The following is a 57,671-nucleotide window of genomic DNA, read 5'->3' on the forward strand; positions in this document are numbered from 1 at the left end:
TCGGTTCGCGATACTGGCCGGGGAATCTCCCCTGAGCAGCGGGCCCGACTCTTCCAGCCATTCCAGAAGTCCCCTGGACGGCAGGGGTTCTTCTTTGCCCCAAGCGGGCTCGGCCTTTCCATAGTGCAACGCCTGCTCGAAAAGATGGACTCCGAGTTGACCATGGAAAGCGAGCTCGGACAGGGTACGCGGTTCTCCTTCATACTGCGCCTTCCCAGTTGCTTCCCGTCCCAGAGCAGGCTGCCGGTGGTCAGGAGGTAGACGACCAGTTGGGTGCACGGAGCGGGTGGTGCCGGTATCGGGGGAGCCGCTGCGCCGGGGTCGCCATGGCGGACATCCACGCCTCCCCCGGTTCCTGACCGGGGAACCAGCCCCTGCCCCCGATCGTTCTCTTGCTGAACCGCAACGACACGGGGTGCTCCATTCGCGGTATAGCCGAGCTAGGTCGCTTCCTCCGGAGCCGTGGCTATGGGTCGCGGCAGTGTGCCTCAGTGCGTGCGGGAGTGACCCGGCTGTTCCCCAGGCCGAGGAGGAAGATCGCCGCCGGGCCGGCACCGAGCTGACCAACGCGTTCCTGAACCTGACGTTCGAGGCCCCGGTGGCGCTGAGCGGGGCTCCGGCCGGCCTTCCGCGCCTCTACGTGGCGTTGCGCTCGGGGTACATCCACCAATTCGACAACGACCTGCAGGTCGAGGGAACGTTCGCATTCGTCGACCTGAGGGACCGGGTCTTGGACGATGGGGAAGCCGGAGGACTCCGTTCCTTCGTCTTCCACCCCGATTGGGCGACGAACGGGGAGATCTACGTTCACTACATCGCCGCGAATCCCCGTCGCAGCGTGATATCGCGCTTCCTGAACGAGCCGGGCACGCTCGACTTCGTCGACCCCGCGTCGGAAGAGGTGCTGCTCGAGATCGATCAACCGCACGGGGCTCGACCGGGTGGGCCTCTCCGCTTCGGGCCGGACGGATTCTTGTACATCGCCTTGGGCGACGGCGGACCGGACGGAGATCCGCCTCGATGTAGGTGCTACGTCCGGTATGCTCCCGTATGGGATTCCACCGGACAATCCGCTCGTCGGCAATGCGGAAGGACTGCGAGAGGAGGTCTACGCGTGGGGCTTTCGAGACCCCTCGGGCCTCGCGTTCGATCCGACGACCGGCCGCGTTTGGGTCACCGATCGCGGCGCTGTGCGTCTCGACGAGGTCAACGTCGTGACGGCAGGCGGCAACTACGGTTGGAATGTCATGGAAGCAAACATCTGCTACTCGCCGCCGTCGGGCTGCGACACAAGCGGCCTGATCAGCCCGGTCTTCGAGTACGGCGGCTCGACGATGCCGCGGGGCATCGCAGGCGGCTTCGTGTACAGAGGAACGCGCAATCCCGAGCTACTCGGGCGCTATATCATGGCCGACCGTGGGACCGGCCAGGTCTGGGCGATCGACTATGACGGTTCGGTGGGGCTCGGGGAACGGTTGGTGCTCGGCGAACCCGGCTTCATCGCGATCGGGTTGGACGCGGACAACGAGCCGCTGTTCGCGAACATCCAGGACGGGAGAATCTACCGCTTCGTGTGGACAGCGCCCTAGCAGCCCATGGCGCCTAACCTCCTGCCCCGACACTCCCCGCGCGAGCACCCTCCCTGACCAAGAGGGCCGAGACGACATTCGCCACCCGATCGGCTCCACCACCTGCTCGCGGTCGACGCGGAAGGCTGAGCAGCTCCGGCACCCGGTCGATCCAACCACCCTCCGTGAAGTCCTCAGGAGGTATCTCGAAGCCGAGCAGCTCACGTCGGACAAACGCCTCGAGCGGGGGCATTTCCCGAAAATCGCGGCGGCTCACGAAGGCGTACGGGAGCCCTTCGCGCCAGGCCTCCGCGGTGATGCCGTACCCGAGCTTCGCGACCAGCGCGTCGGCGGCGCGCAACAGGTCGGGCATGAAGATAGGCGCTTGGCTGCCGAACAGTCTCAGGTTGCCGTCGTGAGTCGTCTCGCTCGCCCCGGTCACGACAAAGACCACGTCGGACATCGCTCGAAGCCGCTTCAGGAAGGGCATACCTTCGCAATAGCCGCCCATGGTGATCATGACGACCTGCGCATCGAGAGGGATATCGAGCTGAGTCCTGACCTCGCAGCGCTCGAGCCGGGGAGCTCGGCTGATCGGGTCGACCAGCGTCTCCACTGCGGCGTCGCGCCAACAGAGCGGCTCGGTCTGGATGTGCAACGTAGCTTTTCTCCACCACTGATCGAGCTCGTCGCTGAATCGCTCGAGGTCCGGAGCGCGTTCGTATAGCGGCTCGTACAGCCATTGCCACGAAAAGCTCTCGATGAGCACCGACGGCAGACCGGCGCGCTCCGCGACCGCGATGCCGAGCGGAGCGATGTCACACAGAACCGCGGTGCACCCCGCTTCGAGCACGCGGGCGGCGAGGTCATCCAGCACAAGCGGATCGAAGGGGAGCAGATGGCGCAGAGCTTCGACCGTCCTGTCCAAGTCGTAGCGTAGAGCCGATACCTGCACGAAGCCGACGTCGCACAGGACGTCGTGGTACCGGAAGAACCCCCCGATCGACTCGTCGAAGAACCACCGTGGCACGGTCGTGTAGAGCTCGAACTCCGCGCCGGTCCTCCGGTGGAGCGCGGCCATCACGGCCGACGAACGCGCGGCGTGCCCGTAGCCGTGGGGAGAGACAAAGAACGCGAGGCGCAGCGGGGTCTCCCCCACTCAGTCGCTCGCGCTCAGAGCATCGGCGATCCCGTCCGCCACGTTCGCGATGCACCGCTCACCGATGTCGACGCTCATCCCTCGCGCGTCGCCCAGAATCCCGTTGGGGGTCACGGTTCGGAAGCCATCGCGGAAGATCCTCTCGGCGAGTCCTTCATCGAAGTCCTGGACGAGGCCGCGTTCCGCCCGGCCCTCGCGGACCAGGTCAGGACGGATGCACAGCATTTCAGAGGACTCCGAGATATCTGCGTGGCCCCCGACCCTGCCCTCCAACCCGGGAGCCTCGATCGCGACGGCGTTCTTCCAGAAGGTCATGAAGCCCAACAGGTCAGAATAGGCGTCTACGGCGCAGTCTGGCGCGACCGCGCTGCGCAGATCGTCGAGCATTTCGGCGAGCGGCGCGAAGTTTCCTCCGTGGGATGGCACGAAGCACACACGCCGGAATCCGTGGCGTGACAAGCTCACCGTATAGTCCATGCACAGGGCTTCCAGCGTTTGCCGCCGCAGTGATAGCGTGCCCGGAAAACCCATGTGGTGTTCGGAACAACCCACGCGAATCGTCGGCGCGACGAGCGCATGACCGAGTCGCCGAGCGACCTCGAGTCCGAGCCGGTCCCCACGCGCGGCATCAACGAGTAGAGGTAGGTGCGGCCCGTGCTGTTCTGTGGCGCCGACAGCGACCACGACGGTAGTGAAACCCGCTTCCAGCGCCTGGCCCACCTCGGGCCACGTCATCTCTTCCAGCAGTAGGTTCGGTTCTGTCATGGTGTGAACGTAAAGGATCATGGCCTCGTGCAACCCGGGACACTAACATCTGTGTCCATCCGTAGGGACTGTTTCTCGTAAGCCAATCACGGCTGTTCTCGGAGTCGGCGCATGCGCTTTCTGTCTCGCGGCCTCGTGCGGGCCGCCCTGCCCCTTCTGGCACCGCTCACGTCGCTCGCACAGGAGGCCGATCTCGACCCCGATCGAGGCCTTCCGCTCGAGCCCGCCCGGTGGGCGGAGTTCACTACTAATGAGGGGACCTGGATCTCCCTGGACGTGAGCCCCGACGGTCAGACGATCGTCTTCGACCTGCTCGGCGACCTCTACTCGATGCCCATCTCGGGCGGCACGGCAACGCGCCTGACCGAAGGATTGGGACACGATATGCAGCCGCGCTTCAGTCCCGACGGCGAGCGGATCGTGTTCGTGTCCGACCGGAGTGGTGACAACAACCTCTGGCTCATGCCTGTGGCGGGCGGCGAAGCGACGCAGCTCAGCAAGGGCGTTGGCAGCCGCTTCCTCTCCCCCGAGTGGACGCCGGACGGCGACTACGTCGTGGTCGCGCGGGCGCCGCCGCGCGCGGGCCTCGAGAAGCTGTGGCTGTACCACGTGGACGGTGGCACGGGCCTCGAGATGGTCGGCGGCAGCCGCGCGATGCGCCTCATGGGCCCCGCGATCGACTCCGAGGGCCGCTACGTGTGGCACTCCCAACGCAACGGCACATGGTCGTACAACGCGATTTTCCCGCAGTATCAGATCTGGGTCTACGATCGCCAGACCGGCACCCGCACGCCGATGAGCAACCGCTACGGTTCCGCCTTCCGCCCCACGCTGTCGCCCGACGGAAAGTGGCTCGCGTACGGCAGCCGACACGACGCGGAGACCGGCATCCGGTTGCGCGAATTGGACTCCGGGGAGGAACACTGGCTCGCGCACCCGGTTCAGCGCGATGACCAGGAGTCGACCGCGAACATGGACGTGCTGCCGGGATACTCGTTTACGCCCGAATCGGACGCGCTGATCATCTCGTACGGCGGCGGTATCTGGTCCGTGCCCGTGGACGGCTCGGATCCGACCGAGATCCCGTTCACCGTGAACGCGCGCGTCGCGGTCGGGCCCGAGGTCCGCTTCGAGTACCCGATCGAGGACACGCCGACCTTCATCGTCAAGCAGATCCGCAACGCTCAGCCATCTCCGGACGGGAGCCGGATCGTCTTCACAGCGCTCGATCGTCTGTATACCGCGACGCTCCCAGACGGTGAGCCGGAGAAGCTCACCAACGAGGAAATCGGTGAGTTCCAGCCGATCTGGTCTCCCGATGGGAGCTCGATCGCATACGTCACATGGGACGACGACGCGGGTGAGGGCCACATCAAGCGGATCTCGGCCAACGGCGGCTCGCCGACCACGGTCACGACCGCGCCGGCGTACTACCAGCAGCTCGCGTGGTCCCCGGACGGTGGTCGCATCGTGGCGGTCCGTTCGTCGCGCCGGAACGTGCAGGAGGCGATCGATCCGTTCATCGGGCTGGGTCTCGACTCCGAGTTCGTCTGGGTCCCAGCCGGGGGCGGCGACATCACCGTCATCGGGCCGACCGCCGGTCGCCAGCGCCCGCACTTCACGTCGGATCCCGATCGCATCTATTCGTACGGCTTCGCCCAGGCCGACCCGGTTCCGGGTTCAGCGACCGCCCGCCCACGCACGCTCGCGCTCGTCTCGACGCGGTGGGACAATACCGATGTGAGGCAGCACCTCCGCGTCACGGCACGGATCGACGTCTCCGCGGGCGGAGTCGCGGATGGTTACCAGATGTCCGCGACCTCTGACCTGGTGATGCCCCAGCAGTTCGACGAAGACGGCGAAGCCCGGGAGCTGATTCCGGAGCGTTCCGCTGGGCTCATCCTGATGGCACCTCAAGGTGATCTGGCGCTCGCCCAGATCGGCTCGGACGTGTATACGGTCACGGTCCCCCAGCTCGGCGCCACCGTACCCACGGTCCAGGTATCGAAGCCCGACTCGGCCGCGGTTCCGGTGTCGAAGCTCAACGAGCTCGGCGCCGAGTTCCCGACATGGAGCGCGGACGGGCGCTCCGTCCACTGGTCGATCGGGAACGCCTTCCTCTCGTACGATCTCGACGCCGCCGCCGGCGACGCGGGCTACACCGCGGACGAACAGCGGATCGAGGTGACCGCGGAGCGGGATATCCCGCAAGGCACCGTCGTGCTGCGCGGCGCGCGCGCGATCACCATGAACGGTGACGAGATCATCGAGAACGCCGACATCGTCATCACGAACAACCGCATCGCTTCGGTCTCTTCGGGACCGGGCACGGTACCCGAGGGCGCGCAGGTCATCGACGTGAGCGGCAAGACGATCCTGCCGGGCTTCGTGGACACGCACGCGCACATGTGGAACCTGTGGGGCTTCCACTGGGCCAGACCGTGGATCTATCAGGCGAACCTCGCCTACGGAGTCACCACGACCCGCGATCCGCAGACGGCCTCGACAGACGTGCTCTCGTACGAGGACATGGTGAGGGCCGGGAGGATGGTCGGCCCCCGCGTCTACTCGACCGGCCCAGGAGTATTCTCGGGCGACGCGATCCGAAGCTACGAGCACGCCCTGACCGTACTGCGGAAGTACAGCGATTACTACGACACCAAGACGTTCAAGATGTACATGTCGGGCAACCGCCGACAGCGGCAGTGGCTCATCATGGCGGCGCGCGAGCTCCAGCTCATGCCGACCACCGAGGGCGGACTCGACTATCGGCTCAACATGACGCACGCCATGGACGGGTATCCCGGTATCGAGCACACGATGCCCATCGTGCCCGCCTACAACGACGTCGTCGAGCTGTTCGTGACGTCCGGCACCACCAACACCCCCACCTTGCTCGTGTCGTATGGCGGCCCGTGGGCGGAGAACTACTACTACACGCACGAGAACGTGGTCGGCGACGAGAAGCTGAACCACTTCACGCCCAAGCGCGAGATCGACTTCAAGGCGCGCCGCCTCCAGACCACCGGCCCGGGACCCGGCGCGTGGTTCATGGAGGAGGAGTACGCCTTCAAGAAGCACAGCGCCTGGCTCGCCGACCTGGTCGAGGGCGGCGGCCGCACGGGCATCGGCAGCCACGGACAGCTTCAGGGCCTCGGTTACCACTGGGAGCTGTGGACGCTGCAGAGCGGCGGCATGGACGAGCACGACGCGCTTCGCGCCGCGACGATCATGGGGGCGGAAGCGCTCGGCCTGGGCCGCGACGTGGGATCGATCGAAGTCGGCAAGCTCGCCGACCTCGTGATCCTCGACGCCAACCCACTCGACGACATCCGCAACTCGAACACGATCGATCAGGTGATGATGAACGGCAGACTGTACGACGGCGATACGCTGGACGAGGTGTGGCCGAGGCAACGCCCCGCTCCGGACGAACCGTGGAGGAACACCGCGCCGGACGTGCAAGCCGGCATCCGGGGAGGTGCACGATGAGCGCGCGCACCAGGTGGTTCGGTCGCGCCGCATGGGCTCTCGTGGCGTTCGCGGCGGCGGCGGTTCCCCTCGAAGCACAAGGACGCGGTGGCCGCGGCGACTCCGATGACGATGACGACCCCCCGCTTTCGCTCGAGGCCGCCCGCACCGCGGAATTCACCGCCACCGAGGGCACTTGGATTTCGCTGGACGTGAGCCCGGACGGTCAGACGATCGTTTTCGACCTCCTCGGTGAACTCTACACCATGCCCATCACCGGGGGAACGGCGTCTCCGCTGCTCACCGGAATGTCGTTCGACGTGCAGCCGCGCTTCAGCCCGGACGGAGAGTCTGTGGCCTTCATCTCGGACAAGAGCGGCGGCGACAACCTCTGGACCATGAGGCTCGACCACACCGACACCACGCAGGTCACGCGCGGGAACACATCGCTGTACCTGTCGCCCGAGTGGACGCCCGACGGGCAGTACATCGTAGTGAGCCGCTCGAGGGGCTTGGGCGGTGCCGCTCAGCTGCAGATGTACCACGCGGAGCAGCGCTCTCCGCTTCCGATCTCGGGCATCCCGCCGACGCGCAAGTCGATCGGGGCGGCGCTGAGCCCGGACGGCCGCTACCTCTGGTACGCGGGTGGGACCGGCGACTGGCAGTACAACGCACGCCTGCCGAGGTACCAGTTGTACCGGTACGATCGTGAGACCGCGACGTCGACGCTCATGAGCAACCGTTACGGCTCGGCGTTCCGACCCGCGATTTCGCCGGACGGGCGTTGGCTGGTGTACGGCACGCGCGAAGACAGCGAGACCGGTCTGCGCAAGCGCGACCTCGAGACCGGCGAGGAGTCCTGGCTCGCCTACCCGGTGCAGAGGGACGAGCAGGAGTCGCGTGCTCCGCTCGACCTCCTTCCGGGATACGCGTTCACGCCGGACGGAGCCTCCATCATCGCCTCGTATGGCGGAAAGATCTGGGACATCCCGATGGCTGGTGGAGAAGCGACCGAAATTCCGTTCGAGGTTCCGGTGGAGCTCGGGATCGGCCCCGAGGTGAAGTTCGCCTACCAGATCGACACGACCGAGATGGTGACCGCTAGCCAGATCCGGAGCCCGGTCGCTTCCCCGGACGGGAGCCAGGTCGCCTTCACCGCGTTCGACCGCCTGTGGGTGAAGGACATGCCCGACGGCGAGGCACGCAGGTTGACCGACGCGGGCGTCGGTGAGTTCCACCCTCAGTGGTCGCCCGACGGGCAGTGGATCGCTTACGTCTCCTGGGACGACACCGATGGTGGTCATATCGTGAAGGTGCCGGCCGGCGGAGGTGCGCCGACGCAACTCACGAGCACTGCGGCTCTGTACTCCAACGTCGCCTGGTCACCCGACGGCGAGCGGATCGTCGCGTCTCGGGCTGCGGCACGTCAGTTGAAGGACGCGTCCGGAGTCTTCTTCGGACCGATCGGAGGTGAGTTCGTCTGGGTGTCGAGCAACGGCGGCGAGGCCACGGTGATCTCTCCGACCGGGTTCCGGGACGTCGCGCACTTCGTGAACGACGAGCCGGATCGCATCTACGCATACAGCCCCGTGGAGGGCCTCGTATCGTTCCGCTGGGACGGGACGGACGTGAAGCAGCATCTCATCGTTCGTGGACCGCCCCCGCGGGGCGGCCTCGCCAACCCGCATCCGGACGAGTGGGAGTTCCTTCCACGCCGCGTTTTCCCGTGGCGGAAGGCACCCGACCCGACCGACCCTGACCCCAGCGCAGAACCTGGCGATCCGCCACCGGCCGGGCTGGTCATGCTCTCGCCGGCGGGCGACCGAGCCTTCGCACAGATCGGGAGCGACATCTATATCGTCGACCTCGTCGAAGGCTCCGGCGGGCCTCCGCTCACGGTGATGGCGGCAAACGAGGAAGGCGCCCCCGTGCCGGTCCGGAAGCTGACCGACGTGGGCGGTGAGTTCCCGTCCTGGGCGCCGGACGGTTCGGCCGTCCACTGGGCGATGGGCAACGTGCTCTTCACGTACGATCTCGCCGAGGTCGAGGCCGAAGAGGAAGCGGAAGAACAGATTGGCCACACGCGAGCGTTGCTGCGTGCCCGCGCGATGGCTGTCACGGACTCGCTGCAGGAAAAGCGCGCCGAAGCCGACAGCCTCGACACGGATGACGAGGACGTTCCAGAGGAGCTCAGCGCCGAGATCATCCGGCTTGCGGCAGACTCGGTGCAGGTCGAAGCAGACTCGCTGATGGCACGCGCAGACTCGATCCGTGACGCGGCCGAGAAGGTCGCGGCCCGTGCCGCACGGATTCGTGACGGCGACGAGGAGCTGCTCAACGACTCGACCGACACATACGAGGCCGTCGAACAGAAAATCGAGGTGATGTTGCCTCGAGACATCCCCAGGGGCACGGTCGTGCTGCGCGGCGGACGCATCATCACGATGGCGGAGACGCCCGACGACACGACGGGAGCGCCGGGAGCGCCGCTCATCATCGAGAGCGGCGTCATCGTGGTGGTCGACAACAAGATCACCGCGGTGGGGCCGCCGGACTCGGTAGAGATCCCCGAAGATGCCGAGATCATCGACGTCTCGGGCAAGACGCTCCTGCCCGGCTTCGTCGACGTCCACTACCACTCGATGTGGCTGATTCCCGAGATCCATCCGGAGGAGGTGTGGCAGTATCTGACCACGCTCTCCTACGGTGTCACGACCACGCGGGACCCGCAGACGGCGTTCACCGACGTCCTCAGCTACACCGATCGGGTCGAGACCGGTGGGATGATCGGGCCGCGCGTGTACTCCACGGGCCCGGGCGTCTTCATCGGCGAGAACATCCAGAGCGCCGACCATGCGAAAACGGTGCTCCGGCGGTACGCCAAGTACTTCGATACCAAGACGCTCAAGATGTACATGTCGGGGAATCGCCAGCAGCGACAGTGGATCATCGCGGCCGCGCTCGAGCTCGAGATCATGCCGACCACCGAGGGCGGTCTCGACTTCAAGCTGGACATGACACACGCGATCGACGGCTATCCGGGCATCGAGCACGCCCTGCCCATCGCGCCGATCTACAGCGACGTGGTCGAGCTCTTCAAGACGTCAGGGACCACCAACACACCCACGCTGCTCGTATCGTATGGAGGGCCGTTCGGGGAGAACTACTTCTACGCGACCGAGAACGTTCACGACGACCCGAAGCTGAGGATGTTCACCCCCGAGGAGAACATCGATACTCGGACGCGGCGTCGCGGACCCGGCGCGGGTGGCTCACCCGGCCAGGCTGGTTGGTTCCTCGAGGAGGAGTACGTCTTCCCAAAGCATGCCGAGTTCGTGAAGAAGATGCTCGAGGGTGAGGCCCGCATGGGTGTGGGTAGCCACGGTCAGTTGCAGGGTCTCGGATACCACTGGGAGCTACGTGCCATGGGCTCGGGCGGAGCCGAGCCACACGACGTGCTCAGGGCCGCCACGATCCTCGGCGCCGAGGCGATCGGCTTCGGCGACCAGTTGGGAAGCATCGAGGAAGGCAAGTTCGCCGACATCGTGATCCTCAACTCCAACCCGTTGGACGACCTGCGCAACACGACCGACATCCAGTATGTGATGAAGGACGGTCGCCTCTACGACGGCATGACGCTGAACGAAGTGTACCCGACCCAACGGGTGCTGGAGCGGCAGGGTTCCGTCCAGGGGGCGCCGAACACCGCGGCAGGCATCCGACGGTAGGAACTAGGCAGCACGTCCCCCACTCTCGTACGTTGCCAGCCCCGATATGGCGCCCCGACCGACCGGAGATGAGCATGCGCGGCCGAATGATGCAGACCCCTCTTCTCATCTCGTCCCTCATCGAGCACGCGGGTCGGGTCTACGGCAGCCAGGAAATAGTCTCGCGCACGGTCGAAGGGCCGATTCACCGATATAGCTGGCTGGACGCCCGGAACCGGTCTCGCCAACTCGCCCAGGCACTCGAGGCGCACGGCATCTCCGCTGGAGACCGGATCGGGACGTTGGCCTGGAATACGTATCGGCACCTGGAGCTCTATTACGGAATCTCCGGCATGGGCGCGGTATGCCACACACTCAACCCGCGTCTGCACGCCACGGAGCTCGTCTACATCGTGAACCACGCGGAAGACCGGATCCTCTTCCTCGACCTGACCTTCGTGCCGCTCGCCGAAGCCGTCGCCGACAAGCTCCCGGGTGTCGAGCGGTACGTCGTGCTCACCGACTCGGAGCACATGCCGGAGACCACGCTCGTGAATGCGGTCGCGTACGAGGACTTCATCGCCGAACCCGACGGTGAGTACGAGTGGCCGGTCCTGGACGAGAACGACGCAGCGGCACTCTGTTACACGTCGGGCACGACCGGCCATCCGAAGGGCGCGCTGTACAGTCACCGTTCGACGGTCCTTCACGCGTACGGGGTCGCGATGCCCGACGTCTTCGACATGCGTCCGAGCACGTGCGTGCTACCGATCGTGCCGCTTTTCCACGCGTGTTCGTGGGGGCTCGCCTATGCGGCGCCCCTGACCGGCGCCAAGGTGGTCTTCCCGGGGCCGCGGTACGACCCTGAAGCGCTCACCGAGCTCATGACGACCGAGAGCGTGAACTACTGCGCCGGCGTGCCATCCGTTTTCATCCCGCTCGTGCAATACTGGCGTGACCATGGGAACCGGCCGCCTTCGCTGACCATGGCGGTCATGGGAGGCACGGCCCCACCCCCGTCGCTCTGTGCCGCACTCGAGGAGGAGTTCGGAATCGAATTCCGTCACGCCTGGGGCATGACCGAGACGAGCCCGCTCGGCTCCATCAACACGCTCATGCCGGAACATCGCGAGCTGCCGCTCGAGGAGCGCAGGCTCTTCCAGACCAAGCAAGGCCGTCCGCCGTTTGGGATCGAGATCCGCATCGTGGACGAGGAAGGAAATCGTCTCCCGCACGACGGCATCGCATTCGGAGAGCTTCAGGTCCGCGGCCCGTGGGTGATCCACAGCTACTTCAAGGACGACGAGTCGCGGCTCACGGAGGACGGCTGGTTCCCCACGGGCGACGTCGCTACGATCGACTCACAGTGCTACATCCACATCACCGACCGGAGCAAGGACCTCATCAAATCCGGGGGCGAGTGGATCAGCTCGATCGACGTCGAGAACACAGCGATGGATCACGAGGACATCGTGATGGCCGCCGTCATCGGCATCCCGGATGAAAAGTGGGATGAGCGCCCAATCATGATCGCCGTGGCCGCGCCCGGCTCGAATCCGAGCAAGGAGAGCGTGCTCGAGCACCTTGCCGCTACGCTTGCAAAGTGGCAGCTCCCCGACGAGGTCATCTTCGTGGATGAGCTGCCGATGGGCGCGACGGGGAAAGTGCAAAAGTCGAAGCTGCGCGAGCAGTACGCTGGGAACTGACGCCCCGAGCCAGGACCGCCGACTCCGCTCAGCTTCGGATTTGACCCGTGCCCCTTACGACGAACTTCCGGGTTGTCAGTTCACGGGCACCCATCGGTCCAAACGCGTGCAGCTTCGACGTGGAGATCCCGATCTCGGCGCCGAGCCCCAACTCACCTCCGTCGGCAAAGCGTGTGCTCGCGTTGACGAGCACCGTGCCCGCCTGAACCGCCGACACGAACGCTTGCGCCGCGGCATCATCCGACGTCACGATCGCTTCGGTGTGGGACGAGCCGTGATTGTCGATGTGCTCGATCGCCGCAGCCAGGTCGTCCACGATGCGCACAGCGAGGATCAGGTCCAGGTACTCCGCGTCCCAGTCCGCCTCGCTCGCCGGCACCACGACGTCACCGAGCAGCTCTCGAGTGCGCTCGCACCCGCGTAGTTCCACCCCAGAGTCCGTCAGCGCCTCGGCGATGCCGGGTAGGAGGTCCGGAGCGGCCGTCTGATGGACCAGGAGGGTCTCGAGAGCGTTGCACACGCCGGGACGTTGCACCTTGGCATTGCTCACGATACTGGTCGCCATCCGCGCGTCGGCCGAAGCGTCGACGTAGACGTGGCACACGCCCTTGTAGTGCTGAAGCACCGGAATTCGGCTCTTCTCCGTCACTGTACGGATCAGCCCCTCGCCGCCGCGCGGGATCACGAGATCGATGTACTGATCCTGCTCGAGTAGAATGTCGACCGCGGCGCGATCCGCTACGGGGATGAGCTGGATCACGTCGGCCGGGACGTCGGTCGTGTCGAGCCCGGCGCGAAGGGCTTCGGCGATCGCACGATTCGAGTGGAGAGCCTCCTTGCCGCCACGGAGGATGGAGGCGTTACCGGCCTTCAGACAGAGCGCCGCGGCGTCCGCCGTAACGTTGGGCCGGCTCTCGTAGATCATGGCCACGACCCCCAGGGGGATGCGCACGCGGCTCACGGCGAGTCCGTTGGGTCGCACGAGCTCGTCGGTGACCTCGCCGAGCGGGTCCGGCTGATCCGCGATCTCCCGCACCGCGTCTGTCAGCCTAGCGACACCGTCATGGTCCATGACCAGGCGGTCACGCATCGCGGAGCTGACCCCAGCCGCGTCGGCGGCCGCGAGGTCCAACGCGTTGGCTGCCACGATCTGATCGGCCGCGGCAGCCAAGGCGTCCGCCATGGCCTCGAGCGCCACGCGGCGCTGCTCGCCCGAGGTCGTCGCCAGCTCCCGGCTGGCCGCGCGGGCCCTGCGCGCCAGGTCCGGGATCAGCAGCTCGACCGAGGTAGCCGCCGAGACCGCCACTAACCCTTCTCGTCGTCGATGATGAACATGCGATCGCTTCGCATGACTACGGCGCCGACCTCTCTTCCAAGCGCTCGCTCGAGGTCCCTGCTGTGCAGCCCGCGGATGCGCTCGACGTCTCGGTCGTCGAAGCGGACGATACCGCGCGCCCGCTCCACCCCCGCACGATCGACCACCGAGACCAGATCTCCCTTCCGGAAGCGGCCCACGACCTCGACGATGCCACGGGGCAGGAGGCTCGCCCGCCCACGGATGGCAGACACGGCACCGTCATCGACCACCAAGCCGCCTTCGAGTCGACGCTGCACGGCCATCCAGTGCTGGCGTGCCCGGAGCGGCTCGGCTGCGGGGGCGATGTAGGTGCCGACCTCGTCGCCGTGAAGAACCGCCGCGATCGTGTCCCCATTCGTACCGGAGGCGATAACGGTCGGGATCCCGTACCTGCCCGCCCTCTCCGCGGCCTCGAGCTTGGTGACCATTCCCCCGATCGACCCGCGAGACGCCTTCTTGAAGCAGAGCTCTTTCAACTCCGCCGCACTGCGTGCGAAAGGAATCGGCTGCAGGTCGGGGTGGAGCCTCGGGTCGCGGGGGAATACACCCGCGACGTCCGTCAGGAGCACAAGAAGATCCGCGTCCACCAGAGCTGCCGTGATGGCCGCGAGGTTGTCGTTGTCACCGACCATGATTTCGGCCACGCTCACTGTGTCGTTCTCGTTCACGATCGGGATGACTCCGCGATCGAGCAGCGCCGTGAAGGCGTCTCGGACGGTGACGTAGCGGCGACGATCCGCGAGACAATCGTTGGTGAGCAGGAGCTGCGCGACGTCGCGACCTCGGTCCCTGAAGACTGCTTCCCACATGCTCATGAGCCGGGTCTGCCCCACCGCCGCCGCGGCCTGACGGTCCCGTACCGCCTCGGGCGGTGCGTCGAATCCGAGCACGCGAAAGCCGGCCGCAACCGCACCGCTCGAAACGATGACGACTTCGGTGTCCGTCGCGTCGGTGACCGAGGACGCCACTCGGGCGAGCGTGTCGGCGCACAGCTCGCCGCCGCCCGCCGTGAGGGTGCGACTCCCCAGCTTCAGGACGACGCGCTTCGGCTTGTGCCTCGAGGGTGCGTTGTGCCGGTTCGTCGGCCGGTGCCCCGCTTGGGGCCTCATTCTCCGAATCGCAATATCATGCATACTAGAAGAATATATATTCGTCCCTCGCGCGCGGAAGGCCCCCGTTGACGCCCCCATTCTGGTGTCGTTACTATTTTGTACAACTTTCTTTTTCCCGTGCACCTCATGGATCAACCTTCAAACGATGTGGAGCTCACCCTCAGCGAGGCTCGAGCGGACTTTTCCTCGCTCTGTAAGCGGGTGAGAGAAGAGAATCTCCGGGTCGTGGTGACCCGATGGGGGAGGCCTATGGCCGTCCTCGTCTCGCCACAGGAAGCCAAGGACGTTCAGACCTCCCTACGCTTCAAGAAACCACGAGGGATCTACGCCGTAAGCAAGTAACCCTTATCCACATGAGCCCCTCTAAGCGGCTCTAGAGGCCAGGTAAGGTATGAAATGACTACGCCCATCAATGCGCCATCGCTCAACCTCATAGTGGTCATAGCGCTCCTGCTCCTCAGCCCACTGTCGGTAGAGGCACAAGCGGAGCGAACCATGATTGCCCGCGTCACTCTGGAAATCACGATACTGTCACCCCTAGAGATCACGACCCGCTCCCCGATATCGATCGGTACGGTTGGCGCGGTCTACAGCCAGACGTTGGCCGCCGCAGGCGGTGAGGGCATCTACACCTGGACGCTGGCTAACGGGTCCACACTGCCCGCCGGCCTCATGTTGAACGCGGCCACGGGCGAGATCAGCGGCACGCCCACGGCAGCTGGTACGACGAGCTTCGAGATCGAACTCACCAGCGGCGCACCTCCGCCGGCTGCTGGTCGGTTGGCGATAACCAGCCTATCGAGAGACGTTGCATCGACCGCGGGCGGTACCGTGCTGTTTGTGAACGGAGCTGGATTCGACGCGGCGCAGAACCCCGTGGTGGCATTCGGCGGCACCAATGCGACGTCTACCACCTTCGTCAGTGGCTACCAGCTCAGTGTTGTGGTCCCACCTCACGCGGTTGGCGAGACCGATGTGACAGTCACGCAGGGAGTGGATGTGGGCACCCTGACAAATGTCCTGCCCGGCGGTGGGGCCTTCGAGTTCCTACCGGCCCCGACGGTCACGTACGTCACGCACGATTTCGAGGACGGCACGGAAGGAGGGTTCATCAAGGCACAGACAGAGGGTGGGTTCGTCACCATCGGCAACTATGGTGTTTCAGTGTCCGGCTCAATGTCGGCGTTGGCTACCACCACCTCTGGTGCGGGGTTGTGGGGACTCGACTACCACTACTCATCGCCGACTCAGCCGCCGCTCGAACCAACTGGGCTCTACCAACGCTGGTACGTGCAAGTGGACCAGGCAACGCTTGACGCGTCGAACAGGCCCGGAGGAGCTCAGATCAAGCTCTTACTCAATCGGGACGCGATTACAGGCAGCGCACCGAGTTGGCTGCACATGGGGATCGGGACCGACTTCGGTGGTCCGGCATTAGGCGTGGTGGTGTTTGCTGACGCGAACACGGGCTGGCTGGAGGGCATCGGTCCTCCGCCCAACGGGCCGTCATGGCCTGAATTCGTCATGCAGGCGGACACGTGGGTGGAATTCGAGACCTGGTTCTACCGAGACACGATCACGGGTCGCGGCCATATTCGCCTTTGGATCAACGGAAAGCTCGAGGTTGAGGCTTCCGATACCAGCCTGGGGACCAACTCATCCACGGACAAGCTGATGTGGGCGTTCGGCGGTGCATGGCAGCGGAGCCAGACGAAGGGGGACCTGATGCGCATGTATATCGACGACCCGGCGGCCGCCAACGGCTTCATTGATCCTGTCGTACTCTGAATGCCGTAGGCCCAGAGGCAGTTAACCCAGCGCCCCTGCTGTGACAACCGCAGCGCCGATCTGGAGTTCAGCGCCGCGGACGTGGAACGCATAGTTTCTTCGCCCGAGTTCGTGGCGTGGGTCGCGGCAACGGCACCGGGAATGCTCGATCAGGTGCAGGAGGCTCAGTTGAAGCTGCCGGCGCCGCCGCAGCCCTTGGACCGACCCAAGTCCCCTGTCCGCCGACAGACGATACACGGAAGCCGCGACCCCGCCGCTCAGCGTACGCGATCGCCTTCTCCTGTACGACGCCACCGCCGATGCGCCGCACTTCGTCCCAAGTCGCGTGGGTGAGGGCGACCGCCCGCTCGGCGGACTTTGGGTCTTCTGAGTACACACCATCGACATCCTTCACCAACCGCACTTCGGCGGCGTCCAGCGCGTCGGCGAGAAAAAGCGCGGTTAGGTCGGAACCTCCGCGCCCCAGCAGCGACGGGGCGCCGGAGGCGTCCCGACCCACGAAGCCCGGAAGCACCACCGCGTCGTGCGTGCCGAGAGCCGCCGCCAACGTGCTCGTGTCGACTTCGACGGGATCCGCGTCGCTCAACGCTCCATGCGTCCGGAGACGAAACTGCTCGGTGGGCAAGGACACCACGTTCACGCCCGCACTCGTCAAGGCGATGCTCAACAGCGCGACCGAGGCATCCTCACCCGTCGCCAGCAACAGTCCGAGCAACGCTTCGGGCGGCGTCGGTGCGAGGGATCGCGCGGCCTCGATAAGACGATCGGTGGTGCTGCCCATCGCGGACACCACGGCCACCACCCTATGTCCCTTCGCCACCTCTCGCGCGACCTCGTCGGCTGCTCGGCGGTAGCCGTCGGGCCGGGCGAGCACGGAGGAGCCGAACTTGAGCACCACAACCGGGAGCGACCTCGGTACGCCACACGCGATCACACCGCAGCGCACGCGACCTCCTGTGCTCGGGCAAGCGCAGCTCGCAAGTCCGCGACGAGGTCGGTGGCATCCTCGATACCGACAGAGAGACGCAGCAGCCCCTCGCTGATGCCCGCAATCGCGCGCGCGTCCTCGTCCATCGACGCGTGCGTCATCGTCGCGGGGTGCGCGATGAGGCTCTCCACACCTCCCAGTGATTCCGCAAGCGTATGGTGCTCCAGCCCGTCCAGGAAGGCATCTACCCCCGCCCGGCCGCCGTGGAGCTCGAAGCTGACGAGGCTCCCCCACCCGAGCTGCTGGCGAGCCGCGACCTCGTGTCCGGGATGGCCGGGTAGACTCGGGTGATAGAGCGCCTTCACGGCGGTGTGTCCGTTGAGCGCTTCCACAACCGCGAGCGCATTCTCCTCGTGGACGCGCGACCGTGCCTGGAGCGTACGAACGCCTCGGAGTGTCAGATAGGAATCGAACGGGGCCCCGGTGACACCCAGGCAGTTCGCCCACCATGCGATCCGCTCGAGCAGCTCAGGCCCCTTCGAGACGACCGCTCCGCCGACCACGTCGCTGTGCCCGTTCAGAAACTTCGAATACGGACGAGACGCGCTCGGGCTCCTTGAGGAACGCATCGTGGCCGAAAGGCGAGGACAGCGTTACGTGCTCGCAGACGCCCGGAGCGCCCTGGGCGAGCTCCTCGACGAGCCACGGGGGGACGAGCGCGTCGGTGTCGAACGAAACCAAAGTGGTCCGGCTCTCCACGAGCCCGGGATCGACGCAGTGGATGTCGATCGATGTCGACAGGCTCAAGAAGCTCGCCGCATCGAAGACGCTCGCGAACGCTCCGCCGCGCGCCTCGAGGTAGTCCTGAACCGGGAAGCGCACCGCTCCGCCGTTGGCGTCGAGGCTGGCGAGGTCGAGGCTGTCCATGTCGGGTCTATAGTCGAAGCGTCGTTCGAACTCGTCGGCGCTTCGGTAGGTGGTCATCGCCAACGCGCGGGCGAGCGCGAGCCCCTCTGCCGGAGCTCCACGTTCTTCGCCGAGTCGCACGACCGAGCGCTGGATCGACCGCCAGGCCGTTGCCATCGGGTGCGTGCGGTGCGCCGCACACAGCAACACCAGCCCGGACACCCTGCTGGCGAAGAGTTCCGCAAAAGCGAGAGCGACCATACCGCCGTAGGACGAGCCCACCAACGTGACGGAAGGAACACCCAGAGCGTCGAGCACCGCGGCGATCGCGCGAGCCTGGTCGTGCGTGGTCACAGGCGCCGTCGTGCGAAAGGTCGAGCTGGGACCCGCTAGGTAGTCGACGCCGATGAGCCGATGGCGGGTCGGGTCGAGCGCCCGCCCGAGCTCAACTACTCCGGGCCACCAGCCGGGCGAAGGGTCAGCGACCGTCGGAGCGAGATGCCGACCCGCGGAAATGCCTCCGAGAACGACGAGCGCCGGCGCGTGCGCGGGGCCATGCACCTCGTACGAGACCTCGATGGCCTGGGTCGCGTGATGGTCCAGCTCGATGCGATGGCGTGTGCGACCGGAGAAGCCCGGCGACGTGCCGGTCGAACAGTATGCTTCAACGTGACCCGCGGGGCCGCGGGCGAGGGCTGCGTGCGTCATGTCGATCCTCCAGACCGAGATATTCCATCGGACTCCTGGAGATCGACGCCCTCGAAGCTCGGCGGCTACGCGTTCGCGAAGCGGGCGACTCATCTTCCAATGGACTCTCGTCCATCGTAGGAGTTGGCACCTTGCGGAATTGCCACATTCCGCAGGTTGCCCCGGCGTCTAAGGGCCTGTCCCTCGACCGGTCTCGATGAGCTGTTTGTGGCGCCAACAGTAGTCGATCCGGCTGGGGTAGGTCAACCGGCGGCCTCGCCGCCGACCCGGGCGCCATCGGCTCGACTGAGCGCCCGGGACCAGGTGAGCGCGAGCCAAGCGATGAGCGCCGCAGCGAGCAGGCCACCCACTCGTGCGCCGCGGTATGGCCCGATCAGCGCTGTCTCGAGCGCTTCCGTCACCGCAAGTGTGCCCACGATCAACGGCGCCAAGGCCGGCACGCGTGCACTGAAGCGCACGATCGTAAGGATCACCGCGACGCCGACCAGCGCGGCCCCGATCCAAGCGAGAACCGACTCCTGCAACCCAACCGGGACGATCACGGCACCCATGGCCAAGATCGTGAAGCCCACGATACTCCCGTAGAACGTGTGCCCAGCGAAGCGCACGGTGGCCGCGGAGAGCGCAAGCATGCCAGCCGTGACAAAGAGGAACGGCGTCACGGCGTCGAGCGGCTCGGCGAGGATCGGAAAGAACGCCGAAGCCCCGGAATAGTCGGGGAGCGTGGGCCGCCCAGGCGAGAGCACGGACGCCATGCTCCCCAAACCGGCGATGAGCAGACCGAGCGCGGGCCCAACCCAGCGCGGAGCGTTTTTTCGGCTACGGGGCTCGAACCAGGAGTGGCCGAGGCCGGAGATCAGACCGATGCCGGCTCCTCCGATGAGAGCGATCAACAGGAGCCCGAACGCGGCTCCCCCTGCCTGGAGGGTCCACGGCTGGGCGGTGGAGAAGATCGCCGTGACGTCAGACCAGCCGTTGCCGATGGAGAGCGCCAACGCCAGGAACGTCACTCCCGCAGTAGTGAGCACCACTCGCGTCGGGAGCCCCCGGCGACTCCAAACGACAATCGCGATGACCGCGCCCCCGACGAAGTTGAGCACGAGCACCATTGCGAGCCCGCCGAGCATGAGACTCCGTCGAGTGCCGCTCTCACGCCGTTCTCGGCCCCACTCCTCCGGCACGTGCACATAGCGGCGGACATCCGCGACTTCGCCGCCGGCGACCTCGACCGTCACGCGCGCCTCGCCTGCCAGGTCGGCCAGGAGTGCCGGATCACGGAAGGTGAACTCCCAGTCGGTCCGAGCCGGGTGCACGGTCTCCTCGGCGCCCACTTCTTCGAGACGACGGGCTGCGTCCTCTTCCATCACGGTGCCAGCAGCGGCGAGCGCGAGGACTCGCGCCGAGTCCTCGGACAGACTGACCCCCGCGCGCGCTTCGGGCAGTGTATGAGCCATGCGCCGCAGCCCACCCTCACCGGACACGTACAAGCGAAACTCCTCGACCCGCTCCTCCGGCTCGGCGTCCCAGTCCACGTAGCGAACAACCCATTGAGGATCGGTCAGGTAGCTGCCGAGAAGCTGATCGAGGGCTCGCTCCCCTCCCTGCTCCAGCACGTACGCGTGCGCTGCCGAATTCCCGCCTCCCGTGTAGACGATCCGGGTCCAACCCTCCGACACCGCGCCAGAAGCATCCATTGTTTCCTGAGCGATGGCCATGACTTCGGACCGTCCGAGCACGAGCGTCGGCAGCGGTTCCCGCATCACGGCCGCGCCGACCCAGAGTAGCAAGCCGACGAGGCCCCCGACGTAGATCACGCGCGTGGGAACGGGTAGCTCGGAGGCGGCGTCGGCGCCGGACGGCGCGTCCCGCGCCCTCACCGTTGCCGCGACAACCCCCGACTCCGGACCGCTCGCCGGCTCGGGCGGAGACCACGCCCGGTTGTACGCCCACTCCGGCGGGGTCGACCGTGCCCTTCCTCCGCGCCGAGCCCAAAGCACGATCGCGGCAGGAACGAGTCCGACAGCGACGATGACGCCCTGGTCGAACATCGCGTCCGACGCGAACAGCACCCCCGAGATCAGCGCGAGGTCGTAGAGGAAATGCGTGAGGATCGTCGGCACGAGTCCGAAGAAGACGTACACCGCACCCCATGTGAGCGCAGGGATGGTAAGCTCGATGACGCGTGCGTACGGAGGCTGTTGCGGGTAGTTCGCGTGCCCCGCCGCGAAGACCACCGCCTGCACCGCCACCATTCCCCACACCCACAGGTTCTTCCGCCCGTACTTCGCGCCGATGAGCGCGGCACACGCGATCGGTACCGCACGGAAGATGCTCTCCTCCCACATCGCGGCGTAGAGCGAAATCGACACCGCCTGCAACCACGGCATGTACGTCGCCAGCAGATCCGGCTGCACCAGTGCACCCGCGGGAGACCACCAGCCGTCGAGCTGTGACGTGCCCAGGTAGAAGAGTACCAAGTACCCGACCTCGAGCCCCAAGAGCACGTACGCGGCCGCCGTGAGGCCGAGCGCCGAGTTGGACGACGCCACCTCGGGAGACCAGACGCGCCACTGCTGCAGGTGGTCCGGGAAAGCGCGGCGCCCGAGCGACTCCCCCGCCATGAAGAAGAAACCGAGGATGGGCGTGCCCAGGAAGAAGATCGCACCGGCCGCCGCGACTTGTTGCAGTACGAATGTGTTCGCCGACAGAGCCGTGTCGTAGGACATCCACGACAGCGGCAACGCGTTCACGCCGTTCAGTCCGATGAGCAGCGCCGAGAAGCCGCCCCACGTCAGCGCGGTGCGCCACTCCACCCAACGCCGTCGCAACAACAGGGCCGTTCCCACGCCCGCGCCGAAGAGCACGAAGAACAGCACCAAGATCGACTGCGAAACGAGCGCGATCGCGTTGTTCGTCGAGCGCATGTCGGCGTACTGACGCGAGAAGGCCTCTGGCACATGCACGAAGTGCGTGAGTTGTGTGAACTGGTCGCCGGCGATGACGAGCCGCACGCGAAAACGAGCCTCCGCGAGCGTGACGTCGGTGCGTTCGAAGACGAAGGTGTGGTCCACCCGCCCGCTGGGCAGCGTCTCCTCGGAGGACTCGAGCAGCGCATAGCTGGAGAGGTCGATGGGCCACGCGGCTGCTCCTGCCTCGGCCGCCGCGCGAGCGGCAGTCTCGTCGAGGTTACCCTGGCCGGGGTCGTCCTCCGAGAGTCGCAAACGAAAACCGTACGGGGTGCCCTCTGGCGTGAAGCGTACGAGCGCCTCCTCGACCTCCCCCTCCGCGAATCGCCGCACCGACCACTGGTACGGCTGATAGACACCCGCCCTCGCCAGGCTCTCGAACGCGTCGCGGCCGCCGCCCTCGAGCTCGACGTACGTCTGGACCTCTGAACCCACCTGCCCGAACGACGCCGCTGAGCGCGCGTCGGCGGGGGCCCAACCGTATCGCTCGGCGAGTACGGCGGCTTCGGCCAGCGCACTCCCACGGTCCATGGAGATGTCGAGCGAAACGCTGGGCAGCGCGACGCGGAAGAGCTGGATCGCCGTGACCGCACCGGCGATGCCGAGCGCACAGAAGATGATCCAGAAAGTCGGGCGACGCGTCATGGGCGCTTCCCGCTCGGCGGCCAAGATGGCCGTCACCTTCATCGGATCGACTTCGAGAAGACCGTGCGGAACCCCCGATCGGTCTCGCAGATCGGAAGTGGGTCGAAGGCCGCGGCCGGCCGGCCGCTTGCTCCCGCCTGCACGCCGTTGGGTCCGGTATCGGGGCAGCCCGCCACTACGCTCAGCTGAATACGGCCGCGGGAGCGGAAGTCGAGCCTCATGTACCCGGGGAGAGAGGCTGCGAAGAGAGTCTCAACGCCTTCGCGCTCGACCCTCCGAACCGCGGTCCGCTTGCTTGCACTCCCGGAGACGAGGTGATGCCAGCTAGCGCCCCCGGGCCCCCCGTCCGGGTTCCCGCTCAATTCATGCACCTGGAGCGAATGATCGTGGCCGGCGGCAAAGATGACCGGGACGCGACTCGAGGCCACGAGAGGCTCGATCACCCTGAGGTAGTCCCGGTAGGCTGCCGCGGCCATATCCTGGTTCACCAGGCGTGCGCGGTAAGCGAGGCCCTCCAAGAGCTCCGCGTTGCCGCCGTGGGGACCGCCCGTGACGAGCGGGTGGTGGGCGGCCAGGACCACCTGGGTGTCCCCGGCGGCGGCCAGCTCGGACCGGAGCCGTCGCACGACATCCTCCTTCGACCGGGAGGCACAATCGGGATTTGCCGCCACGCCTGCAATCCACCACTGAGAGTCGACCGCCAGCACGCGCGCCATCAGAGCACCCGCTCGGTTCCGGATATCGACTCTCCTCGGACCGGGACAGCCAGCCTCGGGGACCATCGGGAACGTGTCGCTTCCCAGGGCCCCGAGAGCGAAGCCATCAGTCCTGAGGGCCCTCTCCTGCGCCCGGAGCCGCCGTCTTCCTACCGGGTCGCTCGTGTTCGCCCAGTCGTGGTTCCCCGCTATGAAGCGCGCCCGCGCCGAGACGCCTCGCACAACCTCGACCTGCGCGTCGAGGAGCTCAAGATCTTCCGGGTGATCAGCACGTACCCCGTCCTCGTAGACGTTGTCCCCTAAGTAGAGGACCATCACAGGAACACCTCGATCGCCCAGTGCACGGACGCGCTCCCGCAGGTCGTGCAGCACCGGGTTCTCCCCGAACGGCACGTACCCCGCATCCCCGACGAGGAAGAGGACCGCTTCCTGATCCGATCCGCCCGGGTCGCGGCATTCGAGCGGCGCGCGCATGCCTTGGGCGGGTGGCGGGCACGTAGTGACAAACTCGTTGAGGCTGCAGCCCGCCGCTACGAACACGATCCCGAGCACGGCCGCGGTGGCCAATGTGCCCCCTCGACGCCCCAAACCCATCAGAACCTGATCGACCAGTAGAAGAGGGGGATCGCAGCTATTCCGCCACCCCATGCACCGGGCCCCCAGCCGTTGTGGTCCTCACCCGGTCCTGCAAAGACCCCGATGGCGCCGACCAGCGCCCCCGCACCGAGTCCGATGAATGCGCCCGACCACGCGCCACCGGGCAGCTCATCACGGAGCTCTTCGGGTCCCAGGCTCGCGAGCACCGCGCTGAGGGCCCCGACGGCAACCCCTGTCGCAACACCGGCCACCGCGCCACGCACCGTCGGTCCGACGGCGTGCCCAACGGTGGCGCCCTCGCCGATAGAGATGGAAATCGCTCCAACGGCAGCACCCGCTATCACCCACGGCAGAAGCTCGCCGAGGCCCTCGCTCACCGATCCCTCGACGTAGCTGTCGAAGACGTTCGCCTTCAGCGTCACGAACGAGGCGCCTGCCAGTGCGCCGGTCAGAGCACCGAGCACGGCGCCGCCTACGGCCGACCCAACTCCCGCCTCGACTGCCTGAGGTGACTGGCCGGAGCCGTGCGAAGGCCCGAGGATCGCAGCGCCGACAAGCGCTGCAGTGAGCGCGAACCGAAGGCGAGGACACCGCGGTGCTGGGGCGCTGACCGGTCCCGCGGACCGCGAAGCTCGAAAAGCGTGCATGTCCACGCCTCATTAGAGGATTTACGCCGGAGGATTTACGCCGGTCGCGCTCGCTCCCGTCGAGCGCGGCGGCCAGCCTGGGGGACCGTAGCCTACGGGCGATTCGGGTGGGCGGCAAACGTAGCCATTGCCCCGATCGCAGACGGCCGTTTCGTTCTCGCTTCGACCAGGCTCTTCGCCGGCGCTCTCTTCGTCGCTGCGTGTGGCGGCGCCACTAGCCCGAACACTCCGCCACCCACTGGATGATGGTCCAGACCGGGGCGGCCAACCCGGACGCGCGACAGCTTCCGCTCACAGATCGCCTCATGGAGGAGGCGATGGAGCAAGTGATCACGCATGAGATCGGCCATGCGATCGGACTACCGCACAACATGGTCGCTAGCTCGTCCTACCCGGTCGACTCTCTTCGTTCACAGAGCTTCGCCAGCCGGATGGGGGTCGCGCCGACCATCATGGACTACGCGCGCCAGAACTACATCGCACAGCCCGGGGACGGATTACGGCCCGAGGACGAGCTCGGGACACTCGACGAATGGATCGTCGAGCGCGCGCACGATCGCATGTACAAGTACCTCCCTCAGGGCGGCCTCAGCGTGAGCGACCCACGCGCCCAAACGGAGGACATGGGTAGACGATCCGGTTCGAGCCAGCGAGTACGGCATGGCGAACCTGAAGCGCATCGTCCCGAAGCTCGTCGAGTGGACGACCAAGCCGGGAGAGGACTACACCGACCTCGCCGAAATCTACGGTGAGGCGTTGAGCCAGTGGAATCGGTACGTCGGCCACGTGCTCACGCTGGTCGCGGGCGTGCACGTCGACCTGAAGACGTCCGACGAGACGGGAGCCGTCTTCGACGGGGTCGAACGCGATCATCAGAAGCGCGCGATGGATTTGCTGGCGCCGCGAGGTGTTCACGGCACCGGTCTGGCTCAACGAGGCCGAAATTCTGGAGCGGGAGGCGAGGAAATAGGTCGTCGTCGCAGACTTCGGGGCTACGCCATCTAGGTTTATCCCCGCGAACGACCAGCTACGTCGATCTACGTAGTTGAGCGTGTGCGGTCCTGGGCGTATAGTGGTTGAGAGGCGGGTTGACCAAGGGGGAATGCCATGAGCGCACGGACACCACTCGCACGGGCCTTCGCCGTCACATTCGGCGTTGCACTGCTCGCGATGACGACCGGGTGCACTCAGGCGCTCAACTCCGGACTCGCCATCGTGGGCATCGACCGGGACGAGTCCTCGAACCCCTTCGGGAATTCAAGCCGAGCCGAGTCCCACGGGCAGTTCACCAGCACCTACCAGCACACACCAACGCTGGACCTCTGGACCGGCGTGTCGATCGGTCGGCCCTATTCCGTGGCGTCGAGCTTGTCGATCAGCCTCAGGGGCCAGAGCCCATCGGGACTGCAGAATTGCCAGGTCTTCCCGATGGGCCTCGCGCGCGTCCTGCCGATCGACAACGGCGTAAGTGGCACCCCGCTGCACGACTCCGGTGGCGTCCATATCGGTATTGCCGGTAACCTCGCGCCGTCGAGCACGCTGCTGGCGGGGGACGGACTCGGTTTTGCCCGGCAGGCGCTCAGCGCGAGCTCGCGCATGGGCACCGCGGGCAATGAGTGCGGGCAGTCGCTCTTCATGTACGTGCAACTCGGGTCCAGCCCAGGCACGCCGGTCAGCGTGCTACGCTAACAAGCCGTTTTTCCACGCCCTTTACCGCGGCCTTCTACCCCAGCGCCCGAGCCCTCTCCCGCAGCACGAACTTCTGGATCTTCCCAGTCGACGTCTTCGGCAGCTCACCGAAGACCACGGACTTCGGCGCCTTGAAGTGCGCCATGTTGTCCCAAATAGGTTCGGTAACACCCAGCGGCACCTAGCGGCCTGCCTCAGCCCTCAATACGTACTTCTCCCCTTCGTACACCCAGACCGGGCCATGGAGAATCTCGGTGCGCGGTCTCCTCGCCCAGACTGCGCAGTCCCTGAATCAGGAACCGAGTTGCTCGTTCGCTGAGAGGATTCAGGTCACAATACCGCTCGGCCAACTCAACTTCCCGTCGGTGATCGCCGGCCCCCCTCGCATCCCGGATGAGCGTCGCCAAGGCAACTTCAAGACCAGTCCAGATCCGATCGTTTTCGGACTCGATCCACCTGGACAACTCGCCACCGCTCGTGTCACGAAGCGACGAGAGGAAGGGCCCTCCGTATAGCCGGACCGCTGTCGCGTAGTCCTCGCTTCGTGTCGGACAGGAGTGCCTTCGTCTCAGGCCCTGATCGGTGCAGAGACAGTCGTCCGAGTGTTCTGAGACAATAGATCACGTCATCTCAATCCAGAGACGTGGTACAGGCGGAGGCAGGCAGTTTGTGCGTTTATCCGCGACCAAGCAACGCCTCACTTTCTCCTTACCGCCGAGCCCGCCAGCTCAACACTGTCTTCACTGTCAGCACATGATGTATGGAACGGCTGCTGCTAGGACGGTTGCGGGGACCACGAGTAGGGCGGACTCATGGCCTAGAGGCCTAGACCGGCTGCACGCCAGCAGGATCTGCCGACGATCACCAGGCCGTCCACGAAGACGTGGAATCATGATGGCGCGAAGACCCGCGTGGGGACCTCCACTGGGCGGGTGTCGTCCTCTCCCCAGGCCTGGAACGATCGGTTCCGTCCCCAGCAGTACAAGAATCCGACGTCCGAAATCGCACAGGTGTGATTCCCTCCCGCGGTGACGGACCGCGTGGACTTCTACTACATCGACCCCTGAGCCTAGAGTCCCTCTTCGGGTTTGCCGGGAAGGCTCTGAAGAGCCTTTTTCGGTGGAATATCCAATCATTCCCTCCCTGCAACGCCGTGGTGCTTAGGGAGCGTCGAGGATGGCCCTGGGATCACCAGATCGTCGTGCACACGAGGATGGACGGAAAGATTACCCAGCGCCTCGTCGCGCCAGACGAGGACCTTTCGGCCGCTTCTCCATCACTTCCGCCTGCCACAGACGACCCACCCAGGATCGGGTACTAGACTAGACTAGATCCCATCCACAAATTCGTAAGTTGTTGCAGGATAACGAGAAAGGCGCATCTGGCGCTCGCAATTTCGCGTGGAAAGGCGTAGGTTTGGTGTAAGAAAACAAGCAAACCACCCACCAGCAAGATCGGAGCAACTGGATGCGCCCAGTCTTTCCCGCCCTCGACCTCTTCCGAGGCGACAGCCTGCCCCACGAGCATGCTCGCGAGTTGGAAGTGATCGATCGGATCCTGTGTGACAACCCTACCATCACGCGACTGGTCTGGAAAGATCTGCAAGATGAGGAAGGTACGAAGCCCGATCGGCGAGGTCGGCCGGGCTTGAGCGCGTACGTCATCCTCCGGGCGGCCGTGATCAAGCAGATGAGGGGCTTCAGCTACGAGGAGCTGGAGTTCTGCCTGGCGGACTCGCTCACCTACCGGCGCTTCTGCGCCTTCACGCATCCGCTCGATGTGCCCCGCAAGTCGGCCGCTGGCCAAGAACATCAAGCGGATCTCCGAGGCGACCTGGCAGACGGTCAACCAGGTGATCCTCCAGTATGCTGAAGCCCAGGGAGTCGAGGACGGACGTAGGGTGCGCATCGACGCCACTGTCACCGCGTCCAACATCCATCACCCGCTGGATGGTGCCGCCGCGCCCGTCAATCGTAGAGATCGCGAGCCCCTACCTGTCCGGCCGAAAACACCACCCGCCTTCCGTCCGGTGCTGTTCCAGGGATCGGCATTAGAAGGATAAGCCCTGCTGGAGACCCCGATGACGATTTTGTAATCGGGCGGGTACCAGTAATGTAGTCGTGCAATCCCAGGGGGCTCATAGGCCAGTGAGCGCCCTCCGGTAGCAGCTCCCCAGCGTGCGCCTTTTGGTTGGCGCGCCTGAGAACTAGGAATCAAGCGCCCGCGCCCGCTCCCGCAGCACGAACTTCTGAATCTTCCCAGTCGACGTCTTGGGCAGCTCCCCGAAGACCACGGTCTTCGGCGCCTTGAAGTGGGCCATGTTGGCCCTACAGAAGTCGATGACTTCCTGCTCCGTCACCTCGGCACCCTCCCGTAGCTCGAGGAACGCGCACGGTGTCTCTCCCCAGTGGTCGTCAGGTCGCGCCACGACCGCGGCCGCCGACACCGCAGGGTGACGATACAACACGCTCTCGACCTCGATCGACGAGATGTTCTCGCCACCCGAGATGATGATGTCCTTGGACCGGTCCTTGATTTCGACGTAGCCGTCCGGATGCATGACGGCGAGGTCACCTGTGTGGAAGTACCCGCCCTCGAAGGCCTGCTTCGTGGTGTCGGGATTCTTCAGGTATCCCTTCATGAGCACGTTTCCGCGCATCATGATCTCGCCAATCGTCTCCCCGTCGGCCGGCACCGGCTCGAGCGTCTCCGGATCCAGTACGGTCAGCTCCTCCTGCACGGTGTAGACGACTCCTTGCCGAGCTTTCAGCCTGGCCTGTTCCTCCAGCGGCAGCTCGTCCCATTCGGGGTGCCACGCGCAGACCGTGTTCGGCCCGTAGCACTCGGTGAGGCCGTACGCGTGCGTTATCTCGAAGCCCACACGCCCGGCTCGATCCAGCACCGCGGCCGGGGGGGCGGCGCCCGCCGTCATCATGCGAACCTTGTGCGGCAGGGCCTCACCCCGCTTCTCAGCTTCTGTGGTGACCATGTTGATCACGATCGGCGCGCCGCACATGTGCGTGACGCCCTCGCGGCCAATCAGATCGAGGATCGCACCCCCGTCGACCCCGCGCAGGCACACGTTCGTCCCGGCCACGGCCGCGATCGTCCACGGAAAGCACCAGCCGTTGCAGTGGAAGAGCGGCAGCGTCCACAGGTAGATCGGACCCTGCGGTAGCGACCAATCGAGCGCGTTGCTGAGCGCATTCAAGTACGCGCCGCGGTGGTGGTAGACGACGCCCTTGGGATTCCCCGTGGTGCCCGAGGTGTAGTTCAGTGCGATCGCGTCCCATTCGTCTGTGGGGCGTGACCAGTCGGCGCCAGGATCGCCTTCCGCGATCAGCTCTTCGTATGACACGTCACCGAAGCTCTCGACAGGCTCGATCGCATCGTCTTCGATGAACACGACCGTGGGCGACGCCTCGGCGATCCGGAGCGCCGCTGTAGCGACCTGCGCGAAACTCTGGTCGACGACGAAGAAGCGCGCTTCCGCATGGTCGAGGATGAACGCGACCATCTCGGCGTCGAGTCGCGTATTGATCATGTTGAGAACCGCGCCCGCCATCGGCACGCCGAAGGAGACCTCCACCGCCGGTGGCGTGTTCGGGCACAGCACCGCAACCGTGTCGTTCTTCTCCACGCCCCGCCGCCGCAGGGCATCCGCAAGAGCTCGGCACCGACCGTACGTCTCAGCCCAACTCCACTCCTGGCGGCCGTACCGGATCGCGCACCGCTCCGGATACACCGCTGCCGTACGCCGCAAGAACGACAACGGCGACAGCGGCACATGATTCGCAGACCGCCGCTCCATATCGAGATCGTACTTGCTCAATTGCTCCTCCTATTCCTCAGCCCCTCAGCCCCTCAGCCCCTCGGCCTACAACGTCGGGGGCGCGCGTCGCGTGTCTTTCCGAAGCGACATCGCGTTCCGGCGGGGGGCGGGGACCGGGGAAAGGAATGCCTGAGCGAAGGAAAGACACGCGACGCACGCCCCCGAACTCACCCACTAGTCATGATGAAAAGAGGTTTCTCCCCGAACGTCGTGTACTTGGGTCGCAGGCGCTCCGTCTCATAAAAAAGCTCGACGTCCACAACCTTTTTCGTACCCATCACCGCATCGATGGGCACGTGCCGGTACACGCCGTCTCGGACCGCCACGAGCACGCCGCTCTTCCCCTGCCCGACCAGGTCGAGCGAGAGATTGCCGAACGCCATCGGGACGATCGAGTCCAGAGCGTCGGGCTCCCCCGAGCGGACCAGATACCCGAGCCGCTGGTTCACGGTATTGATGAGCTTTCCGTCGTTGAAGCGCGGTGACAGCTCCTTGATGCGCTCGGAAAGCCGATCGCCGATGCCGCCCAGCCTCTTGTGGCCGTACTGGTCCTTCTCCTTGTCGGAGAAGACCATGTCGTCGTCTCCCGTCATCGTCGCGCCCTCGGAAACGAGTACGACCGAGTAGCGACTCGGATTCCGGCGCCGGTCTTCGACCAGCAGCTCCGTGAGGCGCTCGGCATCGAACGGGTACTCCGGAATCACGCATCGGTCCGACGCCCCCGCCATCGCGGGCACCAGCGCCGTGTACCCCGCGTACCGTCCGAAGACCTCTATGACCAGAATGCGTTCGTGGGATCCGGCCGACGTGCGCAGCCGGTGAGTGAGCTCGATCGTGCGGGTCACGCAGGTGCTGAACCCGATGCAGTAGTCCGTGCCCGGAACGTCGTTGTCCATCGTCTTCGGGATCGCGATGACGTTCACGCCCTCCTCGTGCAGACGATACGCGTACGAGAGCGTGTCATCACCGCCGATCGGGATCAGCGTATCGACCCCCAGGAAGTCGAGGTTCTTCAGCACATCGTTCGTGACGTCGTTGATCTCGTCCGGGTACCGATCCCGTAAGTGTTGTGGCACGAACGCCTTGGGCAAATGGCTGGGCCGGGTGCGCGACGAGTGCAGGATGGTGCCCCCCGTGCGACCTGCCGTGCGCACGACTTCGGGCGTCAGCTCCACCACTGCCACAGAGTTGTCCGCGTCCGGATCGGGCACGAGGTCCACCAGGCCGCGCCACCCGCGGCGGATGCCGAGTACCCGGTGCCCTTCCCGGACCGCGCGGAGGGTGACCGCCCGCACGGCAGGATTCAACCCCGGCACGTCTCCACCGCCCGTCAGGACGGCGATAGTGCCCTTTGCGCTCATACGCCGTTCAGGGCGGTCATCCAAGCGCCGATCGCGCGAGCGAAGTACCCCGGACTGAAGAGCGTCCACTCCTCCATCCCCTCCGGCAGCCGGTACTCCTCGCCGGCCTGCTCTGCGGTCAACCCCCGCTCGATCGCCCGCCTGGCCGCCGCTTCCACGTCGTCGAGCAACTCGATGTACGCGCCCACCGCCGCGTCGTCCGCTAGCGGTCCGTGGCCTGGCACGTAGGTGGTCGGCTCCCTGCGTCGCAGGACCCGCACATTCTGAGACAGCTGGTTGGGTACCGCGTCCACGTAGTTCGGGAACATCCCGTTCCAAACCAAGTCGCCGCAGAAGACCACGGACGGATCGGCGATCTCGATGCTCACGTCGGAGTCAGTGTGTCCCCTGCGAGGCACCACGAGCAGCGACCGGTCACCGAGGTCGATCTCGGTGGGTCCCCCTCCGCCGAGCAGCTCCACACCTTCAAGCACGTCCGCAGGAGCGTTTCTGTTCCGCTCCAGGATCGTGTCGCGTGTCAAAGCGGTCGCCAGCATGACGACGTCCGTACTCTCCGCTGCGCCCCGCAGACCTCCGGTGTGATCCCCGTGATGGTGGGTGAGAATGACGTGCGTGGGTGGCCGCCCAACGAGGCGCATCGCCTGTTGAGCCATCCAGCGGGCTCCTTCGTCGGATGCGAAGCTCTCGATGACGACGACGCCCGCCCGACCCGCGACGATGCCTCCGTTGCAGAGCGTCGTGCGATCCTCGAGCGGGTTGGAGACCAAAGCCCAGATGCCTGCGCTGATCTGTTCCAGCCGCCCCCACGACTCTGAAGCGACCACCGGAAAGCGCTCCTGCCGACTCCACAGAGCGCGCGCCCACAGCGGTGACGCAGCAGCCATGATGCCCATGTGGGCGGCGCACGACGTGGTGCGATCGAGGAACTCGCGCCGTGTGTAGCTTCGGTAATCTCCCAAAACGACCTCCAGCTCAGTGTGAGCCGCAACCTATGGCTCCGTTGCCGCACTTCGCGAGACCAGCAACAGAAGACAACGGATACAGCGGTGCTCGCTTGGGGACACCGGAACGCACACTTTGACAGCGTCCCGGGAAGTGCAGCTGTCTTCTCGGTGCCTTGACGTTGATCCGTAGCCGATGGAGGGCTCTCATGCGGATAACCACACCAGTGCTCGCAGCCGTAGTGACACTTCTGCTGCCCGGACCCCCAGCCGTGGCGCAGACCGATACGGATCCCGCGCTTCAAGAGTGGGAAGTCCCTTATGCGCAGTCGCGTCCCCGGGACCCGATGGTCGCGCCGGACGGACGGGTGTGGTTTGTCGGCCAGGTGGGCAACTACATCTCCGTGCTCGACCCGAAGACGGGTGGCTTCGAGAAGTTCGACATGGACGAGAGCGTCAATCCGCACAATCTGATTGTCGACGTCGACGGCATGGTCTACTACTCGGGCAACCGCGCGAGCCACATCGGGAGACTCGACCCAGAGACCGGAGACGTCGAGAAGTTCATGATGCCCGACGAACGCGCACGTGATCCGCATACGCTCATTTTCGACTCCATGGGCGACATATGGTTCACTGCGCAGAACGGCAACTTCGTCGGTAAATTCTGGACTGAGACCGGTGAGATTCGCCTGCTCGAGACACCCTCTGCGTCCGGCCGCGGTGGTCGCATGGGGAGCAGCCGGCCGTACGGCATCGTCATGGACTCAAGAGACCATCCGTGGATCGCGCTGTTCAACACGAACATGATCGCGACGGTGGACCCTGAGACGTTCGAGCTCGAGACCTTCGAACTGCCGGAGAATGCGCGGCCACGCCGCATCGCGATCACTTCGGACGACGTGCTCTGGTACGGCGACTGGACGCGCGGCACGCTCGGCCGCCTCGACCCCGCGACCGGTGATGTACAAGAGTTCCCGCTCCCGGGCGGGGAAAGTTCGCGTCCCTACGCCGTGGTCGCGGACGACTCCGACCGCATCTGGCTGGTCGAGACCGGTCCCAGACCGAACAACTTCGTGGGCTTCGATCCGATGACGGGCGAGATCTTCAGCCAAACGCTCCTCGAGAGCGGCGGCGGCTCGATCCGTCACATGTACTTCGACGCTGAGACCAACTCCATCTGGTTCGGTACCGACACGAATACGGTGGGACAGGCCAAGCTTCCGCCGCGGAGGCGCATCGTCTCGTACTGATGCGTCTGCGCTTCGTGGTTCCAGCCGTGATGAGAACGGGCCTCGCGGTTGCTGTCGCGGCGGCCACGACCCTCACGGCCGAAGCGGCCGCGCAGGACATCGAGTACCCGGCGTCATTCGACCGACTGCTCCAGGATCTTTCCGTGCTCGCGCACGACTCCATGGAGGGACGAGCCTCGGGGACGCCAGGCAGCGCGCGCGCGAGGGTCTTCCTGATCGAGTCGCTGAAGTCCATCGGGGCAGCACCGATCGGCGAGAGCTACGAGCACGGCTTCGAGACCGCCAACGCACGCGCGGTGAACATCATCGCGACCGTGCCGGGTCGAGACGCGACGAAACGGTACATCGTGCTCACAGCCCACTACGATCACCAAGGCGTGCGAGGCGGCGTCGTTTTCAACGGAGCCGATGACAACGCCTCAGGGGTCGCCGCGGCGCTCGCGATCGCACGCGACGTAGTGGCGAGTCCGCTCGGCGCTACACTCGTGATCGCGCTGGTCGATGCCGAGGAGGAAGGATTGCTCGGGGCGAAAGAGTTCGTGGCACAACCTCCGATCCCTCTCGGGCAGATCGTGCTGAACGTCAATCTCGACATGGTCGCCCGCACAGCGGGCCTGCTCTGGGCAGTGGGCGCGCACCACACGCCTGCGCTTCGACCTGTGATCGAGGAGGCGACGGCGAACGCCCCCGTGACCGTGAGGCAGGGACACGACCGCCCGGGCGCCCCGGAGGGCGCGAACTGGACCAACTCGTCGGACCACGCGCCCTTCCACCAAGCCGGAATCCCCTTCGTGTACTTCGGAGTCGAGGACCACGCCGACTATCACCGTCCCACTGACGACTTCGAAAACATAGACCCCGTCGAGTACGTCGCGTCGGTCCGGACGATTCTGACCGTGATGCGCGCGCTGGACGAGGCCCTCCGATGAGCGAGGCGAAGCCGCGGTTCAGCATTCCCCATCCTCTCGTTCTGCTCGCTGGCTGCGTGATCCTGGCGGCGGCGGCGAGTTACGTCTTGCCCGCGGGCCAGTTCGACCGGTCCGAAGACGAGGCGACCGGCCGCTCGGTCGTGGTCGCGGGCACGTACCACGCAGTCGAGCGCGCCCCCGTCAACCTCTTCGATGCGATGGTCGCGCTACCCCGTGGCATGGCCGAAGCCGCCGAGGTGATCTTCCTGGTGTTCCTCATCGGTGGGGCATTCACCGTGGTCGACGAGACCGGTGCGCTCCGGCGGGGCGTCACGTCGCTGGTGCGCACGCTGAGAGGTCGCGACCTACTGGTCATCCCCATCGTCTCGATCTTCTTCGCCACAGGAGGTGTGGTGGAGAACATGCAGGAGGAGATCATCCCGCTGATCCCCGTTCTGCTCATTCTGACCCGCACAGTCGGCTTTACACCGCTCGTCGCGGTCGCGATGAGCGCCGGTGCGGCATTCGTGGGATCGGCGTTCAGCCCCATCAACCCTTTCCAGGTCCAGATCGCACAGAAGCTGGCAGAGCTTCCGCTCGGCTCGGGGGGACTCTTCCGCGGGGTCTTCCTGATCCTGGCGCTCGCGCTTTGGATCGGCATGACGATGCGCTACGCATCACGGAAACGGCGGGAGCCGGAAGTCGTCGAGGATTCGAGCGACGCCGGGATCGGAGGCAAAGACTGGGTGATCTTCGGGCTCATCGCCGTGACGTTCGCAGTGATCGTGATAGGCCTCCTGCCGCGTTGGGGCTGGGACTTCAACGAGATGTCTGCCGCCTTCTTCATCATGGGCGTGGTGATCGGCCTACTCGCGGGCATGGGCCTGACCGGCACCGCCGAAGCGTACGTGCGGGGCTTTCGAAGCATGGCATACGCCGCACTGCTCATAGGCTTCGCGCGCGCGATTTTCGTCGTGCTCGAAGACGGCCACATCGTCGACACGATCGTGCACGCCATGTTCACGCCGCTCGAGGGACTGCCGCTGATCGCCTCGAGCCTGGGAATGATCGTCGCCCAAACCGCGATCCACGTGCCCGTGCCGAGCGTGAGCGGCCAGGCTGTCCTCACCATGCCCGTCCTCATTCCGCTCTCTGATCTACTCGGTCTCTCACGGCAGGTCGTCGTGCTCGCGTATCAGTACGGGGCAGGCCTTTGTGACATCATCACACCGACCAATGGGGCGCTGCTGGCGATGCTCGCTGCGGCAGGAGTGCGCTACGAGGAGTGGATCAAGTTCGCGATGCCGCTCTACTTGGCACTCGTAGCGCTTGGAGCACTCTCCATCGCGATCGCCATCGCGATCGGGCTGGCTTGAGCCAGCGGGGCACCCCCCCTTCCGATCACCCTCCTAGGCCCGGCGCCCGGGAAAAGCTGCACAAAAACGTCTGGGTCGCGACCGGGACGAGCTTCCTCACGGACGTCTCGAGCGAGATGCTCGTCAACGTCCTGCCGCTCTTCCTCGCGAACGTTCTCGGAGTTCGCATCTGGACGGTCGGGGTCATCTACGGTCTTGCCGACACCGCCTCCAGCGTTCTCAAGCTCTACTCGGGATGGCTCTCCGATCGGCTGCGCGCCAGGAAGTGGCTGGCGGTCGCCGGATATGCAACCTCCGCGATTTCCAGGCCGTTCCTCTACTTCGCTTCCACATGGGGCGCGGTCGCGGCAATCCGTTTCGTGGACCGCGTCGGCAAGGGGATCCGCACCGCACCGCGGGATGCCCTGCTGGCAGACTCCACCCCACCGGAGCGTCGGGGCTTGGCGTTCGGTCTACACCGCGCAGGCGATAGCGCGGGAGCGGTCGTCGGCCTGCTGGTCACGATCTGGGTCGTAGCAAATGCCCAGGGAGCCAATCCGATGCTGTCCGAAGGGACGTTCAGGACTCTCGTGCTGTGGAGCCTAGTCCCCGCGTTCCTGGCTGTCGTCGTGTTGGCCGTGGGCGCGCGGGACGTTGCCTTGCCGAGGGAGCGTGCACGTGCTGGGCCCCGGATCCGCATCCGCGGGCTCGGGAGGGGCTTTGCAGCGTTCGCCGCATGCTCGGTTCTGTTCGAGCTCGGGAATTCCGCGGACGCGTTCCTCGTGCTACGAGCGCAGGAGCGCGGGCTCTCCGTCCTGGGTGTGCTGTGGATTCTCGTGGCGTTCAACGTCGTGTACACGACCATCTCCGGTCCGGCCGGCTCACTCGCTGATCGAGTACCGCGGAAGTGGGTCCTCTTCGGCGGATGGCTCGTCTACGCCATGGTGTACCTGGGCTTCGCTGCCGCGCGCACCCCCACACATATCGCCGTCCTCTACACCGTGTACGGGGCGTACCACGGGCTGGTCTCCGGGGCCGCCAAGGCGCTGATCGCAGACCTCGTGCCTCCTGAGCTACGGGGGACCGCGTACGGAAGCTACGCCGCGGTGGTCGGCCTCATCAGCCTCCCGGCCTCATTGCTGGCGGGCGTGCTGTGGCAAGGCGTCGGGCCTTGGAGCGGCTTCGGCGCCGCGGCGCCTTTCGCGTTCGGCGCCGCCACCGCGGGCCTCGCCGCCATCCTACTCGTGTGGACCGTTCCCAGCCGACGATGAAGCAAGCACCGATCCCCGTTGTCGCGGCGGTAGTCCGGCGGGGCGGCCGCTATCTGGTCGGACGTCGGCCCGCGCACAAGCGACATGGCGGCCTGTGGGAATTCCCCGGAGGGAAAGTCGACGCCGGAGAGTCGATGTTGGAAGCCGCGAGACGCGAGCTCGCCGAAGAATTGTCGGTCTCGACGAACGGCATCGGACGGACGCTCTTCTCCTCTCGCGACGGCGACACCCCCTTCGAGATCCACTTCGTGGAGGTCGAGATCGAGGGCGAGCCAGTCCCACACGAGCACTCAGAGGTGGCGTGGTTCACACCGTCGGAGCTCGGAAGGTTACCGCTCGCCCCGGCCGACGCGGCGTTCGTCAGAGAGCTCAACAGAGGGGACTGACGCTTCCAACGCCCTCAGCAGATCGGCGGACCGCGCCTTCGGGATCTCACTCTTCAGCCCGTCGACGGTAGCGGCTCCCCGGCCTACGAGGTCTCCGTCGTAGCGCAGCGCCACAGGACCACGGAGTTCTTGCTCGAAGTCGATCGCCTCACGGAGTGCAAGCCGGAGCATCCGCTCGTGATCGATGTCGAAGGCTCGCTCCCGCACCGAGTCTCCGAGCCATCGCAGAAGATCGTTCGTCGGGCGTGGCCGATCCCTCGAGTCGAAATCGACCGCTCGGAAGCCGACCGAGATCGGCCGCCAGGCTCCCTCTCGCCACGGACCTTCTCGCCAGGCGTCGAGCGGCCACTCGCCCAGCGAGTGCAACCATAAACGGCCGCCACGCTGGATCCACGCGAGGTCGACGAGCTCGCCTCGATCGACGCCGAACCGCTGCTCGAGGTCCTCGCATGCCGTCCGGACATGGTGCGCAGGATCGAGGCCGTCTCCCGGGAAACTCGCCGGCACCGGAGTCCACCCGTCATCGAAGGATCCGTCGGCTGTGGTGGAGCCATCGTCCAGCCGGCGCAGCTTCGCCAGGAAGAGTCCACCGGAGTCGAAGTGGTGCGGATAGATCCGCGCTGCACCCTCCAACCGGGCGTCGTAGCGGGCTCCGGCGAACGACGTGAGTCCGGGCGCGTGTGGTACCGGAAGCGTGATCGGCTCGACCTCCACGGGCTGGCTCTTCAGGACTTCGTCGACGACGGCCTCATTCTCCTCGGGAGCGAAGGTGCACGTCGCGTAGAGGACCGTGCCGCCCGGGCGAACCAGTCGGATCGCCTTCTCGAGGAGGGCCCGTTGAGCCGCCCTCACGTAGCGGCCAAAAGAGGCCGACTGCCGGGGCGCCTTGCCGCCGCTGCGCCGGAGGGTGCCTTCCCCCGAGCATGGAGCGTCGACGAGGACACGGTCGAAGAGCGGCCCTTCGGGGAAGTCACGGCCATCGCTCGCGACCACGAACACGTTCGGATGACCGAGTCGATAGACGTTGCCGAGAAGACCGCGGATCCGGTTCTCGCTGATCTCCGACGCCACGAGACACCCCCTGTCCTGCATCAGATCGGCGGCATGCGTGGTCTTGCCTCCCGGCGCCGAGCAAAGGTCGAGCACGCGCTCACCGGGCTGGGGGTTCAGCACTGGCGCCGCGACACCGGTCGAAGCTTGCTGCACGTAGAAGAGCCCGAGCCAGTGCTCCAGCGTCAGAGAGACCGGTCCCGGTCCGGATTCGACTTCGAAAAAGTGTGGAAGCCCCTCTTTCGGTCGCAGCACGAAGCCGCGACCCGCCAACCGATCGAGCAACGCATCGGGGCTGATCCGGCCGGTGCGTACGCGCAGCACCGTCGGCTCGGGGCGCTCCACGGCGGCCGCGAAGTCGGCCCAGTCAGAGATGATCTCGCGGTACCGCTCGAGGTCTACGGTCTGCGCGCGCTCCAGACGCACACGGCCCCGTCCGCGGCCTCGCCTAGAGCGAGAGACCGCCCTCGTCTCCCTCGTCTCCCTCTGCTTCCTCACGGACGAGCGTCAGGATCGCGGCCTGCGGCACGACCAAGTAGTGATCGCCGTCGAATGTGATCTCCACGGCCGCGCGTCGGAAGAAGATCGCGTAGTCCCCGATCTGTGCCTGCACCGGCAGGTAGCGCGGCTCCGGCGCCCCGATCTTCCAGGGCTCGTCATCGAGCTCGGTGGGGGCGGAAAGCGCATTACCTGGACCCGTCGCGGCAACGGTACCGCCCTGCACCGCCTGGTTGTCCACAGCGGTGGCGGGAAGATACAATCCGACTTTCGTTCGGTCCTCACCCTCTTCGGGCTGAATGAGAACCCTATCGCCGACGACGATCAGCCTCTTCTTCTTCTTCCGTTCCGACATCATCATCCTCAGAAAGCGTGGGGACGAAGGCCGCGACAACGAGCCGGCCCGGCATGCGAGTTGAAAGGTCGGGATCGGAGGGCGCCGCCTCAAGGGGCTTAGCAGCCCGTGGTAGAAGTACAGTGGGCCGCGCGCAGGGGTCTCGCGAGACCTGGAGTAGGCACGACGACGAGTCGTAGTTGTTCGGGCACCGCCGCCGAAGGCGGTGGTCCGAGGAGGAGAAACGACCTCCAGGGCCGCGACCCCCCTGCGCCCGACACCGAGTGTGACATACCTACCGGTTCGTGGGTTACGGTGGCACGGCCCCATCTCCGTCGTTGGAGCGCCTAGCCGTAGCGACGGCTATGGCGTCGTCGCCCCGCGACCCACGCTACGCGCGGGTGCCCTCTGGAGCCGTGGCACCCGGGGACCCGTGCGTAGCACGGGTGGCGGCCCGCTGTACTTCTACTACGGGCTGCTAGCGAGTGGGTCGGTGCTTCCTCATCTTGATGCGCGCCTCGCGCGCCCGGGAAGCGACCCCTCCCGCCGTCACCGCGAGCAAGCGATCAACCGAGAACGACTCGACCGCCAGCGACCCCATCGCCACGGCGTGTCTGAGTGCCTCGTCCATCGCGGTGGGGGCAGGCCAATCGCGCGCGAGCGTCGCGACGAGACCACCCCCGAAGGCGTCGCCGGCGCCCGTCGGATCCTTCACCTCCCGAGGTCGCGGGGCCGACACGGCGATCGCGCGATCGTGGCCAAACGCAATCGCGCCCTGGTCGCCGCGCTTCACAACGACCCACGAGCAGCCTTCTTCCAGGATCGGCCGAATACCGGCGGCTTGATCTCCGTCGCCCAACAGCAGCGCCTCTTCCTCGTTCAGTAGCAGGACATCGGCGCTGCGCGTCAGCAGACGCAGGTCGTCACTCCGATCCCGAATCCAATGCGTCATCGTGTCGAGCACGACGAGCGCGGGTGCGCCTGCATTGGCAAGCACCGATGCCTGGATCGATGGGTCGGTGCTCCCCAAGAAAAGGGCGGCCGGCCCCTTCCGGTCCCCCGGAACCTCGGGGGTCTCGGCGAGAGCCGTTTCGCGATTGGTGGACAACGTCTCCCGGTTCCCGTCCGGACCGTACCGGACGTGCCAGCGGAACGTCTCACCAGTGTGGCGCGACAGTCCGCCGACGTCGATACCGGCTTCGCTCAAGCGCGTGAGAAAGCGTTCGGGAAAGTCCTCGCCCACGACGCCGACGATCGCCACATCAGCCAAAACACGAGCGGCCGCGGCGAAGTACGGGGCGGACCCTCCGAGAACGTCGTGGGCCACTTCCCCGGCGGACTCGACCGTGTCGAGCGACACGGTACCTACGCCTAGGACGGAAGGCCGCTTCTGGATCACACGAGCATCCCGGCGAACGCCGCCGTGAGCAGAGCCGCCAGCAGGCCGGCGAACATCGCCTTCACGCCCAGCTTCGCGAGGTCGTGTCGTCGTTCTGGCGCGATCTCTCCGACGCCCGCGACCGTCATCGCCACAGAGCCGAAGTTGGCGAACGTCGCGAGCGCGTAAATGGCGATGATGAGCGACCGCTCGTCGAGCGCCGCACCCGCGGCGAGCACCGCCTCCAGTTGCACGAAAGCAACGAACTCGTTGAGCACGAGGTCCACCCCGATCATCTGACCCACCAACCCTGCGTCCGACCACGGCACGCCGAGCATCCACGCCACGGGGGCGAACAGCGACCCGAGCATGCCGTCGATGGTGAGGCTCTCGAAGCCGGCCAGCCCCCCCGCCCAGCCCACGACCCCGTTCGCCAATGCGATCAACGCGACGAAAGCGATCAGCATCGCAGCCACGACCAGCGCGAGCCGCAGCCCCTCCGCGGCCCCGCGCGCCGCTGCGTCGATCACGTTCACATCCGGCCTTTGCGGCTCGATGTCAAGCGTGTCGGAGGTCGCGGGTTCCCCGGTCTCGGGAACGAGCAGCTTAGCCATCACCAAGGCGCCAGGCGCCGACATGATCGAGGCGGCGATCAAATGTCCCGCGGCTTCGGGCTGATACGGGAGCATCATTCCCGCGTACGCGGCGAGGACGCCTCCGCTGATGGTTGCCATTCCCGCGGTCATGATCGCCATGAGCTCCGACTCCGTCATCTTCGCGATGAACGGCTTGATGACGAGCGGAGACTCCATGAGGCCCACGAAGATGTTCGACGCGGTACAAAGCGTTTCGGCGCCCGACGTACGCATGGTCCGCTGCATCACCCACGCAGCACCCCGTACGACCACTTGCATGATGCCGAGGTGGTACAACACCGTCATGAGGCACGCGACGAAGATGATGTTCGGGAAGATGCGGAAAGCGAAGAATGCCCCGGTTCGTGCCACCGCACCCGGCGTCGCGGTGAAGTTCTGGTTCGCGTCGAGGGTTCCTATGGGGACGTTGTCCGAGACGAGGTTCCCGAAAACGAACCGCCCCCCCTGCTCCGCGTAGCCGAGCACCGCGCGCACGAGACCGTTCATCCATTCAAAGAACGTCACGCCGAGCGGTGTTTGCAGCACCAATACCGCGAACGCGAGCTGCAGCCCGAGCCCCCACCCAACGACACGCCACGAGATTCTGGCCCGATCGGTGGAAAGGGACCAAGCGATGGCGATCAGCAATATGGCACCGACCAGCGCGCGCAGGCGCGCAGGCGTCGCCGCCGCGAAAGAAGGATCCTGAAAGAGAAGCGCGAGGCCGCTCACCGGCCGCCGAGCTTCTCCGTCGCCACCCCGTTGGCCCCAGACCCCGAGAAGAGGAGAGCGGTGAGCTGCGGCCCCTCGTCCTGGAGTCGGATCACCGCCGTGTAGTAACCGGTCAACACCTGGTCGCCCGCCGGTAGTGTGTAGCGCCCCATGCAGAAGCTGATGCGCTCGCTGACGTCGAAGTCGAGGATGCTCATGTTGAGGTCGCCGACCGCCGGCAGCAACCGCTCGAGCGAGTACGCCGCGTTCGTCTTCCCGACCACGGGCACATCCCACGGCAGGCGGACGACGGCACCCGGAGCGAGCATCGATACTGCGCTCTCGAAGTCATCGTTGTTCCACGCGTACCGAAACTCTGACAGATAACTGTTCGCGGACAAGTACGCGTCGACCATCCACTCAGCGCGCTCGTCTTGACCGTTGAGGGCACGCTCCCCGTAGCGCGCTCGAATCGAGTCCAACGTCAGGTGCGGGGGCTCCGGGGAGAGCAGATCACGCCGTGTCGGGACACCCGAACCCCCGAACGCCAAGTACATCTTCGACCGGATCTGCCAAGTGAAGTGGTCGCGTTTCGCGATGGTGACGTGAACGCCGCGGTGATCGCCTGCGGGCTGGGACGAATCCGTCTCGTAGCGCCCGTAGATGAACGCCATGAGCCCCGACACGGCAAACTCATCCCTCCACGTCTCGATCCCAGAGATCTGTGGCAGCTGCCAGTCGGCGTACGCAAGCACGGCGTTCCGGCCCTGAAGGAGCTGGCCATCCGGCGTGACGAGCGTCACGTCTTCGGAGTATAGGTCAGGCAGGTACTCGCGGTTGTCCCGTTGCCACACTTCGCTGAAGCGCAGCATCAGTGAGTCCGTGCCCTGCAGCGCGTTCGCGCGGAACTCGAGCTTGTACGCGGCGAGCGCGCGCCCATCCCCCCCGGGAAGCGCACTGGAGAGTCCCGTAGTGCCTTGCGTGAGGTCTGAGGTGTTTGCACCGGCACACGCGGCCAGAGCCGCGAGGAGGGTCGGGGACAACACCGCGAGGAATCGTCGCGCTGGAATTCGATGCAAGGCAGGAAGTCTCCTTCGGGAAGGGCGGACCGTTGCGCTCGCGAGTCTAGACACCCGCGTCGCGAGGATAGCTGACTCTCACGTCCCCGTCGGAGGCCAAACAACGTAGGGGACGGGATCCTCCTCAGGAACCGCGTAGTGCGCCCTCACGAATCCAACTCCAGAATGAGCGCGTTCGCCCCGCGTAAGCGAGCTCCAAGGACGCGACCAATCGTGGCCTGGAGCTTCACTGCGATCACCGGGTGGTCGGCGCTGAGCTCCAAGAAGGATTCATGCGACAGCTCGAACAGTTCGAGCGGCTCGCTAGCCTGAACCGCCGCCGCGCGCGGCAAGCCGTCGAGAAGCGCCATCTCCCCGAAGATCGTACCCTGCGCGAACGTGGCCAGGCGGCGACGGCGGCCCTCTCCTGGGATCGGTATCGACACGTCCACGCTACCCCGCGAGAGCAGATACATGGACCGCCCCGTCTCACCTTCATAGAAGACGAAGTCGCCGGCGTCGAAGTGGCGCGACTCGAGGAAACGGACGAGGATCTCACACTCCTCCTGGTCCATGCCCCACGACTCGCCGAAGTCCGCGAGCGTCCAGCCGCCGGGGCGTTCCTCTCCAGCTCCGATTTTCATCAAAAGCCCCTCCTCGAAGTACTCCAGCGCTTCGTCCGTGCTCTCGAACAGGCGAGCCTCGGGAACACCGTTCAGGAGGAGGTCCTCTGCGATCTCCGCCCTGAGGCCGCCTGAAGTCACGTAGCTGAACGCGAGCGTCGCACCGCGGGAGCGCAGCCGCTGGAAGGTCTGTCCGAGCACCTTGTATCCCGTGGCGTCGACCGTGCGCACGCGCTTCAGGTCGAGCAATACGAACTCGGCACCCTCGTCAGCGAGGTCTTCGGCGCGGGTCGCGAGCGCGTCACAGGAACCGAAGAAGATCGTGCCCTCGAGCTCGATGACCGCGATTCGGTGTCCTTCAGAGCGCAGCAGCTCAGCGAGGTGCTCGGGTCGCTGCTTCGCCGAACGAACCGCGGAACCCAACCGCACGCGGCGGATCGGCGACCGGCTCATCTCGGCTACGAAGACGAGCACCGAGAGCGCAACGCCCGCGCCGACCGCAGCAACCAGGTTGACGAACACGCCGACCGCGACCACGAACGCCATCTGGCCCACGGCCAGGTAGTTGTCCATGACCTGCTCGGCATCGGTCCTCATCGCTTCCTTGATCTGGCCGAGCGTCCAACGGTCGAAGAGCCCGGACGCGATGACCATGATCAGCCCAGCGATCGCAGCTTTGGGGATCAGTGCAAGCGGGCGGGCCAGAACCACCACTAGCAGCAAGACGACGATGGCGTTCACAACGCCGGAGGCGCGAGAGCGGCCGCCGGCGCTGTAGTTCACCGCAGCACGCGCGAGAATGCCGGACGTCGTCAGACCGCCGAAGAAGGCGGCCGCGGCGCTTCCGAGGCCCTGGCCGATGAGCTGGTTGTTCGCGTCGAACCGTCGGTCGGCGATGCTCTGGTAGGTCACGAGCGTGATGAGCGACGAGATGGAATCGAGCACGGCCATCGCGAGCGCCCCACTGAGCACCAGCCCAAGCAGCGTGAAGTTCGCGCTATCCGCCAGCGCGGCGAAGATGCTCCGGGCATACTCGGGTCGCGGAATCGCCGATGGCAGGCTCTCGAATACCGGGCCCAGCCTGGCGCCGGGCATGACCGTCTCGAGCAAATGGTACAGAAGCGTACCCACGAGGAGCGCCACCACCGGCACGATGGCCTTCGGCAAGAACCGCCCACCTTTCCACGCGACAGCCGCGGTCGCGGCCGCCACCGCGGCCGTCGCCGGTTGGATCTGGCCGAGGTCTGCGAAGAGTGAGACGACGCCGTCGTTTACCACGCCGAGAAACGGCCAGAGCTGTCCGTAGATCAGCAGCACCGCGGTCGTATTTCGAATGCCGGCCACAACGGGATACGGCATGAACCTCACCAAGGCACCGACGCGGAAGGCCCCGAGGAGAATCTGGACGCTTCCACTGATGAGCACCGCGCTGAACGCGAGCGCCAACAGCAGATCCACCGACTCGGGCGACGACATGTCGAAGCGGCCGGTGGCGATCAACTGGCTCAACAGCGCCGCGAACGCCATCGAAGTCGTCGCCTTGGGCCCGGAAATCATGCCGGGTGCGCTGCCGAAGAGCGCGGCCATGAGTCCCGCCACGATCGAGCTGAACATGCCGGCGAGTATGCCTTGCCCCGTGTACGCCGGCCCGAGCGGCGCGAAGGCGATCACACCCGCCGCCACGTTGCCCGTGATCGACACGACGGCGGACGCGATGCCTCCGGACAGATCTCCCGGTGTGACGCTCGGGTTCCGAGTTCTTGTGGACATCACGGAGTCGTGGGGGAGCGGGCGGACGGCACCCAAGATGTCACACTGTCAAAACCATGGCGAGGCGACCCATTGAATCGGTAACATGTGGCGGGAATTTGGCAGCTCCCTACGAGTGTCCCTCGACTTTCCCTCTCCAGGAGCAGTCCGTGGCTTCGTTTCCACCCGTTGCCGATGCACCTCTCTGGCCTGGGCTCGATCGCGACTTTCATAGCGCGTTGATCCAGGAAGGACTCGCCCCGGACGGTGTGGCGCTACGTCACCGGGCAGAGGCGCGGTTTCTGTACGCAGAGGGCAAACCGTTCCTGCTTGGGCCGGCACAGATGGTGGTACCGGAGATGGCGGAGCCGCTACGCCGTGTGACGCGCACTTACCATCGGGCCATCGAAGCGATCGTGCAGGCATCCGTAAGCGACGAGGCGGTCCGCAACGCCCTGTCGACGCCGCCGGCGCTCGCCGAAGACCTCGCCGCAGACACCGATCCGGCGAACTGCAAGGTCCACATCTGCCGGCTCGATCTCCTGCCTGATCCGGACGGCGGGTTCTGGATCGTGGAGACCAACGCCAACTGCCCCGGCGGCTTCGTCTTCTCCGGCATCTGCAACCGGGCCTGGCGGGAGTTCCTCGAAGAGCGGGGCCACACGCTTCCGCCGCCGCTCGAGCACGAGGAGATGGGCTTCATGGCGAACTGGTTCCTGCGCGTGATCCGGCACGACACCGGGACCTCACCCGACTTCCTCGCCCTTCTCCGTGAGGAAGGAGGAAATCGCCTGGAGCTCACGGACTTCGCGAAGCACGTGGCCTGGCACGATATCGAGTGCGCCGAAGTGGACCCGCGAGAAATCGAGTACGATGGGACCGGGACCCCGACGGCGCGCGGCCGCCCTCTGACGCACGCGTATCAGAAGCTCGGCATGCAGCTGTTCCAAAGACTCCGCGCAGAGCTCGAGCCCTTCGTGGCTGCGGTCCGCGATCGCGCACTGTTCGTGCAGAACGGACAGCGCGGCCGATGGGTGGGCGACGACAAGCTCTGTCTTGCGATCATCTCGGATCCGGCATTCCAGCACCTCTTCGACGTGGACGATTGGGACCTTCTGCAGAAGCACGTGCCCTGGTCGAGGAATGCACGCCTGCTCGACGACGAGTGGTTGGAGGCCGTGCGCGGTGAACGCGCACGCTACGTACTCAAGCGTGGCCTGGACACGCGGGGCGAGGGCGTCCTGGTCGGGGAGGGCATGGAGCAAGACCATTGGGACGCGGCGCTACGAGTGGCCGTCGAAGAGGGTTGGTTGGTGCAGGAGTTCCACCCCACCACCTGGATCGAGCGCGACTTCGACTCTCCGGACGTGCAGAGGCACGACCTCGCGCTCGGCGCGATCAACGGCGAGCTGACCACGCTCTTCATGCGGAGCAGTAGCGAACTGCGCGTGAACATGAGCCGCTCGGGTCGCATGCATCCGGTCTTTCTGGGGGTCTAGCGGCCCGTGGGTGCGTCGCGTGTCCTTCCTGCGCTCAGGCATTCCTTTCCCCGCTCCCCGCCCACCGCCGGAACGCAATGTCGCTCCGGAAGAACACGCGACGCACCCACGGGCTACTGGGGAGCGGAACTGGCCGGGCGGTCATCGGGTTCGGTAGCACATGAAGACCATGCGTTCTTTCCTGCTCACCGTACTCGTCGCGGGTACGACCGCGTGCGGGGATGAAACGGTCGCTCCGCTGGATGATGGGGCGACCATCGCGCTGTGCGACCTGGCAGAGAGCCTCACGGCTCAGGGCAGCTTCCCCGACGCGATTCCAGCGCTCACCGAGCCGGCGCTTGTCGGCGCCGAGTCCGCGGATTACCTCGTCGACTCGGACCGGGTGCTCGGGCTCGTGGTCGACGGCGAGGCACGGGCGTATCCGCACAACATCCTCTGGTGGCACGAGATCGTGAACGACCGATTCGGCGACCTATGGATCTCGGTGAGCTATTGCCCGCTCACGGGGTCGGGGCTGGCGATGGACGCGACGATCGACGGCCGCAGGGTCGAGTTCGGAGTCTCGGGCCTACTCTTCGCCAACAACCTCGTGATGTTCGACCGGCTCTCCGAGGACCTTTTCGGGCCGCAGCTATCTGCAACCGGAAAATGCCAAAGCTTCGCGAACGCCGTACCCGACCGACATCCTGTGCGCGAGATGAGTTGGGGTGCCTGGAAGGATCTCTACCCGCTGACCCGCGTCGTGAGCGACGACACCGGCTACTCGCGCAACTACCGTTTGTACCCGTATGGCTCGTACGACGATCTGGACAACTCGGACTTGCTTTTCCCGCAGGTTCCGGATGACACGCGGCCTATCAAGGAAAGGGTGCTGGGCATCCGGACCGGAGAGTTCTCGGGGCGCGCTTATCCGTTCGGGGAGCTCGCCGCCCGAGGTAGCACCGTCGCGCTGAACCAGAACGTCGGCGGAGAATCCGTGGCAGTCTTCTACTCGGCAGACGATGGGGAGTCTGCGGTCGCGTACCGTCCGACGGTGAACGGTCAGACGCTCACGTTCGAGGCAGACGGCGACATGTGGCGCGACCTCGAGACCGGGACGAGTTGGAATCTCGCCGGCGCCGCCGTGGATGGACCGCTGGCGCCGGCGCGGCTCGAGCCGGTTGCCGAGGCGTACGTGGTCTTCTGGTTCGCATGGAAGCACTTCCAGCCCGACTCGGAGATCTGGCTGGCGAACTAGCAGCTAAGGTAAGGACTCATCTCCTCGACAACTCCACGCGTCAGGTTGAGTTTCCGACTGCGCCATCACCCCACCGAGAGGCCGTTTGTCCGCAACGTTCGAGTCGCTCACCGTCGTCCTTCCGACCCTGGAAGAGACTCACTCTCTGACGCACACGGTCGAGCGCCTCGTCGGGGACTTGCGGGACGACTTGGCCGAGATCCTCATCATCGTCTGCGACCGCACGACCGAGGCGGCGCTCGAACACGCGAGCGCTGCGGTTGAGAAGTACCCTGACCTGGTGAGCATACACTGGCAGGACCAACCGTTCTTCGGCGGCGCGATCCTCAAGGCGTTCGACATCAGTGTCGGCAGCCACACGCTTCTGATGGCGTCGGACCTCGAGACGAAGCCCGAGGACGCTCCCGTGTTGGTAGCGGCGGCGAAGGCGAACCCTGATGCCGTTATCACTGCCTCGCGTTGGGCCGGGGGCGGCTTCGAGGGCTACAGCAAGTTGAAGCTTCTCGCGAACTGGATCTTCCAGAGGAGCTTTGCGTTGCTGTACGGCGTCGCCCTCACGGACATGACGTTCGGGTACCGCATCTTGCCCACGTATTTGACCAAGACCATCAACTGGGAAGAGAGCCGGCACCCTTTCGTGCTGGAGACGATCGTGAAGCCGCTGCGCCTCGGCGTGCGCGCGGTGGAGGTTCCGACCTCCTGGAAAGCCCGAGTGGAAGGGCAGTCCGTAAACCCATTCATGCGCAACTTCGAGTACTTTCGTCCGGGCCTGAAGACGCGTTTCATGGACCCCAAGAAGATTCTGAAGAGCGACGCGGAAGCGGTCTGATCCCTCAAAAACCCCATCGGAGCGTCGTCGATGTGCAAGGTGATCGTAACCACAACCATCAACCCGCCCACCGACGCACTGCGGAAGTTCGCAGCGATGCCGGAGTGGGAGTTGGTGGTCATCGGCGACAAGAAGACACCGACCGACTTCCACATCGACGAGGCGACCTATGTCACGCCGGAAGAGCAGGAGAAGTACGATCCCAAGCTCTCGGAGGCGCTCGGCTGGAACGTCGTGGAGCGCCGCAACTACGGCTTCCTGTGGGCGCTGGACATGGGTGCAGAGATCGTCGCCGTGGTCGATGACGACAACGTGCCACTCGAGAACTGGGGCGAGCAGATCTTCGTGGGAGAGGAGATCGAGGTCGACTACTACGAGACCGACCTGCTCGCTTTCGACCCGATCGCGGTGACGGAACACAGCCATCTCTGGCACCGGGGATACCCGCCGCAGCTGCTCGCCGAGCGCGATTTCGGTGAGCCCACGCGGAAGGTCGTCGAGCCCGACGTGCAGGCCGACTTCTGGAACGGCGACCCGGACATCGACGCGATCTGCCGCATGCAATTCAAGCCGGACGTGGTGTTCGACCCCGGTCGCTTCCCGCTCGCGTCGAACAAGATCGGCCCGTTCAATTCGCAGAACACGTTCGTCAGCCCGGATTGGCTCGGCGAGTACTTCCTCTTCCCGCACGTAGGCCGTTTCGCCGACATTTGGACTGGGTACTTCGTGCAGGCACACGGCGCGACGCTCGTGTACGGGCCTCCTACTGTGCGGCAGGACCGCAACGTGCACGACCTCACCCGCGACCTCGCGGCCGAGTTCGTCGGATACGAGCACACGCTTGCGCTGCTCCAGCGCCTGACCGAGCACCCGATGGCGATCTTCGACTTCATGCCGGAACGGTCGGCGCTCTCCTACAAGGCGTACCGGAAGCACTTCGAGTGAAGCAGAAACCCGTGCCGCTCAGGCCGCCCGCGTGACCTTGGCGGGGTGGTCGGGTGATGCGAACCACACCGACGGTAGGTGGGCGTCATGCGATCTGTCGTTCGGGTAGTGCGCGCCGTCCGCTGCACGCGTTATTCTGAGCGCCTCCACCGACATTTCAGCTTCATGAGGTGCCTCATGCGGTCGCGCGAGCTCCGCGCCTTCCCTGGCGTTCTCTTCGCACTTCTGGTCACCCTCCCTGCGCCGACTTTCGGCCAGAGCGTCCGGCAGGCAGGCCGCTCCGATGCCGGTATGGTCGCCACCGCCCACCCCCTCGCGACGGAAGCGGGTGTGCGCATGCTGGAGTTGGGCGGAAATGCAGCCGACGCCGCCACGGCTGCCGGATTCGCGATCGCCGTGGTCGAGCCGACCATGAACAGCATCGCCGGTCGAAATCAGATCCTGGTGCGCACTCCCGACGGCGACCTCCATGGCATCGACGGTACTACCCAGGCCCCGTGGGACTACGACTACGACACGGCTCCCCAAGCCAGCTATGGCTATCCCGTCATCGGCGTACCCGGCGCGCTCGCAGGCCTGATCAAGCTTCACACGGAGCACGGGTCGCTCCCGCTCGAGACGGTGATGGCTCCCGCGATCGCTTACGCGGAGAACGGCTTCCGTGTACTACCCGGTGACGCGGCGCGCCAGCTCAGTGGGCTCAGCCAGGCTCAGGAGTTTCCGGGCACGGTCGACGTGTACTACAAGGGCAATGGCACAAGCCACTTCGCCGGAGACTTACTCGTCCAGCGGGACTACGCGAACACGCTGCGCAAGATCTCCCAGGGGGGAAGGGACGTCTTCTATGAAGGTGAGATCGCCGAAAGGATGGCGGCAGATCTAGGAGCGCACGGCAGCGCGGTCACACTCCAGGCGTTCAAGGACTACGTGGCCGAGGACAGCCGGATCGTTCGGGGCAGCTACCGGGGTTACGACCTGATCGGCATGGACGTGCCAGCCGCCGGTGTGCTGGCAATCCAAGCGCTCCAGATCATGGAAAACTTCGACCCCTCGTCGATGACCGAGCCCGAGTGGTTTGCCATCACCGCCCAGGCCCTACGCATGGCGTCGGGTGAGCTGCGCGTCCTGGGTACGGACACGGCCGCCGCGCGCGCGACCTCCAAGCAGTACGCCGCCGGGCTCGCGGGAGAGGTACTCGCGCCCGCCCAGGTGCCGGCCGGACTCCATGACCCGGTCGCGATCATCGAAGACCGTGGCGATCTGTATGGGGGCCACACGACGCACCTCTCCACTGCGGACGCCAACGGAATGTTCGTCGCGCTCACGCAGACGCTCGGACCGAACATGGGCTCGAAGGTTGTGACACCCGGGCTCGGCTTCCTCTACGCGTCGACGCTCGGAGGATACCTTGGCCCGATGGAAGCAGGCGCTCGAGCACGCTCGAACATCTGCCCGTTCATTGTCATGAAGGACGGTGAAGTCGTGCTCGTGCTCGGCGCCGCCGGCGGAGGCATGATTCCACCCGCGGTCGTGCACGCGATCACACGTGTGATCGACTTCGGCATGTCGCTGCCAGAAGCGCTTGCCGAGCCACGCGTGGCGGGTGGCCGCAGTGGCGCGTTCAACGCCGAAACGAGTGCGGACATTGGGTGGACAGCCGCGGAGTTGGACGAAATGCGCGCGCTTGGCATCGAGATCAACCCGACGCCGCGCCCCGGTGCGTTCGGCCGCGTGCACGGCATCCAGTACGACGAAGCGACGGGGACCTGGATCGGTGCCGCCGATCCGGACTGGGAGGGCAGCGCGCGCGGGCCGACGATCCAGCGCGTCGGCAACTGAGTGGTCAACTGAGTGGGGCCGCACGGATCGAGAGAGAACACTTTTTTCTTGGAGCTAGCACGATGATGCGATACGCACGCACTGCCCTTCTCGGCATGGCCGCGCTCGGTTTTCCCGCCCTCGCCGCCGCGCAGGACGGCAAGGTGATGGTCGCGACTTACATCGACGACAACGCGCAGACGTTCGGCGATATCGCCCAGGAGATCTGGGAGCTGGCCGAGCTCGGATACCTCGAGACGGAAAGCTCCGCGCTTCTGCAGGCGACCTTGCGCGACGCGGGCTTCACGATCGAGTCGGGTGTCGCGGGCATTCCGACGGCGTTCGTTGCGAGCTGGAGCAACGGTGACGGCCCGATCGTCGGGATTCTCGCGGAATACGACGCCCTACCCGGCATCACCCAGGACCGAAGCCCCATCCGCTCGCCGATCGCGGGCAAGCCGCAGGGACACGCGTGCGGACATCACCTCTTCGGGACCGGCTCCACCGCGGCGGCCATCGCCACGAAGCGGTGGATGGAGGCTACGGGTCAGCGGGGGGAGATCCGACTGTTTGGCACACCCGCAGAGGAAGGCGGGGCCGGCAAGGTCTACATGGTGCGCGCCGGTCTCTTCGACGACGTGGACGTCATGCTCCACTGGCACCCCGGCGACCAGAACGATGCCGGCGCTTCGAGCACGCTCTCCAACAAGTCCGCCAAGTTCCGCTTCACCGGGATCTCCGCTCACGCCGCGGGGGCTCCGGAGCGTGGCCGCTCCGCGCTCGACGGCGTCGAAGCGATGAACAACATGGTCAACATGATGCGCGAGCACGTTCCTCAGGAGTCGCGCATTCACTACGTGATCACTTACGGTGGCGCAGCCCCCAACGTGGTTCCGGACTTCGCGGAGGTCTTCTACTACGTACGGCACCCCGATCCCGAGCACGTGAAGACCATCTTCGAGCGCGTGGCCAAGGCGGCGGAAGGAGCGGCCCTCGGCACCGGTACCACGATGGAGTACGAAGTCATCCACGGCCTGTACAACATGCTGCCCAACGTCACGCTCCAAGAGGCGATGCACGCCAACCTCGAGCGCGTAGGCGGGGTCTTCTACGACGATGAGGAGTTGCGTTTCGCGGAGCTGATCCATCGCACCTTCCCCGCGGACGCACCTCCGCTCGAGTCGGCCGCCCAGATCCAACCGTTCTCCGTCACGGAAGAGGGAAGCGGCGGGTCCACGGACGTGGCCGACGTGAGTTGGATGGTCCCCACCGCCGGCATGAACGCGGCGACGTGGGTACCGGGGTCGTCCGCCCACTCGTGGCAAGCGATCTCGGCCGGCGGCACCACCATCGGTGAAAAAGGCATGATCGTCGCGGCCAAGACGCTTGCGATGACCGCCATCGACTTGTTCACACGCCCCGACCTGATCGCCGCGGCGACGGCGGAGCACGCGCGGCGGATCCCCGAAGGCTGGGTGTACGAGCCGCTTCTCGGTGATCGTGACCCACCGCTCGACTACAGGAAGCCGGCAGGGCCTGGGGGTGGGTGAGGGGGTCACGCCCTAGGCGTCCTTTATCATCAATCTGCCCACTCTCGAGCGGGCAGGGATCTCGCCTGAGATGGCGATCCACCTCGAGAAAGCCTTCGGGGGATCCGCACGCCATTGGCTGCAGCTCCAGATGAACTTCGATCTATGGCAGGGGGAGCAGGGAGCGGAGGACCTGGATATCCCTCGGCTCCAGCCCGTGTAACAGTTCCTCAGGACATGCAAGTTCACGACGAGAGGGTTTACACGCGGATTCTCAGCAACGGCTCGCTCGGCTTCGGCGAGTCGTATCCGTGCCGATATCGACAAGAAAGTCTGCGCCAACTGGAGATGAGCTCGTCCCACAACCTACGGTCCCCCTGTCGTACGCCTCGACGCCGCCACCCTTCTTGACTCCAGGTTCTCGCTCAGTATATTGGTGTCAGAGAAAGGTCGTTTGTATCTACTACCGATACATACAATATCTCTATGACACGTTCGATTTCGCCGACTCTGGCACCTGTCTTGGGGCTCCTGGAATTGAATCGGCCGGTCACCGTCAGCAGGAAGGAGATGGAGCTCCTTGTCTGCGAGGCTGGGGTGGGCTGGCCGGTAAACGTGGTAATCCAGCGGCTCTCGAAGCTTGGCTGGCTAAAGGAGACGGAGGCCCGGGGTGTTTGGGAGTTCCTACCTGCGGAACGAGCCGGCGCCTTCTCCACGGGTGACCCACTGTTGTCGCTGAGGGCGACGCTCACCTCCCACCCGCACGTGCCCGTAGCCGTAGCTCTGGGCTCGGCCCTGTGGTATCTGGATATCGCGGATCGGCGTCCGGACGTGACCGAGGTTGCCTTACCTCCCAGGAGTCACGTTCCAGCAGCGATAAGGCGGAGTTACCGAGTCGTCCGTCACGAGACCCGCCTGCCTCCGGTTCAGGTGCGGGCGATTCCGGTTCATGCCCCGGCGAGTGTGCTCGTTCATCTTGCGACCCGACCCACAGATGTCCGAAGCTGGGCAGCAGTGCTCGAGGTGCTGCCGGAACTCGTAAGTGCTGCCGAAGAGGTGGACATCCTTACCGAGATCGAGGGGCGAACGCATGCTACTCGCGCGCGCTTCGCCTACCTGGTAGGGGGAATCGCACCAAAGCTCGTGGAGCGGCTGCGAGTCCAGGCCAGGGGGAAAGTCTGGTTCGGCCCGAGGGGTCCCCTGCGGAGGCACGATTCCCGATGGAACATCGCGGATACCCTCCTTCCTTTCCCCCCTTCTGAGCTCGGATCACAAAGGTGATCGGGGATAATCATTCGCTCACGCCGGGATATGTGGCTCGACACGTGTCCCGAGACTCGCCGGCGGGACCGGACGTCGCTGTCCTGGACATTGCTCAGGATTTCCTCTTGGCGCATCTGGAAGAATGTGGCGTTTTTGAGCACCTAGCGGTGTTCAAGGGGGGGACCGCGCTCCGGAAGCTATTCGCCGGTGCTCGAGGGAGGTTTTCCACGGCCCTTGATTTAGCTGCGGCGGACGTGGATGCCGATCGCCGAACCCTCGCCCAGCTCGTCGCTCGTGAGTCCGATGTCACGTTGGGGCCGTTTCGGTTCCGCCCCTCAGAATCCCGCGGCCGGTGGCGCATTAGCGTCTCCAGCTCCCTAGGAGATCCTATGATCTCGATCAAACTCGATGTAGGGCCTCCGTGTTGGTTGGAGCCGGAACTCCGGCCGTTCGTTCCCGTCTCCACCCATGAGCGGTATGGGTTCAGGTTGCCTTCAATCCCCACCATGCGGCTCGAAGAGATCCTCGGGGAAAAGATCGCACGACTTACGCGCACGTCGACGGCAAGGGATGCGTCCGATCTGGTTTGGGCGGCAACCACCTCTCCTCATTCCGGATTTGACCGTGATCTTGTCCGCCGTTTGGCGGTTCTAAAAGTGTGGGTGGACATCCATGGACTCCGGCCCGGTTGGAATCCCGCGCTAGGCCCAGTCCGGTTCGAGCCTGACGCCTGGTTGTCCAGCCGGGAATCATGGGACGATGAACACATTGGTCTGCTTGCCCATGCTCCACCTTCCGTAGGCCAACTCGGAAGTGATCTCCAGAACTGTTACTCATGGCTACGCGACCTGTCTGAGGAGGAAACTCGATGGGCAGCAGCCGACATGAACGACCGTGGTGACGTGATTGAAGGGATTCAGAACTTGGATGGCGGCGCACTGGCTGAGGCCCATCTTTGGTAGCGCGATCCCCTCTGGGATCCCCAGGATCAGCGGGACTGCCGCACCGGCCTGGCGCACAAAAGCAAAGGCCGGCCCAAGGGCCGGTCTCGCGAACCTGGGCCACGAACGATGCCACGTTCGCGCGGAACGCAGTCAACGGCTGAATATCCTCGGTCGATTTCATGCGGGCCATGTGGGGGCCCTTATGTACGCTATAAAGTACGGATTAGTGTACGAAAAGAGACCGTCTCATGAAGAGCAAGGACAAGTCCCGCTACGAGGGAGAAATCTGAGAGATTCTCCTGGGCGCTACGATGGCTGGCTCGGTGCCGCCCGGCCGCGGCATGGCATGAAATAGTATCATGAACTAGATTCATGACATGACCCATGATCCCGGGACACCAAAGCCGCCACGCGTATCCGAGCCTGTGCAGGTCTACCTGCACCGACCGGACCAGGACCGTCTAGGGCGCCTGACGGAGCGCCTTGGTACCACCAAATCCGACGTGCTCCGACGCGGGTTGGAAGCGCTCGAGCGTCAGTTGACCGACCCTGACGATCATCCAGCCCTGCGGATCATCGGGTTGGGCGCGTCGGACGCCGACCCACCCCCGGCCACGGATTCGGTGGAAGAGCACGACCGCTTCCTGACCGACTCGGAGGTCGCTTCTTGGGGCCACACCCCAGACGGTTCCAATGGCACCTGAGCTCTTCGTAGACACCAGCGCTTGGTATCCGCTGGTTGACCGCAACGCGCCGGGTCACGCTCGCCTGGCGGCAGTCCTACGGGAGCGCATCACCAGCGGCTGGACGCTAGTTACGACGAATCTCGTGATCGCCGAATCTCAGGCGCTGATCATGCGACGCATCGGGAAGGAGACAGCGCTGTCCTTCCTGCTGGAGGTGCGCGCCGCCCCGAACATCGTGGAGTTCAGCACGCCGGAACGGGAGGAGCGGGCCGAGCGCGACTGGTTGGCGCGGTACTCTGATCAGGCGTTTTCGCTGATCGACGCCGTGAGCTTCACCGTCATGGCGGAGCGCGGGATCGGTGAGGCGCTGGCACTGGACCGGCACTTTGCTACCGCGGGGTTTGTGCTCGCCCAGTAAAGAATAGGCGTGCCATGGCACTACTCCTCACCGGATCAGCAGCCGCACGTCCGCCCCCAGCGCCGCGAGAAGGCGCACCATCTGATCCAGCGTCTTGCCGGCCCAGGTCTATTTCGGGCCCCGGCCCAACTCCACCAAGGTTGGAGTGAACAGAATGCCCGAAGGGTTGGTGGGCGGGCCTTGGAAAACGAAGTTCTTCTCGACGTCGAAGTCCACGAGTAGCACCATCAGCTGCCCTTCCATCACGTTGACCGGCTCGGAGAGCTGCACGTTGATCCCGGACTCCGATCCGCTGGGCACGCGCAACGAAGCCTCGGTGCTCCCGTCACGAAGTGTGAACCCCTCGATGAACGTGACGCGTGCGCTATCCACCACGAGACGGAGTTGGGTGTAAACCCCGGCATCGACCATCACGGGATCGGTGAGATCTGCGACCACACCATCTCGCAAGTCGAGCAGGTCATAGTGGCGCGGGTTCTCGGGGTCGTTGAACAGGTCGACGGGTCCCCCGCCCCCTCCCCCGCCCTGGAGGAAGACACGGGAAATCCACACCTCCGCCGACGCGAGTTGATCCGCGGGCGCATCGGTGAGCTGTATCTGGATCAAGGCCGGTTCGCCTACCTGCTGGATGCTACCATCCCCACACGCGAACGTGGAGAGGATTCCTACAGGGACGATCGCCAGGCAAAGTCGGCGTCCGAAGGTTTGCGCTACCATTTTGACAT

47 protein-coding genes, 2 pseudogenes and 1 riboswitch are annotated in these 57,671 nt (G+C 65.5%); of the genes and pseudogenes, 27 read left to right on the plus strand and 22 right to left on the minus strand.

Annotated elements, in window-relative coordinates:
* The 3 genes and pseudogenes from IIB36_13750 to IIB36_13760 form a co-directional block, all read left to right on the plus strand.
* Positions 1-261, plus strand: a 261-nt coding sequence (locus IIB36_13750) for a hypothetical protein (protein ID MCH7532804.1), incomplete at its 5' end; no start/stop codon positions are given.
* A 25-nt stretch (positions 262-286) separates the two neighbouring features.
* Positions 287-1,000: pseudogene (locus tag IIB36_13755) on the plus strand (PQQ-dependent sugar dehydrogenase).
* A gap of 40 nt (positions 1,001-1,040) precedes the next feature.
* Positions 1,041-1,589 carry a PQQ-dependent sugar dehydrogenase gene (locus tag IIB36_13760; GenBank protein MCH7532805.1) on the plus strand — a complete coding sequence of 183 codons (549 nt, stop codon included), beginning with the start codon at positions 1,041-1,043 and terminating at the stop codon, positions 1,587-1,589.
* 13 nt (positions 1,590-1,602) lie between these two features.
* Here IIB36_13760 and IIB36_13765 read toward each other — a convergent pair whose 3' ends face one another.
* Together IIB36_13765 and IIB36_13770 are read right to left on the minus strand one after the other, a co-directional pair.
* Positions 1,603-2,727 (minus strand): hypothetical protein, encoded by a 1,125-nt coding sequence (locus IIB36_13765; GenBank protein ID MCH7532806.1) that lies wholly within the window; start codon positions 2,725-2,727, stop codon positions 1,603-1,605.
* A complete protein-coding gene (locus tag IIB36_13770; protein MCH7532807.1) occupies positions 2,728-3,492 on the minus strand; it encodes a creatininase family protein in 765 nt (254 codons plus the stop codon). It abuts the gene before it with no gap.
* 135 nt (positions 3,493-3,627) lie between these two features.
* On the opposite strand from IIB36_13770, the gene IIB36_13775 reads away from it, so the two are divergent.
* From IIB36_13775 to IIB36_13785, 3 genes are all read left to right on the plus strand, one after another.
* Positions 3,628-6,984 carry a PD40 domain-containing protein gene (locus IIB36_13775; protein MCH7532808.1) on the plus strand — a complete coding sequence of 1,119 codons (3,357 nt, stop codon included), beginning with the start codon at positions 3,628-3,630 and terminating at the stop codon, positions 6,982-6,984.
* On the plus strand, positions 6,981-10,691 hold the full coding sequence (locus IIB36_13780) for a PD40 domain-containing protein (protein ID MCH7532809.1): 3,711 nt from the start codon (positions 6,981-6,983) through the stop codon (positions 10,689-10,691). The genes IIB36_13775 and IIB36_13780 overlap by 4 nt, the downstream gene beginning before the upstream one ends.
* A gap of 74 nt (positions 10,692-10,765) precedes the next feature.
* Complete coding sequence (locus IIB36_13785) at positions 10,766-12,376, plus strand: long-chain-fatty-acid--CoA ligase (protein MCH7532810.1); 1,611 nt, start codon at positions 10,766-10,768, stop codon at positions 12,374-12,376.
* A 28-nt stretch (positions 12,377-12,404) separates the two neighbouring features.
* Here the strand turns inward: IIB36_13785 and IIB36_13790 are convergent, their stop codons facing one another.
* Together IIB36_13790 and proB are read right to left on the minus strand one after the other, a co-directional pair.
* A complete protein-coding gene (locus tag IIB36_13790; protein ID MCH7532811.1) occupies positions 12,405-13,682 on the minus strand; it encodes a glutamate-5-semialdehyde dehydrogenase in 1,278 nt (425 codons plus the stop codon).
* The gene (gene proB, locus IIB36_13795) at positions 13,682-14,842 is read right to left on the minus strand and encodes a glutamate 5-kinase (GenBank protein MCH7532812.1); all 1,161 of its coding nucleotides are present in this window, start codon (positions 14,840-14,842) and stop codon (positions 13,682-13,684) included. The genes IIB36_13790 and proB overlap by 1 nt, the downstream gene beginning before the upstream one ends.
* Before the next feature lie 129 nt (positions 14,843-14,971).
* Between proB and IIB36_13800 the strand changes: the two genes are divergently transcribed.
* Positions 14,972-15,187, plus strand: a complete 216-nt coding sequence (locus IIB36_13800; protein MCH7532813.1) for a type II toxin-antitoxin system Phd/YefM family antitoxin — start codon at positions 14,972-14,974, stop codon at positions 15,185-15,187.
* A gap of 54 nt (positions 15,188-15,241) precedes the next feature.
* Complete coding sequence (locus IIB36_13805) at positions 15,242-16,633, plus strand: putative Ig domain-containing protein (GenBank protein ID MCH7532814.1); 1,392 nt, start codon at positions 15,242-15,244, stop codon at positions 16,631-16,633.
* Positions 16,634-16,700: 67 nt separating this feature from the next.
* On the opposite strand, the gene IIB36_13810 is transcribed toward IIB36_13805, so the two are convergent.
* From IIB36_13810 to IIB36_13835, 6 genes are all read right to left on the minus strand, one after another.
* Complete coding sequence (locus IIB36_13810; protein MCH7532815.1) at positions 16,701-17,579, minus strand: hypothetical protein; 879 nt, start codon at positions 17,577-17,579, stop codon at positions 16,701-16,703.
* Complete coding sequence (locus IIB36_13815) at positions 17,564-18,190, minus strand: PLP-dependent transferase (GenBank protein MCH7532816.1); 627 nt, start codon at positions 18,188-18,190, stop codon at positions 17,564-17,566. Before IIB36_13815 ends, IIB36_13810 begins: the two co-directional genes overlap by 16 nt.
* Positions 18,090-19,175, minus strand: coding sequence for a homoserine O-succinyltransferase (locus IIB36_13820; protein ID MCH7532817.1), 1,086 nt, complete (start codon positions 19,173-19,175; stop codon positions 18,090-18,092). Before IIB36_13820 ends, IIB36_13815 begins: the two co-directional genes overlap by 101 nt.
* A gap of 86 nt (positions 19,176-19,261) precedes the next feature.
* Positions 19,262-19,378, minus strand: a riboswitch (SAM riboswitch).
* A gap of 39 nt (positions 19,379-19,417) precedes the next feature.
* On the minus strand, positions 19,418-22,828 hold the full coding sequence (locus tag IIB36_13825) for a CPBP family intramembrane metalloprotease (GenBank protein ID MCH7532818.1): 3,411 nt from the start codon (positions 22,826-22,828) through the stop codon (positions 19,418-19,420).
* Positions 22,825-24,069 carry a hypothetical protein gene (locus IIB36_13830; protein MCH7532819.1) on the minus strand — a complete coding sequence of 415 codons (1,245 nt, stop codon included), beginning with the start codon at positions 24,067-24,069 and terminating at the stop codon, positions 22,825-22,827. The genes IIB36_13825 and IIB36_13830 overlap by 4 nt, the downstream gene beginning before the upstream one ends.
* A 26-nt stretch (positions 24,070-24,095) precedes the next feature.
* A complete protein-coding gene (locus IIB36_13835) occupies positions 24,096-24,563 on the minus strand; it encodes a hypothetical protein (GenBank protein ID MCH7532820.1) in 468 nt (155 codons plus the stop codon).
* A 425-nt stretch (positions 24,564-24,988) separates the two neighbouring features.
* Between IIB36_13835 and IIB36_13840 the strand changes: the two genes are divergently transcribed.
* The 3 genes from IIB36_13840 to IIB36_13850 all read left to right on the plus strand — a co-directional run bounded on the left by IIB36_13840 (position 24,989) and on the right by IIB36_13850 (position 26,435).
* Positions 24,989-25,498: a zinc-dependent metalloprotease gene (locus tag IIB36_13840; GenBank protein MCH7532821.1), complete on the plus strand. Its 510-nt coding sequence runs from the start codon at positions 24,989-24,991 to the stop codon at positions 25,496-25,498.
* The gene (locus IIB36_13845) at positions 25,407-25,751 is read left to right on the plus strand and encodes a zinc-dependent metalloprotease (GenBank protein ID MCH7532822.1); all 345 of its coding nucleotides are present in this window, start codon (positions 25,407-25,409) and stop codon (positions 25,749-25,751) included. The genes IIB36_13840 and IIB36_13845 overlap by 92 nt, the downstream gene beginning before the upstream one ends.
* A 102-nt stretch (positions 25,752-25,853) precedes the next feature.
* The gene (locus IIB36_13850) at positions 25,854-26,435 is read left to right on the plus strand and encodes a hypothetical protein (protein MCH7532823.1); all 582 of its coding nucleotides are present in this window, start codon (positions 25,854-25,856) and stop codon (positions 26,433-26,435) included.
* 194 nt (positions 26,436-26,629) lie between these two features.
* Here IIB36_13850 and IIB36_13855 read toward each other — a convergent pair whose 3' ends face one another.
* The gene (locus IIB36_13855) at positions 26,630-27,052 is read right to left on the minus strand and encodes a hypothetical protein (protein ID MCH7532824.1); all 423 of its coding nucleotides are present in this window, start codon (positions 27,050-27,052) and stop codon (positions 26,630-26,632) included.
* Between the two features lie 272 nt (positions 27,053-27,324).
* Positions 27,325-27,471, minus strand: a pseudogene (locus tag IIB36_13860) (hypothetical protein).
* A gap of 431 nt (positions 27,472-27,902) precedes the next feature.
* Between IIB36_13860 and IIB36_13865 the strand changes: the two are divergent.
* Positions 27,903-28,307: a transposase gene (locus IIB36_13865; protein MCH7532825.1), complete on the plus strand. Its 405-nt coding sequence runs from the start codon at positions 27,903-27,905 to the stop codon at positions 28,305-28,307.
* Between the two features lie 334 nt (positions 28,308-28,641).
* Here the strand turns inward: IIB36_13865 and IIB36_13870 are convergent, their stop codons facing one another.
* The 3 genes from IIB36_13870 to IIB36_13880 form a co-directional block, all read right to left on the minus strand.
* Positions 28,642-30,267, minus strand: coding sequence for an acyl-CoA synthetase (locus IIB36_13870; GenBank protein ID MCH7532826.1), 1,626 nt, complete (start codon positions 30,265-30,267; stop codon positions 28,642-28,644).
* A gap of 167 nt (positions 30,268-30,434) precedes the next feature.
* Positions 30,435-31,628: an ATP-dependent 6-phosphofructokinase gene (locus IIB36_13875; protein MCH7532827.1), complete on the minus strand. Its 1,194-nt coding sequence runs from the start codon at positions 31,626-31,628 to the stop codon at positions 30,435-30,437.
* Positions 31,625-32,587, minus strand: a complete 963-nt coding sequence (locus IIB36_13880) for an MBL fold metallo-hydrolase (protein MCH7532828.1) — start codon at positions 32,585-32,587, stop codon at positions 31,625-31,627. Before IIB36_13880 ends, IIB36_13875 begins: the two co-directional genes overlap by 4 nt.
* A 191-nt stretch (positions 32,588-32,778) precedes the next feature.
* Here IIB36_13880 and IIB36_13885 point away from each other — a divergent pair, with 191 nt between their 5' ends.
* The 5 genes from IIB36_13885 to IIB36_13905 all read left to right on the plus strand — a co-directional run bounded on the left by IIB36_13885 (position 32,779) and on the right by IIB36_13905 (position 37,742).
* The gene (locus tag IIB36_13885; protein ID MCH7532829.1) at positions 32,779-33,822 is read left to right on the plus strand and encodes a lyase; all 1,044 of its coding nucleotides are present in this window, start codon (positions 32,779-32,781) and stop codon (positions 33,820-33,822) included.
* Between the two features lie 29 nt (positions 33,823-33,851).
* Positions 33,852-34,751 (plus strand): M28 family peptidase, encoded by a 900-nt coding sequence (locus IIB36_13890; protein ID MCH7532830.1) that lies wholly within the window; start codon positions 33,852-33,854, stop codon positions 34,749-34,751.
* Complete coding sequence (locus IIB36_13895; GenBank protein MCH7532831.1) at positions 34,748-36,106, plus strand: YfcC family protein; 1,359 nt, start codon at positions 34,748-34,750, stop codon at positions 36,104-36,106. Before IIB36_13890 ends, IIB36_13895 begins: the two co-directional genes overlap by 4 nt.
* 116 nt (positions 36,107-36,222) lie before the next feature.
* Positions 36,223-37,356 (plus strand): MFS transporter, encoded by a 1,134-nt coding sequence (locus IIB36_13900; protein ID MCH7532832.1) that lies wholly within the window; start codon positions 36,223-36,225, stop codon positions 37,354-37,356.
* Entirely contained in the window at positions 37,353-37,742 is a 390-nt protein-coding gene (locus IIB36_13905) for a (deoxy)nucleoside triphosphate pyrophosphohydrolase (GenBank protein MCH7532833.1), read from the plus strand. The genes IIB36_13900 and IIB36_13905 overlap by 4 nt, the downstream gene beginning before the upstream one ends.
* On the opposite strand, the gene IIB36_13910 is transcribed toward IIB36_13905, so the two are convergent.
* The 6 genes from IIB36_13910 to IIB36_13935 all read right to left on the minus strand — a co-directional run bounded on the left by IIB36_13910 (position 37,686) and on the right by IIB36_13935 (position 45,799).
* The gene (locus IIB36_13910; protein ID MCH7532834.1) at positions 37,686-39,218 is read right to left on the minus strand and encodes an RsmB/NOP family class I SAM-dependent RNA methyltransferase; all 1,533 of its coding nucleotides are present in this window, start codon (positions 39,216-39,218) and stop codon (positions 37,686-37,688) included. The genes IIB36_13905 and IIB36_13910 overlap by 57 nt on opposite strands.
* Positions 39,219-39,240: 22 nt before the next feature.
* Complete coding sequence (locus tag IIB36_13915) at positions 39,241-39,645, minus strand: co-chaperone GroES (GenBank protein MCH7532835.1); 405 nt, start codon at positions 39,643-39,645, stop codon at positions 39,241-39,243.
* Positions 39,646-40,102: 457 nt separating this feature from the next.
* Positions 40,103-41,023, minus strand: a complete 921-nt coding sequence (locus tag IIB36_13920; protein ID MCH7532836.1) for a sugar kinase — start codon at positions 41,021-41,023, stop codon at positions 40,103-40,105.
* On the minus strand, positions 41,020-42,309 hold the full coding sequence (locus tag IIB36_13925) for a NupC/NupG family nucleoside CNT transporter (protein MCH7532837.1): 1,290 nt from the start codon (positions 42,307-42,309) through the stop codon (positions 41,020-41,022). Before IIB36_13925 ends, IIB36_13920 begins: the two co-directional genes overlap by 4 nt.
* 56 nt (positions 42,310-42,365) lie before the next feature.
* Positions 42,366-43,427: a DUF4440 domain-containing protein gene (locus IIB36_13930; GenBank protein ID MCH7532838.1), complete on the minus strand. Its 1,062-nt coding sequence runs from the start codon at positions 43,425-43,427 to the stop codon at positions 42,366-42,368.
* Between the two features lie 146 nt (positions 43,428-43,573).
* Positions 43,574-45,799, minus strand: a complete 2,226-nt coding sequence (locus IIB36_13935) for an SLC26A/SulP transporter family protein (GenBank protein ID MCH7532839.1) — start codon at positions 45,797-45,799, stop codon at positions 43,574-43,576.
* Positions 45,800-45,948: 149 nt separating this feature from the next.
* Between IIB36_13935 and IIB36_13940 the strand changes: the two genes are divergently transcribed.
* The 10 genes from IIB36_13940 (at position 45,949) to IIB36_13985 (ending at position 56,946) form a co-directional block, all read left to right on the plus strand.
* The gene (locus IIB36_13940; GenBank protein ID MCH7532840.1) at positions 45,949-47,277 is read left to right on the plus strand and encodes a hypothetical protein; all 1,329 of its coding nucleotides are present in this window, start codon (positions 45,949-45,951) and stop codon (positions 47,275-47,277) included.
* Between the two features lie 160 nt (positions 47,278-47,437).
* On the plus strand, positions 47,438-48,514 hold the full coding sequence (locus IIB36_13945; protein MCH7532841.1) for a DUF3179 domain-containing protein: 1,077 nt from the start codon (positions 47,438-47,440) through the stop codon (positions 48,512-48,514).
* An 85-nt stretch (positions 48,515-48,599) separates the two neighbouring features.
* The gene (locus tag IIB36_13950; protein ID MCH7532842.1) at positions 48,600-49,343 is read left to right on the plus strand and encodes a glycosyltransferase family 2 protein; all 744 of its coding nucleotides are present in this window, start codon (positions 48,600-48,602) and stop codon (positions 49,341-49,343) included.
* A gap of 30 nt (positions 49,344-49,373) precedes the next feature.
* Positions 49,374-50,288 (plus strand): hypothetical protein, encoded by a 915-nt coding sequence (locus tag IIB36_13955; protein MCH7532843.1) that lies wholly within the window; start codon positions 49,374-49,376, stop codon positions 50,286-50,288.
* A gap of 177 nt (positions 50,289-50,465) precedes the next feature.
* The gene (locus IIB36_13960; protein ID MCH7532844.1) at positions 50,466-52,127 is read left to right on the plus strand and encodes a gamma-glutamyltransferase; all 1,662 of its coding nucleotides are present in this window, start codon (positions 50,466-50,468) and stop codon (positions 52,125-52,127) included.
* A 65-nt stretch (positions 52,128-52,192) separates the two neighbouring features.
* On the plus strand, positions 52,193-53,656 hold the full coding sequence (locus IIB36_13965) for an amidohydrolase (GenBank protein MCH7532845.1): 1,464 nt from the start codon (positions 52,193-52,195) through the stop codon (positions 53,654-53,656).
* A 549-nt stretch (positions 53,657-54,205) separates the two neighbouring features.
* Complete coding sequence (locus tag IIB36_13970) at positions 54,206-54,916, plus strand: hypothetical protein (protein MCH7532846.1); 711 nt, start codon at positions 54,206-54,208, stop codon at positions 54,914-54,916.
* Complete coding sequence (locus IIB36_13975; protein MCH7532847.1) at positions 54,913-55,860, plus strand: nucleotidyl transferase AbiEii/AbiGii toxin family protein; 948 nt, start codon at positions 54,913-54,915, stop codon at positions 55,858-55,860. Before IIB36_13970 ends, IIB36_13975 begins: the two co-directional genes overlap by 4 nt.
* Positions 55,861-56,219: 359 nt before the next feature.
* Positions 56,220-56,546, plus strand: coding sequence for a hypothetical protein (locus tag IIB36_13980; GenBank protein MCH7532848.1), 327 nt, complete (start codon positions 56,220-56,222; stop codon positions 56,544-56,546).
* On the plus strand, positions 56,536-56,946 hold the full coding sequence (locus IIB36_13985; GenBank protein ID MCH7532849.1) for a PIN domain-containing protein: 411 nt from the start codon (positions 56,536-56,538) through the stop codon (positions 56,944-56,946). Before IIB36_13980 ends, IIB36_13985 begins: the two co-directional genes overlap by 11 nt.
* Before the next feature lie 108 nt (positions 56,947-57,054).
* Here IIB36_13985 and IIB36_13990 read toward each other — a convergent pair whose 3' ends face one another.
* On the minus strand, positions 57,055-57,663 hold the full coding sequence (locus IIB36_13990) for a DUF4382 domain-containing protein (GenBank protein MCH7532850.1): 609 nt from the start codon (positions 57,661-57,663) through the stop codon (positions 57,055-57,057).
* Positions 57,664-57,671 lie beyond the last annotated feature (8 nt).

It is taken from the genome of Gemmatimonadota bacterium, assembly GCA_022560615.1.
In the GTDB taxonomy this organism is placed as follows: domain Bacteria; phylum Gemmatimonadota; class Gemmatimonadetes; order Longimicrobiales; family Gaopeijiaceae; genus UBA1138.

What these genes read in the sequence shown, in the direction of transcription:
- IIB36_13760 (MCH7532805.1), top strand. Translation starts at nt 1,041, where the DNA reads ATGCTCCCGTATGGGATTCCACCGGACAATCCGCTCGTCGGCAATGCG.
- IIB36_13770 (MCH7532807.1), bottom strand. Translation starts at nt 3,492, where the DNA reads ATGACAGAACCGAACCTACTGCTGGAAGAGATGACGTGGCCCGAGGTG.
- IIB36_13780 (MCH7532809.1), top strand. Translation starts at nt 6,981, where the DNA reads ATGAGCGCGCGCACCAGGTGGTTCGGTCGCGCCGCATGGGCTCTCGTG.
- IIB36_13785 (MCH7532810.1), top strand. Translation starts at nt 10,766, where the DNA reads ATGCGCGGCCGAATGATGCAGACCCCTCTTCTCATCTCGTCCCTCATC.
- proB (MCH7532812.1), bottom strand. Translation starts at nt 14,842, where the DNA reads ATGAGGCCCCAAGCGGGGCACCGGCCGACGAACCGGCACAACGCACCC.
- IIB36_13800 (MCH7532813.1), top strand. Translation starts at nt 14,972, where the DNA reads ATGGATCAACCTTCAAACGATGTGGAGCTCACCCTCAGCGAGGCTCGA.
- IIB36_13805 (MCH7532814.1), top strand. Translation starts at nt 15,242, where the DNA reads ATGACTACGCCCATCAATGCGCCATCGCTCAACCTCATAGTGGTCATA.
- IIB36_13815 (MCH7532816.1), bottom strand. Translation starts at nt 18,190, where the DNA reads ATGCGTTCCTCAAGGAGCCCGAGCGCGTCTCGTCCGTATTCGAAGTTT.
- IIB36_13820 (MCH7532817.1), bottom strand. Translation starts at nt 19,175, where the DNA reads ATGACGCACGCAGCCCTCGCCCGCGGCCCCGCGGGTCACGTTGAAGCA.
- IIB36_13825 (MCH7532818.1), bottom strand. Translation starts at nt 22,828, where the DNA reads ATGAAGGTGACGGCCATCTTGGCCGCCGAGCGGGAAGCGCCCATGACG.
- IIB36_13840 (MCH7532821.1), top strand. Translation starts at nt 24,989, where the DNA reads ATGATGGTCCAGACCGGGGCGGCCAACCCGGACGCGCGACAGCTTCCG.
- IIB36_13845 (MCH7532822.1), top strand. Translation starts at nt 25,407, where the DNA reads ATGGCGAACCTGAAGCGCATCGTCCCGAAGCTCGTCGAGTGGACGACC.
- IIB36_13850 (MCH7532823.1), top strand. Translation starts at nt 25,854, where the DNA reads ATGAGCGCACGGACACCACTCGCACGGGCCTTCGCCGTCACATTCGGC.
- IIB36_13865 (MCH7532825.1), top strand. Translation starts at nt 27,903, where the DNA reads ATGCGCCCAGTCTTTCCCGCCCTCGACCTCTTCCGAGGCGACAGCCTG.
- IIB36_13875 (MCH7532827.1), bottom strand. Translation starts at nt 31,628, where the DNA reads ATGAGCGCAAAGGGCACTATCGCCGTCCTGACGGGCGGTGGAGACGTG.
- IIB36_13885 (MCH7532829.1), top strand. Translation starts at nt 32,779, where the DNA reads ATGCGGATAACCACACCAGTGCTCGCAGCCGTAGTGACACTTCTGCTG.
- IIB36_13890 (MCH7532830.1), top strand. Translation starts at nt 33,852, where the DNA reads ATGAGAACGGGCCTCGCGGTTGCTGTCGCGGCGGCCACGACCCTCACG.
- IIB36_13895 (MCH7532831.1), top strand. Translation starts at nt 34,748, where the DNA reads ATGAGCGAGGCGAAGCCGCGGTTCAGCATTCCCCATCCTCTCGTTCTG.
- IIB36_13900 (MCH7532832.1), top strand. Translation starts at nt 36,223, where the DNA reads ATGCTCGTCAACGTCCTGCCGCTCTTCCTCGCGAACGTTCTCGGAGTT.
- IIB36_13905 (MCH7532833.1), top strand. Translation starts at nt 37,353, where the DNA reads ATGAAGCAAGCACCGATCCCCGTTGTCGCGGCGGTAGTCCGGCGGGGC.
- IIB36_13915 (MCH7532835.1), bottom strand. Translation starts at nt 39,645, where the DNA reads ATGTCGGAACGGAAGAAGAAGAAGAGGCTGATCGTCGTCGGCGATAGG.
- IIB36_13935 (MCH7532839.1), bottom strand. Translation starts at nt 45,799, where the DNA reads ATGTCCACAAGAACTCGGAACCCGAGCGTCACACCGGGAGATCTGTCC.
- IIB36_13945 (MCH7532841.1), top strand. Translation starts at nt 47,438, where the DNA reads ATGAAGACCATGCGTTCTTTCCTGCTCACCGTACTCGTCGCGGGTACG.
- IIB36_13955 (MCH7532843.1), top strand. Translation starts at nt 49,374, where the DNA reads ATGTGCAAGGTGATCGTAACCACAACCATCAACCCGCCCACCGACGCA.
- IIB36_13960 (MCH7532844.1), top strand. Translation starts at nt 50,466, where the DNA reads ATGCGGTCGCGCGAGCTCCGCGCCTTCCCTGGCGTTCTCTTCGCACTT.
- IIB36_13965 (MCH7532845.1), top strand. Translation starts at nt 52,193, where the DNA reads ATGCGATACGCACGCACTGCCCTTCTCGGCATGGCCGCGCTCGGTTTT.
- IIB36_13970 (MCH7532846.1), top strand. Translation starts at nt 54,206, where the DNA reads ATGGAGCTCCTTGTCTGCGAGGCTGGGGTGGGCTGGCCGGTAAACGTG.
- IIB36_13980 (MCH7532848.1), top strand. Translation starts at nt 56,220, where the DNA reads ATGACCCATGATCCCGGGACACCAAAGCCGCCACGCGTATCCGAGCCT.
- IIB36_13985 (MCH7532849.1), top strand. Translation starts at nt 56,536, where the DNA reads ATGGCACCTGAGCTCTTCGTAGACACCAGCGCTTGGTATCCGCTGGTT.
- IIB36_13990 (MCH7532850.1), bottom strand. Translation starts at nt 57,663, where the DNA reads ATGGTAGCGCAAACCTTCGGACGCCGACTTTGCCTGGCGATCGTCCCT.